Origin of the sequence: Chitinophaga sedimenti, assembly GCF_023156195.1 — a bacterium.
In the GTDB taxonomy this organism is placed as follows: Bacteria; Bacteroidota; Bacteroidia; order Chitinophagales; family Chitinophagaceae; genus Chitinophaga; species Chitinophaga sedimenti.
Map to the genome: position 1 here is coordinate 674,743 of NZ_JAKUKA010000001.1, position 55,376 is coordinate 730,118.

The following is a 55,376-nucleotide window of genomic DNA, read 5'->3' on the forward strand; positions in this document are numbered from 1 at the left end:
CGGGTTATCTTTGCGCCCTGAACTGATCTATTTAATAGAACCGGCAAAAAAACGCGAACATTCAACCCGCCGGATTTATTCATGTCATGATACCGGGAGCCAACAAAATAACGACTACATTAGGATGGGTAATTTGCCTGTTACTGGCCTTCGCGCCGCAGGCAAATGCACAACAGCAGCGGGCCATTTTGTCCGGCCAGCTTTGGGCGGGCGACCAGGTACAGGACAGTAGCGGCATCCGGTAACTGCCCAACACGGCACCACCACCTTCCGCGCTATCAGCAACCGCGAGGGCCGTTTCACCTTCGGCAGCATTCCACTCGGCTCCTATAAAGTTTTTGTCGCCACTACGTTATATACTTCCGTTCAAAAAACATCCACCTGGAAAAGGACCTGGAAATGGACCTGGAGGTGAAGAAAGCGATGTTATCGCTGAATGAAGTGCATATCACCGCTTCTGAAGACCGCGGCATGACCAGTTCTTCTGTAATTGACCGCAAGGCGATGCAGCACCTGCAGCCTTCGAGCTTTACCGATTTGTTGGAATTGTTGCCTGGTGGCCGTGCAAAGGACCCTGTGCTTGCCGGTGTGAATCAGATTCGTTTACGCGAAACCGGTACGACTAAAAGTGGCTACGATATTTCTTCGCTGGGTACTGCTTTTGTGATAGATGGCGCACCGGTAAATACAGGGGCTAACCTGCAGAGTGTGATGGGGTTCGGTTATGTAGGGGACAGATACAGCAGCAAAGATGCCAGCAATATTGGTGTTGATATGCGTACCATCTCGACAGATCAGATTGAAAAAGTGACCATCGTACGCGGTATTCCTTCGGTGGAATATGGCGACCTGACCAGCGGCCTGGTGCAGATTGAACGGAAGAAGGGTGCTTCTCCTTACTATGCACGTTTTAAGGCAGATGGTTTCAGCAAACTGATATCGCTCAGCAAGGGCTTTAACCTGTCTGCCAAAAACATGACGCTGAACACCGACTTCGGTTTCTGGATGCTAAGTCTTCTCCGACTAACAGTTTCAATACTTATAAACGCATTAATGCGAGTGCCCGCCTCGAAAAGTTGCAGCAGAACGAGCGTCGCCGCCTGAAATGGAACGCGGCTTTCGACTTTGCCACCAACATTGATAACCAGCGTACAGATCCGGATAACGGTTACGCGGCTACGGATAAATATATCTCTACTTACAACAGTTACGGCGTACAGGGCGGTGTGCAGTCGACCCGGCTGAAACCCGGACTGGTGAAGAGCTGGGATGTGACGGGCAGCCTGAGTTATCAACCTGCAAAAATAGACCTGGTACAATGGGTACAAACCCGGTCTGCTTATATCCTGTTCAATGCTATGGAAGCGGGTGAGCATGATGCCAGGTACGTTACGCCGAGTTATGCAGGCAAGATGCTGGTGGATGGCAAACCTCTTTACGCTTTCCTGAAAGCCAAAACCACGCTGGGTTTCCGCACCGGCCAGCTGCGTCATAAACTGATGCTGGGTGTGGAGAGCAATTACAGCAAAAACTTCGGGCGCGGCCAGGTGTACGATGTGGATTTCCCGGTATCGTCTACCACGCCTGTAAACCAGCGCCCCCGTACTTTCGATAGCATTCCCGGCATGTGGAACCAATCGTTCTTTGCGCAGGATGAAATCTCTGTGTATGTTGGTCCGCACAAACTGACGGCGGTTGGCGGTTTGCGCGGGATGATGCTCGCCGGCATGGATAGCCGTTATGCCATTGCCAACAAAATGTACGTTGATCCACGTTTAAACCTCCGCTGGAAACTGCCGCTGGCGAATATGGGCAGCAAACAACTGGAAGTAACCATTGGTGCGGGTTATGGTCTGCATACTAAAATGCCGACCCTTGACCAGTTATACCCAGCACCGGTGTTCCGCGATATTGTGCAACTGAACTTCTTCCACAATAACCCGGAGTTCCGCAGGGCGAACGTGGTTACCTATATCATGGATGAAAGTAATCCGAATCTGAAACCGGCACGGAATAATAAGTTCGAGGTGAACGCCGATTTTGAGGTCGACGGCAATCGTCTTTCTGTGACCGTGTTTAATGAGGACATGCATACCGGCTTTACGACGAACAGCCGGTATATGTCGCTCAGTTATAAAAAATACGATCCGCAGTCGGTGGATGCGGCTAACTTGACCAGCCCGCCACAAACGAGCGATTTCTCCTACGTAGAGAAACATCAATTGTATAACTATAACATCGCCGTAAACGGCAGTCGCTTACGTAAGCAGGGCGTAGAATACCAGTTCAGCACCAAACGTTTTAAAGGGGTAAATACCCGCTTTACCGTAAATGGCGCGTGGTTCCGCAGTACCTATAACTCAAGTCTGCCCACACATGCACTCATCGGCAGTGATTACCTCGTAAATGGGGAAGTGGCCCAGCTGGTTGGTATTTATTCCGATCCTACAGGTGAAACACGCCAGTATATGAATACGAACCTGGTGATTGACAGCTACCTGCCTAAACTGGGCGTAACGATTTCTTCTTCCATACAAACGGTGGTGTTCAGGACGCAGCAGAACACGCAGAAGTCCGGTGTGCCTTCTGCATACGTGGATGCACACGGCGTAACGCATCCTTATACAAAAGAAAGCGAACTGGATGCCGACCTGAAGCTGTTGAAAATGTTTTACAGCGCTACAGAGGCGGTGGTGGACAGGGTGCCGATGTCGTTACAGGCCAACCTCAAAATGACGAAGGAGTTTAGGAAAACGGCAGCCATGTCCTTATTCGTAAACAGGCTGTTTACCTATGGCGTGAATTATTACAACAAGAATAATGTCTATATAAAACAGAATACGTACACCACGCCTTACTTTGGCGCGGAGGTAACGTTCAATTTTTAATCTATCAATAAAGAATAATTATATGCGTCAATTAAACTTATTTGCCCTGGTACTGTTGGCTGGCGGCCTGTTTATAACAGGTTGCTCGAAAGATGATCTGAATGTGAAGAAATCCGAAGTGGAACTGTCGCTGACCAACCCAACCGGTTTGAAAGATGTTACCGTTTCGAACATCGTGCTGGCTTTTAAAGAAGTAAACAGTGGTAAGATCGATAGTATCAAAGCGGCTTCTTTAAGCACCGTGAACGTTAATCTGCCCGAAGGCTCTTACGAATTAAGCCTGGATGGTGATATCCGTTACAGTGATGATGGTGGTACTTATGACGCGAAAGTGCGCGGTTACCAGCAAAGCGTGGTGGTGAAAGGCAACAGCGTAGCCGTAAGCCTCAACCTGTTCCTGTACAACCCGACCGCACAGTTTGTACTGAAAGAGATTTTCTTCACAGGTACGGTTACGCCGCAGGGTAAAACCTACAATGGCGACAAATACTTCATCATCTACAATAACTCAGAAGATACCCTTTATGCAGACGGCCTGATCATTGCTGAAGCAGGCTTCCTGACTACTACCAAACGTGTATATACGCCGGATATCATGGACAAAACCTTCACCGCCGGCAGCATGGTAATGGTGCCCGGTACTGGTAAACAATATCCTGTACTGCCCGGCAAACAGCTGGTGGTAGCGAACAACGCCATCAATCATAAAGAGTTCAATCCAAATTCCCTGGACCTGAGAACAGCTGATTTCGAGCTGACACTCTTGCCTACGATCAACGTAGACAACCCGGAAGTAAAAGACCTGATTAACCTGAGCAGTGCCATGACCATGCACAACCGCGGTTTCAAAAGCTACGTGCTGGCGCGTTTGGGAGAAGGTATCACGGTAGATCAATTTAAAGCGGATTACTACTACGAGCCTACTTACGTAAATTCTGCCGGTAATGTATCTGCTACCAAAAACGTGTACAAAATCCCGAACGCATGGATCATGGATGCCGTGAACCTGTCTGTAGCGCCCATGTTCGAGTGGATCCTGACCGCGCCTTCACTGGATATGGGCTGGAGCTACTGCGGTAAAGTAGATTCTGACGAAACCCGTTACAGCAAAGTTGTTAAACGTAAAGTACTGTCTACCAACCCCGACGGTCGCGTAGTGCTGAAAGATACCAATAACTCTACCAACGACTTTGAGCCGGAAGCGAAACCTTCCCTGATGCCATAATCATGCGGATACGACAGACGATATTGACTTTTTAGCTATCCCGGGCACTCACCACGCGGGCGCCCAGGATTCGCTTTCTGCCTTGCGGGAGCAGACCTCACCGGTGGTGCGGTTGCGCGATGAAAGTTATGTTATGCCTGGCTTGCGCTACTGGCAGCGGGAAAACAACTTTGCGCAGTTAAATGCAGGTTACGGGCAAACGAAGCAGGATCTGTATATGGAGCAGGAGGGAAGCGGCTATCAACGATTGTCTGTTTACTCCGAAGCGTATACGAAAAAGCAGCAGGGCCTGACGCTTTGGGGCCACGCCTTTATAATAACGTCGACCGTTACGAAGTGCGGTTTAATGAAACCGCAGACTATGCCACCGTGTATCCCTACGTCATGGCGGATACCGTAGGTGGTGACCTGAAAGAAGAGGTATACGCTTTTAGTGGCGGCCTCGCCAAACCCTTTGGTCGTTTCCACCTGGGACTTAATGCCGGTTTTAATGGCAAACAAACGTATCGCGACCGCGATCCACGTATCAAGAGCATCTCCTCCGATATTACCTTGTCCCTTTCTGCTGTGCGCGAGCTGGACAAATACGTATTAGGGCTCAATCTGGATGGCCGCAAATACAACCAGGAGAACGGCCTCGAATTCGTAAGTGAGCTTGGCTCGCCGCTGGTTTATCACGATGCGGGCCTGGGCGTGTACAACGACCTGCTTGCCGGCACCCGTACAGATGCCCGCTTTGGTGGCTTCGGGTATGGTGTGGCGCTGCAATTGGCCCCGCGCCAATACAAAGGCTGGACGGCCCATGTTGGGTTCCGTGGTTTGAATATCAACAAGGAATTGGGCACGATCAGGGATTACGTGGGCGAAATACGGGAGCAAGCGGTGGAAGGCGGCATCGCTTACCTGTACCAGCAGGGCCGGCAGCATTTCATTGCCCGTGCTGATGTGAGCCGGGTGAAAAGACAGGGGGCCGAAGCTAAATTTAATAACCAGGACGCACAAGTCGGGATCATTAAGATATCTGAAGACATCCGTTACTCCAACGCTTACACGAAATTCAACCTCCGTGCTGTATACGGGCAGACCGGCGGCTTTGCCGACTGGTTCATCGGTATCCGTGGTAATTACGGCGACCACCTGGAGCAATATGCGGATCCTGACCGGGTACAGTCATACACCTACATTAACGCGGGACTGGACCTCACCGGCCGCAAACAGCTCGGCAAAGTGCAACTGGCCGTTCATCTCGGCTTAAGCCGGCAGCAGAACCCGGATGCCGCGTCCGACTGGGATAATATAAACACGGCGAGCGCCCAATATGGTATGCTTGAACGTAATTTTGCTTTTCTCACGGTTTCCGGAACAGGATATAACGGTTCCGTTCGGGCCGATTTTCCCATAAATCAAAATATTGCGGGCTTTATCCAGGCAGGCGCCGGGTACGATAACGGTCCCGCCAAACGTGACTACCAGGCGATGCTCGGACTCCGTTTTTAAGGTGCGCAATCACACCGCTTATCTACCGGATTAGTATTTACTGGCGATAATTGTTACTTTCGTGCTTCGCACCAGGAACCCGCATGAAAAGTTGGAGGACATATCGCTATTATTTTCTTTTGTTGGCATTCGCCTTCAAGATCATAGTGGTGAGCAGTATGCTCTCCCTCGCTACCCATAATATAGGCATGCAGCAATCATTGCTGGAGGAGCGTGAAGACTGGACAAGGCTGCTCTGCAAGCAACGCAAGCGCGACGACCAGGGCCAGCAGGTGCCCGATGCATTTACTGTTGGTAAGGCTGAATTATCTAACCCGTACAGCCTCAGAGTATGGATTACTCCCGTAGCTCATTTTTTCCGTTATTTATTGCCCGCCATTACCCCACGTTTTGGCTGGCCCACCGCATTATCGCTTATTTACCCGCCCGATAAGATTTTTATCCGGAACTGCTCCCTGCTCACCTGATTGTAGCCGGTTGTCATACTCCATGGACAGCCCTTAAGCTATTAATACACAACAAATCCCGCTGAATGGCGGCCCTTTGGGGCCGGCTTGCTACCAACATATCATGAAGAAGAAAATACTGATTATAGAGAGAAATATTGAGAGTGTCGGATTTTACAAGGAACTTTTAACCGAAAAAGGTTACGAAGTAAATGTGCTTACAACTGATATCCAGTTGTTGCGGTCAGACTTCGTGGTACCGGACCTATTCATCATCAACAGCCAGTTTTTGACCTTATCGCCTGTAGAGATCTGCCGTCATTTGAAATTACAGCCCACCAGCAGTGCTGTGCCGGTAATTGTAGTATCCGGCTCGGCGGAGCAGGAGCAGGCGGCCATGCAGGCTGGCGCTGCGGCGTTTATCGAAAAACCTTTTGTATCCCGTAAGTTCCTGATGGTCATAGAACAGTGTTTAGGAGGAGGATGATCTATCGACATATAAATTGGAAAAAGAAAAAGGCCGTCGGTTAAGACGGCCTTTTTCATGGAGGTTACCAGGCAATTTTTTCCTGCTTATGAAAGAACCCGCCACTGGGCCCGTCGTCCGGCAAATTGGCCAGCCACAATACGGTTTCGAGCCCTTCGCGCACTTCCATCGGCGCATAGTCGGTGCCCATATCCGTTTTGAGCCAGCCCGGGTGGGCGGAGTTGACCTTTAGCGGCGTATCTGCGCAGGCGTTAGCCAGGTGTACCGTGTAGCTGTTCAAAGCCGTTTTGCTGGCATTGTAGGCGAATGTTTTCATCAAAGGCGCGCCACTGGCGTGCAGCGTGAGGGACCCTACGTTCGAGGAAAGGTTCACGATGCGTGGAGCCTCGCTTTTCAGTAACAACGGTAATAACGTGTTAGAGAGCGATACCACGCCAAAGAAATTGGTATCAAAGGCGTTTTTGAGGATGTCGGCCGGTACGTCGCGGGTGGAATCGCGCATAATATCGGGTTCGGGCATGATGCCGGCGTTGTTGATCAGGACATCGAGCCGGCCATGATCCGCGGAGATGATTTCGGCGGCGGCGGTAAAGGTGTGAGGATCGTTGAGGTCCAGGTGCAGGGGGATGCTGCCGGGAATGCCGGCGGCAACGGTTTTCCCTTTATGCAGATTGCGGCTGCCAAGGTATACGATATGGCCTTCTTCGGCAAAGTGGCGGGCGGTTTCGAGTCCCAGCCCCCGGTTTGCGCCGGTAATAAGAACGATTTTCCGTTTCATAGTGCGGTTTTTAGGCCGTCAAAATAGGTTTATCCTGTTGCCGGCAAAGGCGCGGAGGCCGAACTGGCATTTGAATGCGCCGGAATGAAGATTGTAGTCGCCGGACAACACCATAATCGCTTATATTTACCGGCATAAACGTAAACCCATTTCCCTGTTCATGCGTATTACGATCTGCATATTTATCACTTGCCTGTTCGCCCATGCCGCAGCAGCGCAACTGCGTTTTGGCTCCGTGCAGGAAATATGGCGATATGCGGATGCGCATAATGTACAATTGGCTGCGGCGCTCAGTCGTGAAAGAAGTGCCGGTTTGCAGCTTAAGCAGGCAAAAGGCGCGTTGCTGCCCAACATTACGGCTAACGGCGCCTATACCGACAACCTGGAAATACAGCCTACCCTCGTTCCCGCCAAGCTGTTCGATCCCGCCGCGCCCGATGGCAGCTTTTACGAAGCCACCTTCGGCCGCCGGTATTTGTATAGTGGTAATGTAAACGTGCAACTCAATCTGCTGAATACCCAAAATTGGTTTGCGGTAAGGGCCGCGCGGCTGGAAAAGGAGATATCCGTCCTCAGCATCGTTAAAACTAAAAGGGATTTGTACGAACAGCTGGCCAATGTATACTACACTTACCTGCTGGCGACGGAAGCGGAGGAGTTATCTATCGCTAATAAAAAGGCCATGGACACGTTATTTGCATCAGCCCAAAGGAAAAAGGCAGATGGGCTGATCAGCCAGGTGACGTTGAACAGCACCGCGATCAATAAAGAAAAAGCGGAGAAAAATCTTGCCATGGCCAGCCAGGAAAAGCAATTGCAGCTGAATGCGTTACGGCAGTTATTGAATACGCGCGACAACATCCAACTGGAAGAAACACCGGCTGCAATAACGGCCGACACAGCGTTTGCGGCAGACCCGGATGTATTGCTGGCAGCACAACAGGTGGCCCTTTATAAAACACAGTGGCAGTCATCGCGGGCGGCTTACGCACCTTCGCTATCGGCTGTTTACCAGTATAATCTGACCATTGCCGGCGATGATTTCCTGCAGTTCAATAATACGAACCATATTCCGGGACAGTACTGGGGGCTCCGTTTATCTCTGCCCGTATTTGCCGGCAATACGCGCCGTGTTTCCGAACAAAAAGCAAAGATCGACTGGACGCTCAGCCAGCAGCAGTACGAGGCGGCCGGTCTGCAGTCGCAGCTGGTGAACGAAAATGTGCGCCTCTCGTATCAAACCGCTGCCGGCGCCTACGATAAAGCCAAAAGCATCCGGCACTGTATCGCGATAACGACGAACATGCCGCACGGCTGCTGGAGGAAGGTGCGATTTCCGTGGATGAGCGCCTGCGGTATTATACAGACATGATCGCGAACCAGCAGGAGTACCTGCAAAGTATGAGCGCGTATTTCATCCAGGCGTACCGTTTACAAATAAGGACTATAAACATTCAATAATATGAAAGGCGTTGTTATCATCGCAGGTATTATGCTCTGGGCTTTTCTTCCTGTAAAAAGAAGAACACGGAAACCGCGAACCCGGTATTGTCGCCGGTAACGGAGGCAGTGTTCGCCCCCGGGCATATAGAAGCGGGCAACCAGTTTACGTTAACCGCAGTGAATGATGGTTACGTACAGGAAGTGCCCGTGCAGGAAGGTGACACCGTGACGAGCGGGCAGGTGATTTACCGCCAGGATAATACCACAGCGGCGATCCAGCAACAGTCGGCCGCCGAAAACCTGGACATTGCCCGTAAGAATGCCGCCGATAATTCTGCTGTACTGCAACAATTGCAGGAGCAGCTCAATACGGCGAAGCAACAACTGGCGAACGATAAAACCCAGCGCGACCGGATGGAGCGCCTGTTCAACAGCGGCTCCGTAGCGCGGGTAGATTATGAAAAAGCTAGCCTTGCTTATACGGGCTCGGTAAATGCGGTAGCGGCTTTGGAACAAAATATGGCCGCAACGAAGTTGTCGCTGCAACAGGCCGTGATCAACAGTCGTAGCCAGCAGCAGGTGGCGGCGGCCAACGCCGGTTACTTCAGCGTGAAGTCGCCGGGTAACTATACGGTATATACGTTGTTGAAAAAGAAAGGCGATTACGTGCGTAAAGGCGATGCCATGGCCACATTGGGCCAGGCAAACGGCATGCTGGCGAGCCTTTCGATCGATGAGGGAAGCATCAATAAAATAAGCCTGGGGCAAACGGTATTGGTAGAACTGAACACGCGTAAGGGCGCCACTTACACGGCGAAGGTCCGCAAAATATATCCCGTGTTCGATGAGAAAAGCCAGGCATATACCGTGGAAGCGGCTTTTGATACCTTGCCGCCGCAATTGCTGAACGGTACGTTGTTGCAGGCCAACATTATCGTAGGGCATAAAGACAAAGCCCTGCTGGTGCCGGCAGCCTGCGTGAGCCCTGATGGCAAAGCGGTGATTGTCCGCGATGGCCGCGAGGATACCGTGCAGCTGCAAACCGGCATCGTGGCGAACGATTGGGTAGAAGTTGTAAAGGGCGTGAGTTTGGAAGATAAATTGTTAAAAGCATTTTAGCATGAAGCTGGGCGTTAATACTGAAATCGCGTTCACGTATATGATCAGTCGCATTAAGTCGACCGTAGTGGCGGCAATGGGCGTGACGTTCGGGATCGGTGTGTTCATTTTTATGAGTTCATTGATTACGGGTACCAATGATTATAGTGAAAAAACGATGCTCAGCGCCACGCCGCACATCCGGCTGTTCAATGACAATACGCTGAGCGATAATCATATGCTGGACAAATACCTCGGCGACTCCAGCATCAACCTGATCAGCAATCCGCAGCTGGTACCCAAAGAGAATCGTATTTATAATCCCGATGCGGTGATGGCGCAATTGTTCAAACATCCGGGTATCGAGGCGATCAGCAAACAGGTACAGGCCAACGTGATTTACAGCAAAGGCAACGTGCAGAAGAACGGTACCGCATTTGGCGTGAATATGCCGGAGCAGGATAAAATGTTCGATATCTCTTTTTATATGATCGCGGGAAATGTACAGTCCCTCGAAGGGCACCCGGACCATGTGATCATCGGGGCAGGCGTGGCGGCCAACCTGAATGCGCGGCTGGGCGATTACATCCGGTTAACCACATCGGGCGGACTGGTAAAAACGCTGAAGGTATCGGGGATTTTCCGGACCACGATCAAAGCCGTGGATGATACCAAGAGCTACGTGAACATTCCTGTGGTGCAGCAGTTATTGCAGAAAGACAGGAGTTACATCACCGACATCTACATCAACATAAAAGATTATTACAACGCCAATGCCATAGGGGCAGAAATGGCGCGGGAGGCGGGCTACAGCTCGGAGTCCCGGCAGCAGGCGAACCAGCAATCGCTCGCCGGGCGTAAGATCCGCGACATCATCGCCAATTCGATCGTGTTTACCATTCTGCTGGTGGCGGGTTTCGGGATCTATAACATCCTGAACATGGTGATTTATGAAAAGATCAAAGAGATCGCGATATTAAAAGCAACGGGTTTCCAGGGGATCGATGTGGTGAGTATTTTCCTGCAACAAGCCTTGTTTATCGGTATTGTAGGCTCTATGCTGGGCATCGTTTTCGGATGGATATTGTCGTTTAGTTTGTCGAAGTTGTATATCGGTATAGGTAACGTTCGATATTTGCCGATCACCTTTTAACGAAACACTATTTACAGGGCGCGGGTTTTGGTATCGTGACGTCTTTTTTGCCGGGTACATACCTGCGCGCAAGGCGTCCAAAGTAGACCCGGTAATGATCATACGCGGATAAAACAGCAGGAATGATAGCGTTGAAGGCCGAACATATCAATAAGTTTTTCTACACCCCGGAGAAGTTCCAGTGTGTTGACAGACGTGAGTTTTGAGGTGAAGAAAGGCGAGTTTGTATCGATCACGGGGAAATCCGGATCGGGCAAATCGACGATGCTGTACATCTTATCGACCATGGATACGGATTACAGCGGGAACCTTATTTTATGGGATGAAAAGATTACGGGAGGAGGTGTGAACCAGCTGGCGGCATTCCGGAACAGGCGGCTGGGCTTCGTATTCCAGTTTCACTACCTGTTGCCCGATTTCACCTGCCTGAAGAATGTAATGATACCGGCGTTGCGGCTGGGTAATTTATCACGGCAGGAAATAGAGCACAATGCTTATGAGAAACTGAAAATGCTGGACGTGGCAGACCAGGCCCTGAAGCCGGCTTCGCGGATATCGGGCGGCCAGCAGCAACGGGTGGCCATTGCGCGGGCGCTCATCAACAACCCGGATATCATCATGGGCGACGAACCAACAGGCAACCTTGACAGTAAAAATACCGCGGTGGTGTTTGATATTTTCCGGCAGCTGTCGTCCGAATTCGGTAAAACGGTGATTACCGTGACCCATGATAACGACTTCGCTGCTCAAAGCGACCGGATCATCGAGATGATGGATGGGAAGGTGTATAGTCATGGACATTAAGTCCGAACGTGTGAAATGTCGTTTCGTGCGCTGTTTTGTGCGGCTCGTGCCGTTTAGCGCGTCCTTAGTCGCTATAATCGCCAATTTTGTCCTAAAAAACGCATGAAACCATTGCTGGGACTCCTGTTCCTGTTGCTCCCCATTCTTGTAAACGGCCAGCCTGCAGGGCCTAAGCATCAAACCGTAAAAGGCACGGTAACCGATCGCATTACCCATATGCCGCTACCCGGCGTTACCGTTCAAATGAACGATAAGGGCGCTGTTACGGACGCTCAGGGCTATTTCAGGCTGGTCGAAATCCCTGCCGGCAGGCATACCCTGCAACTTTCGCTGATGGGCTACGAATCCGTTACTTTACCTAATATAGAAGTGAATGCCGGTCGCGAAACCGTATTGGAACTGTCGCTCACCGAACGCGTGGTAAACCTGAAAGACCATGTGGTAAAGGGGCGTGGCAAAGGCGAAGCGATTAACCCGCTGGCGGTCGTGAGTGCACGGCAATTGAACATGGAAGAAGGGATGCGGTATGCGGGCAGCCGGAATGATCCGTCGCGCATGGCGCAGAACTTCGCGGGTGTAGTAGGCGGTAACGATGCGAGTAACGACATTGTAGTACGGGGAAATTCGCCGAACGGTGTGCTGTACCGCATGGAAGGCATCGATATTCCGAACCCGAACCACTTCAGCACACTGGGCGCTTCCGGCGGACCGGTGACCATTCTTAACCCTAATACCCTGCGCAGTTCCGACTTTATGACGGGCGCTTTTCCCGCGCCATATGGCAATGCGCTGGCGGGTGCTTTTGATCTGCGCATGCGCAACGGGAATAAAGACAAATATGAATTCCTGGCAGAAGTAGGTTTTAATGGCTTTGAGGCAGGGGCGGAGGGGCCGATCGGAAAACCCGGGAAAGCCTCGTTCCTGGCCGATTACCGGTATTCGACCGTGGCCGTGATACAGTCGCTGGGGCTGTCGGTCGGTACGGGTGTAACGGTGCCCTACTACCGGGACCTGAACCTGAAAGTGCACCTGCCCACGAAAAATGCCGGCGCCTTTAACCTGTTCGCCATGGGGGCGTGAGTAAAATACATTTCGGACCAGATGACGATACCACAGGATTGTACGGTAGCGATAACAAGGACCGCGACCGCCTATACCGCTCCAAAACCGGTGTGGTGGGCCTTACACATAGCTACAACTGGAGCGCCAATACCTTTGGCCGCGCTTTTGTGGCTTTGTCGCTGGCGCAGAACACCGCGAATGAATGGATCGTGAAGGAAGAGGAGCCCAAAGAACCTGCCGTGGTGGTGGATACCCGGCAGGTAAAATCAAGCGTCGGTTACCAGCTGGAGCATCGCTTCTCTTCGCGGAACCAGTGGAGTGGCGGTGTTACAGCGGATTTTATGCAAATGGAGCTGGACCAGCAGTTTATCAAGGATGGGGATACGGGCCATGGTATATATGCAATCGAGGCCTTCGGCGGGGTTGTTGCGGGGCTGGACGAACTGGCAGCATCGCTTTAATGACCAGCTGACGGCTAACCTGGGCGTGTACAGCCAGTACTTCATGTTGAATGGTTCGCTGGCGGTGGAGCCCCGCTTTAATATCAAGTATGCCGGTACAGCCGGGCATGGCGTAAGTTTGGGGCTCGGTTTGCACAGCCAGCTGCAGCCGCTGGAAGTGTATTTCGCGGAAGCCGAAGGCGTGCAAACCAACAGGGAGCTTGACTTCAGCCGTAGCTGGCATGCGGTGCTCGGGTATGATTATTCGCCGGGCGGGCAATTTCACGTGCGGCTGGAAACCTACTACCAGCACCTGTTTAATATCCCGGTAGAAACGGTTCCTTCGGCGTTCAGTATGCTGAATACCGGCGCGCAGTTTGGGTTCCCGGAGAAACCAATGTTGCGTAACGATGGTCTGGGCCGCAACTATGGCCTGGAATTAACAGTGGAGAAGTTCCTGCACAAAGGCTTTTATTTCCTGTTTACCCAAAGCCTGTTCGATTCCAAATACCGGACAAGCGATGCGCGCTGGCGTAATACAGCCTTTAATTCTAAATTCGTGAGCAACTTTTTAACGGGCAAGGAATGGACCTTAAAGCCGGGTTTCAATGTGGGCGTGGATACCAAGGTGTGTGTGGCGGGAGGGCAGTGGTATACGCCGTTCGACGTGCAGGAAACCGTGTCGAAGGGATACCAGGTGTACGACGATGCGCAGACTTTTGCCAAACGCTACGGCACCTATTTTCGATGGGACCTGAAGCTCTCCTTTACCTGGGAGATGGGCCGCACCACCCAGAAGTTTTTCATGGATTTTCAGAACGTAACGGCGCGGAAGAACATCTATGTAAAAAGAATTAATACTACCTCCGGCACCATTTCGGATATTAACCAGATCGGATTTTTCCCGAACGTGAATTATCAGTTTACCTTTTAGAATGAAGGAAAAAGGCGTAACTTTTGTTACCTCTCACCCAAATGCGTAAACTATGATCAAGCGATTTGTCCCGGCCCTGTGCTGTGCCGCCCTGCTCGCCGCCTGTGGCAACCAGGCTGTTAAAAATGACAACGAACGCCTGGCGAGGCAGTACTTCGAGCACTTTAACAACCACGACTGGGAGAAAATGGCCGCTATGTACACCGACACGGTCGAATTGAAAGATCCCAGCCTGGGCACCAGTGTAGTGCTGCAAACGCACGAACAGGTAATCGCCAAGTACCGCGGACTGCACAATATGTTGCCCAACATACACGATTCGATACTCCAGGTGTATCCCTCGGGAGAAAAACATGTGATCGTGGAGTTTATATCAACAGGGGCGGCAGACAGTTTTAAAATAGCCCTGCCGATCGTTACCATTTTTGAATTTAAAGACGGCAAAATCAGTAAAGACTACACGTACTATGATAACGCGGGCAGCGCGGAATAATGCACAGGATATTTTTTAACTGGATGAGGGGCTGCCTGGCGGGCAGCCTCTTTGTTTTATTATTATACCCCGTTAGTCGTACCTCATCCTTTCTTCACGTTTAGTTAACCCCGTCTTAACACAGTCTTAACATTACTGCGCTACTTTCGCCACCTGAAAAAAGGGACCAATACGAACTATTACAACACGTCAATTTTTCAATCGCGAAAACGAATTAATCAACTGAAGAGCGACCTGTGTTTTACGCAGTCATTATTACTAAACAATTTTTTGTTGAATGAAACACTTTTTACTGTTTATCACCGGCCTGCAGCTGGGCGCCCTCGGCATGGCATCTGGTGCGACTGTTCTTAATTCTCCGGCCGCCGACCGGGCAACCCGCACATCGTTTATGAGAGAGGATGTGGTAGTGCGTGGTAAAGTAACGGACGAAAATGGCGATGCCCTGATCGGCGTGAGCATTCACGCCAAAGGTGCTATCCAGGGTGTATCCAGCGACAAAGACGGCAACTACCTGATCGCAATGCCAGCCAGCAACAGGGTGCTGGTATTCTCTTATGTAGGCTACATTACGCGGGAAGTAACCGTGAAAGAAACACAAAGGTTAAACATTCAACTGAAGCAGGATCCGAAAGCGCTGAGCGAAGTCGTGGTAACTGCACTCGGTATCAAACGTGAAGAAAGGGCACTGGGTTATGCTGCAACTGTCGTAAAGAACGAAGCAGTAACCAACGCGCTTTCCAGCAACTGGCTGGACGCCCTGTCCGGCAAAGTGGCCGGTCTTAACCTGGTTCGCTCCAACGGCGGTCCTACCGGTTCCATCAAAGTAATCCTCCGCGGTGAAAATAACCTGACAGGCGAAAACGAAGCGCTGATTGTGGTAGACAACGTGGTAATCAATAACGGCTCTATGCGTCGTACAGGCATCAGCGGCGAGGTTCCCTACGGTACCGGCAGTGATAATATGCCTGCGGACTATGGCTCCAGCTTAAACGATATCAACCCGGAAGATATCGATAATATCACTGTGCTGAAAGGCCCTGCTGCAGCAGCTTTGTACGGTCAGCGCGGTGCGAATGGTGCGATCATCATCACCACCAAAGCTGGCAGCAAAAGCAAAAGAGGTTTAGGGATCAACTTCAACTCCAACGGCAATATTGAAGATATTAACCGCTGGCCCGACCTGCAGTACATCTATGGCCGGGGGACTGGATGGCGCAAATCACTACTCCTACGGCGCCAGCGAAGATGGTCCAAGCACAAGCGGTACATCTTCTGCCTATGGTCCCAAATTCGATGGTCAGAACTTTTACCAGTATGATGGTAAAACGCAGGCCCGTGGCACTACGCGCACTCCCTGGGTGGCACACGAGTCCGATGGTGTGAAATCTTACTTCGAAAAAGGTAAAACACTCACTAACTCTATTTCTATCGATGGTGGCGGCGAAAAGACTTCCGGTCGTTTCTCGGTAACCAACGTGAAAAATACCGGATCATGCCGAACACCGGTTATGACCGTAACTCCGTAGCGTTTTCTATAAACTCTAAAGTGAACGACAAACTCTCGGTGGCTACTAAAATAAACTACACGAATAAACAGAGCGACAACCTGCCGGGTACCGGTTATGGCAACCAATCTATCATGTACTGGTTCATCTTCTGGCAGCCCAGCACCAGCGCCGATGTGCTGAAAGATTTCTGGACGAAAGGTGCTGAGAACAAGGCGATCAAGTATCCGTTCAGCTCTTTCCCGGAAAACCCTTATGCGATCGCTTATTCCTTCCTGAATAAGATGAACCGTAACAACGTTACCGGTAATATTTCCGCTACTTACAACTTTACGAAAGACCTGAGCCTGTTGGTGCGCGGCTCACTCGACCTCGCAGGCGAGCAGCGTTCACAGGAGCGTCCTTATGATGCGGGTACCAAACTGCCTAAAGGTAGTTTCCGTACACAAAATATTTTCTCTTCTGAAACGAGCGTGGATTTCATGTTGCGTTACAACAAACAGGTAACGAAGATTTCGCGGTGAATGCTACCTTGGGTGGCAGCCAGCTGAGAAACCTGTATACGAAAGACGAGCTGCGCGCAGACTCCCTGAAAGTACCCGGCATCTACAAACTGGCTAACGCTGCCGGCCCGCTGGTGGCTTACCCCGATAAGAGCCGCTTTGCGTTCAACAGCTTATTCTTTTTAACGAGCTTCTCCTATAAAAACTTTGTCTACCTGGACGTAAGTGCCCGTGAAGACTGGAACAGCGCCCTGGCGACCCCTGCACGTAAAGACAACGTATCGTTCTTCTATCCGTCTGCAAGCGCCAGCTTCATCCTGTCTGAAGTAGTGCAGTTGCCGAAACAGGTAGACTATGCGAAAATCCGCGTGTCTGCAGCTTCTGTAGGCAGCGGCGGTCAAACGCCTTACTGGACATCTTACTCTTACAGTGCGCCGGCTACTTTCCCGGGTGGTTCTACCAACCCAACTTTGTTGCCTAACCCGGATCTGAAGCCGCTGAGGACAAACTCCTACGAAGCAGGCATCGAAGGTAAATTCTTTAAAAACCGTGCTGGCTTCGACTTCACCGTGTACAGCGGTAATACTAACAACCAGATCCTGAGCCGCAAAGTGGATCCCGCATCCGGCTGGCCTAACCAGGTAATCAACGCCGGTACGGTGCGCAACAGCGGTGTGGAACTGTCATTGAATGGTTCACCGGTTAAAGGCAAAAACTTCAAATGGAACACCAGCGTGGTGTACTCTTCCAATAAAAACAAGATCGTGAGCATGCCGGATTCTTCGGTAGTACTGCGTACCGGTCCTGTTGGCGGCGGCCAGATCGTAGCGAAAGTAGGCGGTAGCATGGGCGACCTCTATGGTTATGGTTACAAACGGGCCCCGGACGGTCAGATCGTGTATGATGCCGCTACCGGTTTCGCAAGACTGTCAGACGGTGTGATTCACCTGGGTAACACCATTCCCAAAGGAAAACTGGGTTGGAATAACGAACTCACCTACCGCCAGTTCCGCCTGAACTTCCAGTTCGATGCACAATGGGGTGCTGTAGCGCACTCACTGATGAACTACAAACTGGCTGAGCAGGGCAAAACCATGATCACGGTGCCCGGGCGTTACAACGGTATCATCGGTAACGGCGTGATCGAAGAAGCAGACGGCAAGTACCGGAAAAACGACAAGCTGGCTACCGATATCGACTACTACTACCGTTCCCATTACGGTATAGACAATGCCGAAGGCAGCACCTTCAAAACCGACTTTATTAAATTCCGTGAGCTGCGTTTTGACTACACCTTCAAACCTGCCCTGCTGAAGAAGATCGGTATGCAGAAAGCACAGATTGGCGTATATGGCCGTAACTGGCTATCTGGTCTCCATGGCCAATGTTCGATCCTGAGTTTGGCACCATCAGCGGTACCGACATCGTACAGGGCTTCGAGATTGCCCAGTTCCCGTCTACCCGTTCCTTTGGCTTTAACGTGTCTTTCGGTTTTTAATATCTAACGAACGATTATCATGAAGAAATTAGCATATATCATTTCCGGCCTGGCGGTTTTTTCCGCAACTGTGCTGACATCCTGCTCTAAGGATTTCGAGCAGATCAACACGCATCCCATCGCTACGCCGATTGCACTGCCCGAGCAGCTGCTGCCCGTTGCACTAACCAACACCGTAACTTATAACATGATCCGTAACCGCAACTTCAACAATGAGCTGATGCAGGTTACCGTTGATATGACCGATGCGGACGGTAAAGTGTTCCGTTACGATTTTAACAGGAACTGGGCTGATTACACCTATACCAACTGGTATATACAGCTCACCAACTTCAAAGACGTATTCAAACAGGCCAGCGATCCCGTTACGCTTGATAAAACTTACCAGGGTATTTCGCTGATCAGCCAGGCATGGATTTATTCCCTGCTGACAGATACTTACGGCGACATTCCTTTTTCTGAGTCTAACCTCGGCAGGGATTCCGCTATCACCGAACCTAAGTTCGATACACAGAAAGACGTATACTTTGGTTGCTTCGCGATGCTGGAACAGGCTAACAGCCTGCTCACCGGTGCTGCTAACCTGAAAATGCCCACCGCTGATCCGGTTTACGGCGGCGTAGCTGCTAACTGGCGCAAATTCGGCAACTCGCTATACCTGCGTATGCTGATGCGTATTGCAGAAAAAGCGGAAGTGAAAGATACCGTGGTGAAAAAGATCGTGGAGATCGTACAAACGAAAGCATCCACGTACCCGATTATCGGCAGCACCGCAGAATCGGCTATCCTGAAATGGACCGGCACCGCGCCTTACGCTAATCCTTATATTGCCGGTGTAAGGGAACAGGATTTCCGTTCTCCGAGCATCGCCAGCTTCTTTATTGATAATCTGGTAACCTGGGACGATCCCCGCCTGAACATTTCCCTGGGTACTGCCGGTTTTAACAGGTGGGCGATCGCACAGTCCAGCGAAGGTTTCAAAGGTGTACCCAGCGGTTATTCCCCGGGCGCCGACGTGGTTAAAAAATCTTACTTCTATTCCAGCACCTCCGCAAAGTCATTACAGTCTGATGAGCTGGGCGGCATGATCCTCACGGCTGCGGAAGTGAAGTTCATCCTGGCAGAAGCTTTTGTAAGAGGTTACATCACTACCGGTACTGCGCAGGCTTATTACAACGCCGGCGCACAGCTGAGCATTCAGCAATGGATGCCTACCTGGGCCGTTGATATCAATACTTACCTGGCTGCGGCGGATATCACCTGGAACGATGCAGTATCGCTTGAAGACAAACTGGAACAGATTCACCTGTTGAAATACTACGCCCTGTTTATGTGCGACATGCAGCAGTGGTTCGAGTACCGCCGTACCGGCCACCCGATCCTTCCCAAAGGCACCGGACTTCGCAACGGCGGTGTAATGCCCGCCAGGATGAACTATCCGATCATGCTCCAGTCGACCAACCCGACCAACTACAAACTCGCGATTGCGAACCAGGGGTCAGATGATATCAACACCCAGGTTTGGTGGCAGAAAAATAATCAGGGCTTAATCAACAAATACTCATCAAGAAATTCAAGATAATGAAGAAGTTTTTCAGATATTCCTGCCTGTTGGTGCTGGTTGCAGCTGGCCTGTACTCCTGCGAAATGGAAGGCAATTATCCGGGTGCGGTGCTGTCGGATTATATTGCGATGCTGGACCTGCGTGCGATTTATAAAACCGAGGACATCACGTTAACGAAAGAAAACATGGCGGGCGCCACTAAAATAGCCGGGGTGGTAGTTTCTGACCACCGTGGCAACAACCTGCCCAAAGCTTTGGTGATGCCAGGACAGCCGCCGTTTGAACCTGATCCGCGGTATTGCGGTACAGCTGGCGAACGCTGCCGACTTTCTGCCGGGCGACTCTTTACAGATCGCTGTGGAAGGCAAGGTGCTGACGAAAGTAGATGGCATCCTGCAAATCAAAGGCGTGGCTGCTGCCGATATCGTTAAAGTATCCAGCAACAACCCGATCCCCGTAAACCGGGTGAACAGCAACCTGTTCGCGCAGTTCCCGGACCGTTATGAGAGCGTACTGTCTGTTATTGTAAAAGGTGGTTTTAACCCACTGCCCAAACCGACCGATAAATTCGGTGGCGACTGGATCGTGAACGATGGTTTTGCCAATACCCAACTGCACACCGAAGCAGGCGCTGAATTTGCAGACAGCACATTGCCTGTATTGGCTAACTACTACGGTATTTACCTGAACATGGTGAAAGACGGCAAAGCGGCTCCGCAGTTCCGTATGCGCCGTTCATCCGACTACCAGGTGTTGAGCTCCGAAATCATCCTGCAACCAATCCTGATCACCGGCTTCGTGAGCGATGCCAAAGGTGGCGACGGTAACTACGAATACGTGCAGATGATGGCTACCCGCGATATCGACTTCGCGGCAACACCGTTCTCTATGGTGGTAAGCAATAACGCAGGCGCCAGCAACCCTACCGGCGCGCCGGCGAATGGCTGGGCAACCGGTAATCAGCGTACTTATAAAATTAACCTGAACCAGGGGGCCGCGAAAAAGGTACTTTCTTCTATGCAGGGGGTAAGAATAAATTGATCAATGGCGGTTCAAGCGCTACACGTCCGGCCTCTACCAGCATTGCCGACGCCAACTGGATACGTAATTACGATTATGTGGCTTTAGCCGGCGAAGGTTTTGGCGCCGCTACAGGCGGCCTGATGGCCAACAGCGGCAATGCATTTGGCATCGCAGTATTTGAAGGTACTACCGTTACCAAAGATACCCGTCCGGTAGATGTAATGTGGGTAAGCGGCGGCGGTAACCTGTTTTCCGCAGGTCCTCCCCAGGTTGGTTACCGCGTATGTAACAACGACTGGTACGATGTAATAAACCCGGTAACCCTGGAGTCACAGCCGTTCTTCAGGCAAGGTACCAACAATACCTTCTTGTCTTATAACACCTCCGATTTAGGTTATTTCTACATCCTGGGTGGTGAGTACAACATAACGCTTGGCCGCTGGACGAAAGCCCGTTCACAGACCAACTACCTGATGAGCGAAACTACGCAGCTGAAGGAAATTCAAAGCGATTCGCTGTCGACCAAGCTGGTAGAATAGTTTGATTGCAGGCTATGAATACAGCGCCGCCGGTTTTTCGGGCGGCGCTCTTTTTTATGCGCCCCGTGAAGTAAATGACAACGGAGGCCCCACCATGGGAACGAAATGAACTATTTGCAGGTTCCGGCGTTGTTAGGGGAAACAGTAACCGCTAAAAGCTACTTTATGCACCTCATCGCCAAAGTCGCCGCCCTGGGCGTAGCCCTCAGCTTTATTGCCCCCGTATCGCAAGCCCCGGCCTGTACACGGGTAGTGTACAAAGGACTGAATAACCTCGTGATCACCGCCAGGTCAATGGACTGGCGGGAAGATATTATGACGAACCTTTGGATTTTCCCCGGGGAATGGCGCGTAATGGCGAAGTGGGGCCGAAGTCCCTGAAATGGACATCGAAATATGGCAGTGTGGTCGCTGCAGCGTACGACTTTTCCAGCACCGATGGGATGAACGAAAAAGGACTGGTAGCCAACCTGCTCTGGCTTGTAGAGTCGAAGTACCCGGAGTGGGACCAGCAAAAGCCCGGCCTCACAATTGCCGCCTGGGTACAGTATGTGCTGGACAACTACGCCACGGTTGACGAGGCGGTAAATGGGCTGCGAAAGGAAGAATTCGCGATCGTTTCCGATAAGATGCCCGGTGCCGACCGGCTGGCAACATTACATCTTTCCATTTCCGATACCAAAGGTGATAATGCCATTTTCGAATACGTGGAAGGCAAGCTGAAAATACATCACGATACCGCCTACACTGTAATGACCAATTCCCCGGTGTTTGATAAACAACTAGCGCTGAACGAATACTGGAAAGAGATTGGTGGCACCACGATGCTGCCCGGCACCAACCGCGCATCCGACCGGTTTGTGCGCGCATCGTTTTATCCAACGCAGTTCCCAAAACAGATAATGCGCAACTGGGCGTGGCCACGGCCTTCAGCGTGATTCGTAATTGCTCTGTGCCCATCGGTATCGCCACGGCAGAGCAGCCCAATATTTCCACCACCCGCTGGCGCTCTGTATCAGACCATAAAAACCTGGTGTACTACTTCGAGACCGCGTTAACTCCTAATGTGATCTGGGTAAGCTTTAAAGATGTGGATTTCGGCGCCAAAACGCCGGTAAAGAAACTGGCGCTGGCGAAGGGGGAAATTTATGTGGGCAATGCGTACAAGTCGTTTGTGGCGACGAAGGCGTTTAAGTTTATGGGGTTGTAAGTAAGTGATATCGGGATCATATGTCGCCGGACATATGATCCCGAATAAGTTGTTAGGGCGCTACTTCGCCCTCCCGCAATCTCACCACCCATACGGTATCCAGGCTCTTATCCCTTGTTGAAGCATTGACGAACTTTCCGTCCAGCCGAGTTACCTTATAAGACGGGAACGTAATCACCGTTTCATATGGCATGCCGGCAGAATCCAATGCTGCCTTGCCTTTGCGGGCCGTGTACAGTAATGTTGCGGAGGTGTCGCGGACGGTGGGGCCGTTGTATATCCAGTCAAAGCTATAAGTGTTGAGGCGATAGAGTTGTACAGGGCTGTTGATGCCTTTTCGATTCAGCCATGCGGCCGTAGTGGAACCGCCCTGGTAAGGGAGGATGTGCGGATAAAAGAAAATATTGAGGAACAGGGCGAGCGCAATGCTGGCCACTGCGCCGCTGAATACCAGTTGTTGCGGATCGCGCAGGCGATACCAGCCGTAAGCGGCGGCAATGGTCACCACGAAATACATTGGCCAGCCTGGTGCGCGGAAAAGCAGGTTGATGGCGGCGGCCAGGATGATGATGATCAGCGATACCACGCGCTGTGTGGTCATGGCTGCGCGCGGACGAGTGATGCTTTGCAGCCAGGCGGCCAGCAGCACTGCGAAGTACGGGAACAAAATATTCAGGTAATGCGGCAACTGAAAACGGGATAGCGAAAATACGATCAGCGTGAGCAAACCAGCACCCAGGGTAATCCATTCAACGCCCTGGCGCAGCTTGCGCAGGCGCTGGAAAATAGCGGCGTACAGCAGCAGGCTGAAAGGCAGAAAGGCCCATAACAACGTGTGCAGGAAAAAGAATGGATCGCCCTTTCCTTTAATGGGGCCCGTATTAAAGAAGCGCCCGAATTGGCTGTCCCACAGGAAAAAACGGATGCCGGATACACCTTGCCGGCCGAACACGAGTTTATCGGGTTGTGCATCGAACTGGAGGTACAGGCAGTAAATTTCCGGGAGGGTGAAAATAGCGGTGAGTAAGAGCCACAGGTACCATTTGGGGCGGAGCAATTGCTGCCATTCCCCTTTCATAGCCCAATGCAACAGCATGCCGCCACCGAGTGGAATGAGCACGAACGGGCCTTTGGTCATGAGCGCGCATGCGGCGAACAGCGCGGCCAGTATAATTTTTTTTCTTTCGCGAGATAGTAGGAGGCGCCGATTAAAAACAGCGTGAGGTAAGGTTCCGCTCTTACATCGTTGCTGCTGATGATGGCGTGTAACGCACATAGATAAATAAGTGCGGCCACACGAGCCGCCATATCATTATAAAAATGTCTGGCAAAAAGATAGGTGTAACGGGCGCCGGCCACCCAGCAAAGGAATGCGGGTAGTTTCCAGGCGAAAGCATTTATGCCGAATAGCTTAAAACTCGCGGCGCCCAGCCAGAAGGGCAGGTGTGGTTTGTCGAGCCAGTCCCGGCCATCGGCGAATAAATTCAGCCAGTCGTTGCGCAACACCATCTGTTTGGAAATGCCTGCGTACAACGCCGCATCGGGCTCCATCAACGGAGTAAACAAACCGGGAATCAGCGAAGCGATTACAGCGGCAATAAACCAGGGATAATACCTTTCAAAAGACGTTTGTTGCATAGGAACTAAGATACAGTATCCAGCTGGCTTCTTTTACGTAAACGGAAGTCTGATTTATCCCACCAGATGAATAAACGCGATACTAAAAATCCGGTAAGTATACCGAACGCGCCGCCCGCAAGAATGTCCAGCGGGTAATGTTTGCCCACATATACCTGCGCATAACAGATGAGCAGGGCCCAGATCCATACCCAGTTCCAATAAAACCGGCGGATGCCCATGTACCGGATCACGAAAAACCAGAAGGCCGCGAGGGCAAAGTGATTAGAAGCATGTGAAGAAGGGAAACCGTAACGGCCGCCGCAGCCAATGAGGTGGCGCATGTATAACACCAGTTCGTCATTATGACAGGGGCGTTTGCGTTGGAACAATGGTTTCAGGATACTGGCGCTGCCGTAGTCAGCTATGGCAAAACAGATAAGCGTGCCGATAAGAAATGGCACCGCTTTATTAGTACGGTGGCGGATAACGAAGTACAGTACGAATATATAGAGCGGCACCCAGGTGAGAGCATTGCGCAGCAATAGCATCACCGGGTCCAGCCACGATACATTTCCAAAATGATGGATGCCAATAAAAATAGATTCATCCAATTCCTGAAGCCAGTTCATCCACTCCATAAAGCTGTAAGAGTTGTAGGTAAATTAAAGTTCGCTGATGCGGATTGCCGGAGCGTTAACAGCACATGATGAAATCGTTATATCGAATCGCCGCGTTGCTGCGATTCCCTTTTCGTGCCGGAAACAGGATCATCCGTAACGTCGGGCGGTAAAATTTCTTCCCGGTCGCGCCAGTTGCGGCGGGCGAAAAAGATCATGAGAAGCGCTGCACCAATGATCGCTGCAATGATTATAGGCCAATTCATAACAACACTGGCGCATCAATCATACCAATAACGGCCGGTTTGCCGGGGATGCGCTTGCGTACCGGAAATCTTAACACAAAGTTTAAACTGATAAAGTGGCGCTCGCCGTGCGGTGTGGTGAAACCGCGACAATACGGGGGATAATAAAAGATATTGTAATTTAGGGCAGACCCAACAACTACCACCAGATGAAAAGACTGCTATTACTGTTTTGTATATGCCCCCTGGCATCGTTTGCACAGCAGGCGACCATTACTTTTCGCGCCCCACGGGCGCCTGCTGCTAAAGTGCAGATCACTGCGCCAGTGGCCGGTAATTACTTTGTAACGCTGCCCACCGATACGGTGTTAAACAGCAAAGGGGAATTAAGCTGGCGGAACAGGGAAACAACACCGGCGGAATTTACCTTTGGTTACCTGGGCAGGAATTACGTGCTGCTGGTAAAACCGGGCCAGTCATACACCATTACGGATGAATCCACCAATGAGCAACAAAAATTTACGATCACCGGTCCCGATGCGACAGGCCAGGAGGCATTAAGCCGCTTAAATTTTCCTTTTACCAGCATTTGTCCACCAATTATTATAGAAAAGATTCGGTTTTTGCAAATAACCGCCAGCGCGTTCTGGCGAACATCGACAGCGTGATGGCGCCTTTTAAGACCTTGCTGGCAGACAAGCAGATTGACCCGGTGTTTTACGATCATGCCTATGACTATGTGCGCACGTACTACGCCAATGTGCTGGCCGGTACGTTTGCACCGGCCCTGCAAAAAGTGGAGGTGAACAAGGATAAACCAGGCTATGATCGCGAGCGTTTGGGGCAGATGAAAACTGATTTTGAGTCGGTGTTTACGATTGCAGATCCGCATGACCTGCGGCTGCACAAGGTCAGCACCGTTTTTTGGTACACAAAATTTTATGCCGACTGGTACCTGAAATACCTGAAACCCGCGTACGACGGTACGTTGGTGCCATTCAGCGACAAAGATCAGCCGTACAAAAGGGAGTACGCCATCGTGGAACGCTTTCGCGATCCGGAGCGGGAGTATCAAATGGCTACTTTGCTGAAATTTATGTTATTGCAGGAAGGCTTTGAACCCTATATCGTGGACTGGTTCGAGGCGTTTGAGGACATGTACCCGAATAGTCTGTATATCGCGCAGTTACAGCCGGGTGTAGATGGCGTGCGCGATTACCTGCGCAGGTCGAAGGGCAATTTTTCATCAGCACAGCGGTTTATTGAAAACGCGGGTGATATAAAAACAGTGGCCGATTTAGCGGCCCGCTTCAAAGGAAAAACCGTGTATATGGATCTTTGGGCCACCTGGTGCGGCCCCTGTAAAGAAGAATTTAATTATACTGCGGACGTGAAAAAGCTGCTCGCCGAAAAAGGTGGCGAAATGCTTTACATTTCGATCGACCGCGATCAGGCTGAACCGCAGTGGAAAGATATGATCAAGTATTACAACCTGGATGGTTATCATATCCGCGCTTCGGCTTTATTGACCGAGGATATCCGCAAGTTGTTCGGGTCAAAAGGCAACCTCGCCATCCCGCGTTATGCGATTATAAAGGACGGGGCAGTTGTGGTGGATGATGCGAGGAGACCGAGTGAGGGTAAGGCATTGCTGGAGCAGTTGGCGGGGTATTTTTAAACGAACAGGCCGTACGATGAGTACGGCCTGTTCGCTTGGGTATGTTACTCCACTTTCCTCGTTGTATTTAATTTTACTTTCGACTGATTCCCGCGCAACTTAATATTCAGTAACTCCACGATCAGCGAAAATCCTAAGCAGGAGTAAATAATGCTCTTACTTACTTCCTGGTGGAACCCACCTGCGATCAATACCACACCGATCACGATCAGGAACGACAACGCCAGCATCTGCAGCGTAGGCTGTTTGTTGATAATGCGTGTTACCGGGCCTGCGAAAGCCATCATTACAATAATCGAAACGATTACCGCGATAATCATGACCAGTACATTGTCTACCAGGCCCACGGCGGTTAAGATCGAATCGAAAGAAAACACGGCATCCACCAGTACGATCTGGAAAATCACGGAGCCCGGGCTTTTGTACTTGGGGGCTGATTGTTCGGCGCCGGAGGGGTGGTCCTGCAATTTATGGTGAATTTCGAGGGTGCTTTTAATGATGAGGAAAAGACCGCCTGCCAGCAATATCAGATCTTTCCAGCTTAGGTTCATTACTTCTCCCTTCAGCCAGGTAAAGGAAAGTACCGGGTCGGTAAGACCGATGATCCAGTTGATGCAGAGGAGCAGTCCAACGCGGAACACCATCGCCAGGCTCAGACCGATCATCCCGGCCTTGCGTTGCTGGTGCTCCGGCAGTTTGCCGGCTACGATCGAAATAAAAATGACGTTGTCGATGCCCAGGACGATTTCCAGGAAACATAACGTGACTAGGCTGATCCATACTCCGGGATCGGCAAAATTAGGGATGATGAACTCCATGTATGTAGTGTAATTTTAATACCTCGCGCAAAAATCAACCCAAATTTGACACCTTCCTGTAAGAAAGTGGTAAGAAAAATGGCGTTGTCTGTCAAAAATAGGGCTTTCACCGCCAAAATAATAACATATACCAAGCGGCAGGCCGCCAGTTTCGGGAATTGTCGATCTTTGCAGCGCCTATACCGCGAGTTATGCAAGTTTTTACACCTTTTCGTTTAGCCCTCCTTTTATTGGTGTGCTGCCCCCTTTTAGCCTGGCGCAGGTAGTTTTCGCCCCTTCGGTGCCGGATTCCGTGTACCTGGCTAAAGTGTCCGGCGACTATGCCCGCCTCGTGAAACAGCGGCTCAAATCGCTGCCGGTACTAACAAAAGCGATTACGAAGAAATATATAACAGCCGTTGGGAGCAGGTGAAAGCTATGTTTGATAAGCGGGAAGTGTATACAGATCCGGCTGCCATGGCTTACATGGACCGCCTGCTCGGCGCCATCCTGAAGGCTAATCCCCAGCTGGACGGCAGCGGCATCAAAGGTTACTTTTCCCGGTCATTCGTGCCGAACGCGGCATACGTAGGGGAGGGCATCTTCCTGTTCAATCTCGGTTTGCTGGAGAAAATGGAGAATGAAAGCCAGGTAGCTTTCGTTATCTGCCACGAGCTGGCGCACTATTACTTGAAACATAGCGAAAACAGCATCCGGCAGTATGTGGAAACGATGAACAGTCCGGACATGCAGCGGGAACTGAAGAATATTAAAAAATCAGAATACGGTAAAAATGCCCGCCTGGAGAAGCTGGCCCAGGGCATTCGCTTCAACAGCCGCCGTCACAGCCGCGATCACGAAGCAGAAGCCGATTCTATGGCGCTGGATCTGCTGAAACGTACCCCCTTTGCACCTGCGGAAGCCTTGTCTGCCCTGGCGCTCATGGACAACATTGATAGTGTAACGGTGGATATGGCTGCCTGTCTCCCTAAAACGTTCGACAGCGGTGCATACCCTTTTAAACCAAAGTGGATAGCGAAGTCGGGCGGACTGCTTGGCGGCCATGCTAACATTACCCGCGATGCCGCCGCAACGGACTCGCTCAAAACGCACCCGGATTGTACGCAACGCATCCGGCTATTACAACCGATGTTGGGTGCGGCAGGCAATACAAATAAAAATCCCCGGACGCGGAAACCTTCGGGAAATTGCGGAGCCAGGCCGGTTTAGAAGCCGTTGCCTATACCTGGGAAAGCAAACAATACAGCCAATGCCTTTACCTGACCTTGCAGCAAATGCAGCAAAAGCCAGCGGATCCCTTCCTGGTAACGCAGCTCGGGCGCGTGTTTAACGCCTGGCATAACGCCCAGCGAACGCATACCCTGTCGCGCTACGTAGACGCGCCTTCGCCGTACAACGATCCCAATTATAACCTGCTGACCCAGTTTATACAAAACCTGTACATCGAAGACGTGGCAGCCGTGGGATATCATTACCTGGCGCAGTTCCAGGCGAAACTTGGGTTTTATGCGCCTTATGGCGAAATCTTTAAAGAAAGTACACGACTCCTTAATCTGTAAATACATCTAAACATGAAAAAATACAGCCTGCTCCTCCTTTTAATGCTCTGCGCCTGCAGCCTGTTTGCCCAGCTCAAAATCGAAAACGTATATTCGGTAAAACTCCGCAATTCGGGGGTAATTACGGAGCAGGGACAAGTAAAAGGTTATTTCTTCTTTTACCAGAGTGATAAAATCGACAAACGCACCAATGAATACACGGTGCAGGTGGTCGATGAAAACCTCAATAAAGTACAGGATATCAAATTCCAGGATAACCGCACCGTAGTTTTGCTGGAAGCGGCTTACAACGGCAGTACCATCGCTTTCCTTTTCAAAAATGAGGAGAATGAAACGCTGGATATGAAAATTTACAACCTGGATGGTAAACTGAAAGTGACCTATACGGCGCCTTTCGATAAAAAAGCGCCAGCTGGATCAACCAGGCTACGGCCATGGCCCAGAGCGATAACGGCGCCAATAATGCGGTGTTCGACGTGGGCGACTACGGTTACCTGGCCATGATCCCGGTGATCGACGGGAAAGACCGTACTTTCGAAGTACGTTGCTATAACTCAAAAAAGAAGAAACACTTCACCTATAAATACGACGACGGTAAATCCAAATACGTAGTAGGCGAGTTTATCGGCGCTACCGACAGCCTGGCATTCTTCACGGTATTGAAAAGAGTGGGCATGTTCGATGCGAAAAAATCACTGCTGGCCATCAACTTCGTTACCAGTCGCAGGGCGTTCGAAATGACGCCGGATGTCGGTGATTATCGTATTACGCCGACGAACGTAATGCCCAAGGTAGAAGCTGGTAAAATCACGCTGATGGGATCTTATTATGAGAAAGATGAAAACGTGGTATGGGATGCCCCTCGCGGCATGGCGATCCTGGATGTGGACCCGAAAGGTAATGTGTTAAGATCTTCGGTGAGTTCATATGATGCCGACCTGTCGAAGTTTCTGCCGGTAAGCGCCAAGGGGAAGATCAAGGATATCGGTTTCCTGTTCATTCATAAAGTACTGGCTATGCCCGACGGCGGCTACACAGTGATTGCCGAAGGTTTCCGTAAAAAAGTAAGCGCCGGTAAAATCGCGCTCATGGCCGTGGGTGGCCGCAACGCCACCGAACTGGAAATTACCGACCTGGTGCTGCTGCGCTTTGATAATGGCTTTGCCCTGAAAGGCGCCGATGTGTTCGATAAGACACGCAACCTGGTAAGTCCGCTCGGTATGGACATGGTTAGCCCGCAAATGGCTGCTATGGTAGTGAAAGGTACCGGCGGCTTTGATTATGAGTTCACAACCGGCGAACAGGATAATTCCACGTTCAATGTTTGTTTCTCTGATTATGTGAAAAACAGCGAGTACAAAGGCCGTACGTTTAACACCGTTCGTTTTAACGGCTCTAAATACATGACCGATAAAATCGAATTGAAAAGTAAAGCCAGCGAAATGCTTGTATTCCCGGCCAAACAAGGCTATGTGATGATTTATGAATACTTCAAAAAAACGAAAACGCTGGAGTTGAGAATTGAAAAACTGGGTTAGTTATATGGGCTGCGGGTGGCATTCTGACATTTCCCGCGCTCCAATCATTCAGTTTCAAGATGTTGATATTGTTCATCGTCACCAACTGGGGCCGCATCGGTGCGAAATTAGACAAGTACAGACACTGGTAAACATTTATCCCTGATATTTGTCTTACTAAAAACAAGACGACATGAGCAATTTAACAGGAAAGGTTGTATTGATAACCGGCGCCTCCCGGGGCATCGGGGCCGCTATCGCGCGTAAAATGGCGGCAGCGGGCGCGCAGGTGATCGTGAACTATGCTGGCAGTAAGGCTGATGCAGATAGTGTGGTAGCCGATATTCATGCCGCAGGCGGACAAGCCATCGCTGTGCAGGCGGATATCAGTCATAGTGTACAGGTAAAAGCCTTATTCGACGCCGCTATTTCGGCATTCGGCAAGGTGGATGTGCTGGTAAACAACGCCGGCATCATGATCACTAAACTCCTGAAGGATACTACGGACGAGGATTTTACGAAACAGTTCGACATCAACGTACGCGGCACGTTTAATACCTTACGTGAGGCAACGACCCGCCTGGCTGATAATGGCACGGTAATCAACTTCTCTACTTCTGTAAATCGCATTATGCTGCCGGGTTACGGCACTTACGTGGCTACCAAATCGGCGGTGGAGCAACTGACCCGCATTTTTGGCAAAGAAGTGGGTGCAAGGGGCATTAATGTAAATAGCATTTCTCCCGGACCTACCAATACTGAACTGTTCATGAACGGGAAATCCGAAGAAACAGTGGCGCGCCTCGCAGCGATGTCGCCCTTTAACCGCATTGCCGAACCGGATGAGATCGCAAACGTGGCCGTGTTCCTGGCGAGTGATGAAGCCAAATGGATTTCGGCCCAGAACATTGGGGTGAACGGCGGTTACGCCTGATTGACAATACTTTTTTTTTATTGTGTCCATGCAGGCGGCAACGGCCTGCATGGATTTTTTTTGCCGTTAATCCGGGAAAGCACTTATCTTTGAATTCATCAGATGATATGATGATCTGATGACTTAAGCTATGATCCAGAAGAAGTCGCTGGCGGACGAAGTGGCCGCACGTATACAGGAGCAGATATCGCTCGGGCAGTATAGGCCGGGGAGAAACTGCCTATTGAACCTGAGCTGATGAAGGCTTTCGGCGTGGGCCGGTCTACCGTTCGCGAGGCCATCCGTATGTTGGTGAATAATGGGTTGCTGCGTGTACAGCAGGGCGCGGGTACCTTTGTTGATGCTGCTACCGGCAATAAAGAGCCGATTTCCCAGCGCCTGCAACGCGCCAGCGCCGAGGAACTCGATGAAGTAAGGCAGCTGGTGGAACTAAAGATTGCTGAAAAAGCCGCATTGCATTGCAAGCGTGAACACCTCGCCCTCATGAAAGCGCATCTCCGCGACCGGAAAGCTGCGGCAGCAGCGGGGAGAAGGACGCCTGTGTGGATGCGGACATCGCCTTTCACGTGGCCATCGCCGAAGCCTCCGGTAACCATGTACTGGCCGATCTGTACAAAACCGTATCGGTACACCTCCGCGAATGGTTTTTACAGGTACATCCGGACACCGCAACGTTCCTGGAAACGCAGCAACTGCACGAGCAGTTATTGAAGCATATTACGGACGGTGAACCTAAAAAAGCCCGGAACACCGCATCAAAAATCATTTCCTGGCAATAAATAAAATAGCATCTGTGATGAAAAGCACGCCTGTGACAACAATGGCAGCCCCCGCGCGATCTGCCCAATCAACTGTTTTCTCAATTCTCTTTTCCATTAGTTTTGCCCACCTGGTGAATGATATGCTACAGTCGGTGATCCCTTCTGTGTATCCCATCTTCAAAGAAAAATACGGGCTTACGTTTACGCAAATTGGTTTGATTACATTGGTATACCAGTTAACGGCTTCGCTGTTGCAGCCGCTGGTGGGCGTTTATACCGACCGCAAAGCACGTCCTTATTCATTGCCTATTGGCATGGCGTTTACGCTGACGGGTCTCATCGCGCTGGCTTTTGCAAAGGGATTTTATAATATCCTGTTTTCCGTCAGTTTTATTGGCATCGGCTCTTCGATTTTTCACCCGGAATCATCGCGCGTGGCGCACCTGGCTTCGGGTGGTAAAAAGGGTTGGCGCAATCCATTTTCCAGCTGGGTGGGAACGCAGGCAGCGCCATTGGCCCCTTGCTGGCGGCATTGCTGGTAGCGCCGTACGGACAAACGAGCATCGCCTGGTTCTCTGTTGTGGCGCTGCTGGGTATCGTGGTACTTTCGCGCGTATCGCAATGGTATGGCGCACATATTGCGGAAAAAGCTGCCCGTAAGGCGCCGGAAGTGGTATCGCCGTTCTCGCGTAACCGCACCATATGGGCACTGGTAATCCTGGTCGTGCTCATCTTCTCCAAGTATTTTTACATGGCCTGCATGAGCAGTTATTATACGTTCTTCCTGATTAATAAATTCCAACTTACGACCCAGCAGTCGCAGATGTACCTGTTTATATTCCTGGGCGCCGTGGCTGCAGGTACCTTTATCGGGGGCCGCTTGGCGACCGGTTCGGACGTAAATACATTATCTGGTTTTCTATCCTCGGGGTGGCGCCGTTTACGCTCGCTTTGCCCTACGTTCCTTTATTCTGGACGGCCGTATTGTCCGCCATCATCGGCGTGGTGATTGCCTCTGCGTTCAGCGCGATCCTCGTATACGCTACCGAGTTAGTTCCCGGTAAGGTGGGCATGATCGCTGGTTTGTTCTTCGGATTGGCCTTTGGTATGGGCGGATTGGGATCCGCGGTGCTCGGCAAACTCGCGGATATGACCAGCATCGCGTATGTGTTCGCAGTGTGTGCCTATCTGCCGCTCATCGGCATCCTTACCGGCTTTTTGCCGGATGTGGAACGTAAGAAGAAGACAGCTTAAGATGGTATCTCTACATTAATAAAAGCCCTTCCGGACATACGCGGAAGGGCTTTTGCTGTTATGCCTTTGCAGCAGACCGCAGGTGCATTAACGCAACACCGCCCAGCATAATAGCAATGCCTGCGGTTTGCAACAAGGTGATCGGCGGGTGTGTGTTGGAAAGGGAGAGGTAAGTCATAGCTGGAAAATAAGTAAATCAGGGTTTAATCTCCAGGTTTTTCCAGGAGCCGGCAGAATTGTTACCCACCCAGAAAGCCACTTTCCCCGTTCGGAACCTGCTCAATTTATCGACCACGAGGCTTGGCTGCGCGGCATTGTCCACGTAAACCTTGACAGTATTACCTTTCACGACGAGTGTCATGTGGAACCAGTCGTTGGGGTCTGGTTGTGGTGTAACCGGCTGCTCGTATTTCAGGGGGTGCTGTTCCCGCAGCTCCGGCCAGTCGTTGCCGGGCAGCGATATGTATTGTACGGCATGACTGCGCCTGGTAGGGTCGGCCGCCTTAAAATTGAACGGGCGGAAGTATATGCATTCGTACGTGGTATCGTTTTGAACATGAAAAGCGATGCCCACAAAGCTGCGTTGCAATACATCTTTCCCTTTGATATCTACCTCGATGGTGCCTTCTGAAAAAGTCAGCTCTTCCAGCCGCACCATACCGGCATCGGCCTGTTCGTTCACATTAACTGTTCCTTTGGGCCCGAAAGAAACCTGGCGATTGAAGGTTACCGGGCTTTTGGTTTCGGGCGAAATTTTTTGCCCCGATGCGCAGAGGGCGGAGAGCAGGGCACAAGACAGGAGGAAAGATTTCATGACGGGTATTTTTATCAAAATAAGAAAGAAAAGTGAGGCCCGGAAGGGGAATTTATGGCATCTTATCATGATTGTAAACGGCAGCAGACAACTCCGCGTCGCAATCACCCCACCAAATTGTCGTTTTCCGACAGCATAAGCTTGTGGTGCACGTTGTATGTTTGCAGTATCGAAAACAATAAACGGTTAAGCATATGGCAACGAAAATTTTTGTAAACCTCCCCGTTAAAGACCTCGAACGTGCCAAAGCATTTTATACTGCGATCGGCTTTTCCATTAACCCGCAATTCAGCGACGAAAAAGCTGCGTGTGTGGTAGTGAGCGAGGATATCTACGTGATGATACTTGTAGAAGCGTATTTTAAGACCTTCATCAAAAAGAAGTATCCGATTACAGCAGAACCTCTGAAGTAATCGTTGCCCTGTCTGCCGACAGCCGCGAAAAAGTGGATGAAGTAGTGAAAAAGGCGCTCGCCAATGGTGGCGGCCCTTCCAATGATCCGATAGATCACGGGATGATGTACGTAAACTCATTTGCTGATCCTGACGGCCACCTGTGGGAGTTTACGTGGATGGATGAAGCAGCGTTTGCTGGACAGGAGTAGGGGGCACGTCATCATATGTTTGCAGGCATATGATGACGTGTTTTATCTATTCAATTAATTTCTTCAAATTCACTCCTCTACCCAATACCCCCTTAAAAGATCCCCATTCCGCTTCACACGATCCACTGCATTTGTAATATTGAAATCGGCGAGCTTCAACCCTTTTTTACTTCCGACCAATCCAGCGGCATGGATACCGTTGCGCCGGGTTTGGGCCGAAGGGAGTACGCAGCGGCTAACGTTGCCTTCGCGCGGTTTTGCAGGTAATCGATATAGATTTTTCCTTTGCGGTTGCGCGTCATGCGTTCGATGCTGGTGAATTTCGGGAGGCGCGCATGTACTTCTGTGGCGATGATTTTGCCCAGCAGCTGGCACTGGTCGTAATCGTATTGTGCGGCCAGTGGAATATAAATGTGGATGCCTGTGGAACCGGAGGTTTTGGGGAAGCTGTGAATACCCATCTCGTCCAGCACCTCTTTTACAGTTTGAGCGGTTTGGATTACCTGCTCGAACGTGTTGCCAGTATCCGGATCAAGGTCCAGGCAGCACCAGTCGGGGTTATCCGGTTTGTGGATGGTACTGTTCCAGGGATTCATTTCAATGGCGCCGGTATTGGCCATGTATAACAGGTCGGCCTCGGTTTGCGGCACCATGAAATTTTTGTCTTCACCATCGCTGGTGTGATAGGGGAACTGCTGAACCCAATCGGGTACTTTCCCGGTTACATCTTTCTGATAAAAACTCTTTCCGTTGATGCCGTTCGGGTAGCGGTTCAGCGACTGTGGCCGGTCTACCAGGTAAGGCAATATGTAAGGCGCGACCTGGTAGTAATAATTCAGCATATCGCGTTTCGTGTAACCTTCTTTGGGCCAATACACTTTATCGAGGTTGGTAAAACTGAGTTCATGTCCGCTAACTTCACGCACCTGCGATTTTTCGCTGGGATTGAGCAACGTTTTGCGCGATGCTTTACCTGCGCCTTTCACCAATTTGCGGGCGGGATTTGGTTTTTCCTTTTCCACGATGTCGGCGGTGCTAATGGGGATGTCTGCGCCCACGCTGCTGGCCTTTTTATCTTCGCGCATCCCTTCAAAACTCGGGTGCCGCATCACGCCATCGGAAGTAATTTCTGTATAACTCACTTCGCACACCAGTTGCGGTTTCAGCCAGGTAACCTCCGCGTGCGGCGGATCGGGACGGAAGCGGGAGGGTTTGTTTACGTCGGGCAATTCATCAAAGGGTAACTTGTCGGTGATGAGCGGTTTAAAAAGCTCCATCATTTCCTTTTGTTGTTGCGTGTTAAAGCCCGTACCGATCTTGCCAGTATATTTCAATTTCTTTTTCTCGTAAACGCCCACCAGTAGCGAACTAAAAGCTTTCGACGTGCCTTCGTTTTTCGTGAAGCCGCCAATCACCACTTCGTGCCGTTTATTTATTTTGAGTTTGATCCATTCGCGGGTGCGGTCACCGGGGTGATAAAGACTGTTGGCCTTCTTGGCGATGATGCCTTCCAGGCCCATTTCTGCCGCGGCGGCCAGGAAGTCTGTGGCAGTGGAGTCGAAATTGTCGCTCATGCGGATGATACCTTTTTAGGCATCAGTGGCGCCAGCAGGGCGCGCCGCTCGGTGAGCGGAAGGCCGGTGAGGTCTTTGCCATCCAGCCATAGTAAATCGAATACATAATACATCAGCTGTCCGTCTGCCTCGCTGCGCCAGTTCTGTAACCGCCCGAAGTTCGATACGCCTTCGTCATTGATCACACATATTTCTCCGTCGACCACCGCATTTACGCCCCACTCGCTTACGGCGTCAAACACCGGGTAAAACTTATCGTTAAAAGATTTGTTGTTGCGCGAAATGAGTTCCACTTTGCCCTTGTTACAGAGCGCCACTGCCCGGTAGCCATCCCACTTGATTTCGTATAACCAGCCAGGTTCATCGAAGGGCTTGTCTACGAGGGTGGCCAGCATGGGGGAGAGGGTTTTCGGAAAAGGGGCTTTGGGCGCTTTTTTCAGGTCAGCTTCCGCTGCTTTTTTTTTAACGGCGCGGGATTTGGGGAGTGCGGGCGAGGCGGCTACCTGTTTCGGGGAGCCCTTAGCAGTTTTTTTAGCGGCGGACTTACCGGATACAGCCGTCTTCTTCGCTACTTCCTTCTTAGCGGCAGCAGCTTTTTTAGCGGCGGACTTACCGGATACAGCAGCCTTCTTCGCAACTTCCTTCTTAGCGGCAGCAGCTTTTTTAGCGGTGGACTTACCGGATACAGCCGCCTTCTTCGCCGCTGCCTTCTTAGGGGCAGCAGCTTTTTTAGCCGCAGCCTTTTTAGGTGCCGCAGCCTTCCCGCCCGCAGTCCCCTGCTTTCCCCAAACATTATCACTCGTCTTTTCCACCTCTTCTAACGTCTTATCCGACTTCACCGACCGCACCTTCCGCGTCACATCGATCGCCTTCGCAAATTTATCCCGGTGTTTAATCAGCAACCATGCATTATCCTCGGCATTCTTCAACTTCACCAGTGCGAACTCGCCCTTCAACTTTTCTCCATGTAAAGAAAACTTGAGCGAACCCGATTTCAGTTGTTTCAGCAGCGCCTTTTCATCCTTCTTCTTATCGCCCGATGTTTCCAGCGGCTCGTAAGTTCCTTCGTCCCATACGATCACTGTTCCCGCACCATAGTTGCCTTTGGGAATAATGCCTTCAAAATCGCGGTAGTCGTAAGGGTGATCTTCCACCATCATGGCCAGGCGTTTATCTTCAGGGTTCAGCGATGGTCCCTTCGGTACGGCCCAGCTTTTAAGCACACCTTCCATTTCTAACCGGAAATCGTAGTGCAGCCGCGTGGCATCATGTTTCTGCACCACGAAGCGCAGCGTAGGGGCATCAGGTTTGCCGCCCTGCGGTTCGGGCGTCTTATTAAAGCTTCTCTTCTTTTTGTAGGTGGATAAAGCCATGGTTCCCTTTTTTAATACGTTCAACAATTACAACCACTTATTGCGCTTGAACCACACATAAATGATTACGGTGATCAGCGCCATCAGCAGCATCACGGCCGGGTAACCGGCCGCCCATTGCAGTTCTGGCATTACATCGAAGTTCATGCCGTATACGCCTGCAATAAAGGTGAGGGGTAAAAAGAACACCGAGAAGATGGTCAGGATACGGATGGTTTCATTCGTCTTCTGTGCCGAAATATTAAAGTAGATCGTTAAAAGATGATTCGTGTTCTCTGACAGCAGGTCGTAAAAACTCTGCTGCTTTACATACAGGTCGCGCAGGTCGCGGGTGTGTATGTCATCGCGCTCTGGCGGGTCCAGCCGTTCTATGATGTCTTTACTTAACAGCAGCAGGTGCCGGATCACATCTACTTTCCGTTTGATATAATAAAGCCCTTTAAGCATCGGCGCGCGGCGGTTTTTCAGGAATACCTGCTCTTCGTACAGGTCGATGGAGTGGTTCAGTTTCAGGCCGGGCGCTTCAAAGCTGCCCATCGCGGCGCGGATAATTTCGATCAATACGTGGAATGGCGTATTGCAGTCGCCCGCTTTTACCGCATGTTCAGATATATGTTCCAGGGGCGGCCAGCCGTTCTGATGCAGCGTAATGATATAATCCTCCCCTAAAAAGATGGCCACTTTATTGGTCAGTTCCTTCATCGTATCTGCCTGGGACGATGGATGTTTATCGTCGTAATGACGGATGATCACGAAGTGGTACTCCTTCTGCTTTTCGAATTTAGGCAGATGGTCGGCCTCCGGGGCATCCTTCATCCAGGCTTTGTGCAGCAGGTATTGTTCCGCGACGGCTGCGAACTCCGGATCCCCGGGGCTCGATAAATCAATCCACGTATAACCGTGCTGTTCTTTTGACGCTAACTCCTTGCGCATACGGCTGCTGGTGCAAAAAGAACACCACAATTATCGTCAGGATGCCAGCTGGCGGTTGTATTTGGCGCGGTATTGCACGGGAGAAAGGCCAGTAAGGCGTTTAAACGTGATGCGGAAGGCTTTGGGATCGGTGTAACCCACTTTGTACATCACCTCATTTACATTTTCGCGGGAGCTTTCGAGGCTCATTTTAGCGGCTTCTATTTTCACACGCTGTATATATTCCACCACAGTATTGGAAGTCGCCTTTTGAAGCGGCGCTCCAGGTTACGGCGGCCCAGCGCAAATGCAGCCGCCAGTTGATCTACCGTAATCCGCTCCTGGAAGTTCTTTTCGATAAATTCCTGTGCCTTTTTGATGGGCTCGTCTTCATGCTCTTTTTGTCCTTTAAAAATGATAAAGGGGGATTGGCTGGCCCGGTCGATATCTATCTCGAATATTTTGGAAGATAACAGGGCCATATCGCGCCCGGCGAACTTTTCTACGAGGTATAATATCAAATTAAGCGAAGAATAAGCGCCACCGCTGGTATAAATGCCGCTTTCGTCAGTAAGTACTTTATAGGGCTGGAGCTTTACACCCGGGAACAGCTCCCTGAACTCTTCCGCCGCCAGCCAGTGAGTCGTGCAGCTTTTACCATTAAGTAGTCCGGTAGAAGCCAGGATAAACGCCCCTATGCACAGCGATACCACTTCGGCGCCGCCCGTATATTGCTGTACGATCCATGGAATAAAAGCCTGGTTACGGGCAATGATGTCTTTCATATCGCCGTGCGTGGCGGGAATCACCACCAGGTCGGCCCGCAGGTGGTCGTTGATAGATAGTTCCGGTTTAATGGAAAACAGGCCGCCACCGATTGTCACCTCCGGCGAAAGTCCTACCAGCCGCACATTGAACAAAGGGTCGTTGCCCGCCCGCACCATGGCTTCGTTTACTTTCGTAAACATTTTATGGGTGGCTTCTATGTTGCTCAAACTTGTTTCGCCCTGGGGAATAATGATCGCTATCTGTTTCATGCTTCAAAACTAGGATAAGTTCGTGTCGCGATCAACCCCTGAAAATGGCGTAATTACCACCCGCCCCAATATAAAAAAGCCGGTCTTTATGCAAGACCGGCTATAAAGGTTTAAAATGACGGCTATTGTTTAGGTGTGCAGTTCACCATCCAGCTAACGCCGAATTTGTCGGTGAAGTCGCCGAATATATCTCCCCAGGGAGCTTTTTCAAAAGGCATGTTCACTTTACCGCCTTCGGATAAACCGTTGAATACCCGGCGGCATTCTGCTTCATCATCGCCGCCGATGCATACGGAAAACATGTTGCCGTGTGTGGCGGTGCCCATAGAAGAGGAACAGTCGCTACCGAACACCATCGTACCGCCAATGGGCAGACCGATATGCATGATACGATTTTCTTCACCAGGACCCATATGCGGGCCGGGCATGTCTGAAAACTTCATCACCATGGTAAATTCGCCGCCTAACACGGACTGGTAAAAATCGAAAGCTGCCTTGCAGTCGCCATTGAAGTTCAGATAAGGATTTGCGGATAACATAGCGCAGGTTTTTAGCGTGAATGATAATACAAACTTACAACAGCACATTGTACCGGACCGAGGGCAGATCAGACAAAATGAGGGCAGTTTGCGACAGCTTAACCTGCCTGTAAAGTTTGCTCAATTAACGCAGCCAGCCGTGGATCGCCCGGCATAGGGGCGTCAAAGTCGACGATCCGCTGCGATGGGTCAATTACCACCGTGCGTGGGATCAACAGCGCTTTATAGAGGTCCTGTATTTTACCCTCGGGGTCCTCCAGCTGCAGCCAGTCCATCTGCTGGTCACGGATCATCTGGTAGCGGATGTTTTTCCCGTTTCTATCATTGACGCCGATGCTGATCACCACTAACCGGGGATCGTGGCGGTATTGCTCGCGCAATTCTTTTAGTGCGGGGATGGCCTGTTTGCAGGGGCCGCACCAGCTTGCCCAGAATTCCAGCAGCACTACTTTGCCTTTGAAATCAGATAGTTGGTAAAATCGGTGGCTGCTGTCCGGCAAACTAAAAGCGGGCGCCATCATGCCTTTCCCAAATGCGCCCAGTTGTTGTTTCCGGCCGGCGGCCGCCTGCAACACCTGCTCCCGGATATGTTCATCGCCGATTCGGTTGATGTACCGCACCGCGTAATCGATGGCTTCCGGTTTGGCTTCGCGGGTGAACTCGAAAGTAATGGTACGCGCCAGCAAACGGTCGTGTGTTTTACCGGTGAATATACTGTCGAGCAGCCGCAGGCGGGTAGTACGGCCAGGCAGCATATCCTGCAAATGAAGGCTGTAGGGACTGAGTAGCAAGTCGCAATACACGTACGAGCCCACGTATTCATCGCGCATATTTTGTTGCAGCCAGTTTGGGAACTCCTGTTGCAACAGCGAATCGGTGGCAGCAGTGCTAAGCTCCAGGGTAGAGGCATATACGAAAAGCAGGTAAACGGGTTTCGCTGCAAAAGTACCTATGGCGGCGTCATGAAAATATTGCCGGTAGGGATCTTTGTTATCTTTTCCGAAAATATCCCTGGTAACGGCTTTGGCTGCCGAATCGTACCAATTGTTTTTTACATACAGGTTGACGAAAGTTTGCCGGTCCATCTGCTTCACGTTCTGCGGCCAGGGTCTTTCTTTAAGTTCCGCATAATAACGCCAGAAGCGATTGTTTGCTGCGCCGGTGCCTGTAAATACAGCGCTGGCCGCAAGGTCGGCTGCATCCGCCTCCAGCCATAATTCATAACCGGGAGCCAGCCAGATGTTCATGCTTTTCCGGTCCGCCCGCAGCGAAAACGTCAATGGTTCGGTAATATGGTCGTTGCGGTACGTGAAACACCGTCCGGCGCCACCATGATACTGTCAGACAGGCTGGCATGCAATGGGTGATGCAGTACGTTCAGGTATAGGGTACGGGTGTGTAGCCCTTTGATACGTCCGCTGATTGACGCGGCGGATGTTAACAGGGGCAGGGCCATCAACATAAAAACGGGTAAAACAATTTGCGCATGGTGGCTTTTTCGGGTAAGATAGCCTACCGAATTGCCAGTCCCCCGAAAAGTGATGAAACCACTATTAACTGGTATGAAAAAACCGGGGACGGGCCCCGGTTTAATACACTATTGACGATCCCAGAACGGAGCGGGCTCGATGCCAAGCGCACGGAGGTATACATAGCCCTGCCCGCGGTGGTGAATCTCGTTATCGATGAGGTACTGCAGCGTACCGATGCCTTTGTTCTCGTACATGCCAAATGCTTTTTCCACCTGCTGCCAACGTTCCGGTGCAATCTCCGGGTAGTAACGCTCGATGTCGGCGGTAACTTTGTCCCACAGCGCCAGCAGTTCCGCTTTGGTTTTAATGCCATTGTCCGATTGTCCGTAGTGGCGCGGTGCACCATCACCCATTGTCCAGTCGCCGGTAGCCAGGCCTTTTACGCCGCCTTCCGCCAGGTCGATCATTTCCAGGGCCAGCAGCGCATAGGGACGCATGCCGCCGATGGAAAATTCGAACAGTTCTTTCTCGGGGAAAGCATCCAGGATGCGGCGCGACAGGCCACGGTGGCCTTGCCAGTGCGCTTTCAGTGATTCGGGGGTAAGCAGGGTAGCAGTTTGTTCAATGATGTTGTTTGCCATGGTTATGTGTTTTTTGTTTGACAATACAAAGCTGCAACCGGCAGGTGACAACCTTATGTCAGCAGGTCTGAAAAAAAATATTTACACGCCGTATCATGACACGAATCAAACTGAATGTGATCGTAGTTGCACTATTATTCATAGACCTTTATATCAACGCTGGCAAACGAACTGATTTCATAGGTTAATCATATGTAGAGTGTCTTTACTATTGGTTAGAGCAATCAGAAATTTGTTCCCTGGTTTCAACCGGGGATTTTTCTTACCCTATCACCATTAAATGAGGAAGATATGCAGGAAAAGAAATGGATACTTTATTGCACCGATACCCTGTACTGGCTTACCATGGGCTTTTTATTTACGGTTGGCTATCTGTTGGTCTTTGGTTTTGTGTAACAGATTTGTAGGTCTGCGGCGCCATGTGGAACTTTTTACGGAATAGCCGAGTAAAGTGGCTGCCGGAAGAATATCCCAGTGAATAAGCAACATCGGCTACGGACCTGTTACCCTGTAACAACAATTCTTTCGCTTTCTCCAGTCTTTTTTGTTGCAGGTAGCTGTAGTAACTCTGTTTATACAGTTTTACGAACAGTGCTTTGAACTTGGAGGGGCTCATCCCCACAATGGCCGCGGCTTCGCTGATGTGCGGCGAGGGGCGGGTGAAGTCCTGCAACAATTCATTCACCAGTTGTGCGATTTTTTTACTTCTGATTTTTGCGGCGACGCGGAAGTATGTGCCGAAAAGGGGAACGATTGTGCGAATAATTGATTCAGCGCGCCCTTCAGGTAAAAAAGTCGGCGCTATTGTCATGCAGGTTGTGTTCTATTTGCTGCATTAAGTCCAACTGTCCGGGAGATAATTGAAATGCCAGTCACGGTTGGCACCGGGGGCCAGTGATTGCAGGTAGGAGGGAGTTACGGTTACGATCAGGGCGATAACGGTTTCACCGGTGTTCACGTCAGTTTCAATCACTGTTGGCGGCGGCGCTATAAAAGAGGCATGTTTACCGATGGCCACGTTATTGCTGCCAATAAAACCGATGAGCGTAAGGCCGGCGGCATCCTGCATGCTTCGGCGGAACAGAAAAGGGCGGCTGGCGGTGTACCGGATGTAAAAAGCGGCCATATGCTCTTCTACCCGCCAGTGTTTACAGTAGCCGTTGGCGAAATTTTCGGGGAAGTAGAAGGTGTTGCCGGCCAGGTGGCCCGGCTCGCCTGTTTTATCGTGTAATTCTTTGCTGAGATCCTTGAAAACCTTTGTGTCTAAAGACCATGAGATGTTCACTACGATCCGGTCGCTGGTATCGTTGCTAATCATAAACAAGAAAGATTAAATGGTCGTCGTTAAAGCAATCCTTCGAATTGTCGCTGGTATTCTTTTGGTGAAATGTTAAAGCATTCTTTGAACAGTCGTGCAAAATGGCCTGCATTTTTATAGCCGAGGTCGTGCACAATCGTGGTGATGTTCATATCGGCGGCCTGGAACATTTCCCGGGCCTTTAACAGCCGCAATCGCTGATGATACTTGTGGTACGTGGTTTTATAAGTCAGCCGGAAGAGTTTTTTGAATTTGGTGAGGCACATGCACGAACGGCGTGCGGCTTCTTCGAGTGAAGGCATTTCCTGGTCCATATCCGCCGCAATCCCGTCATTCACCTCAATCATCCTGCATATCCCGGTTAAAGCACGGTTAGAAAAGGCCGGCGAGGGATTGATGAGCTCATTGAGGAACAGGGACAATACTTCATACACGCAGCCGCGCACTTTATACAGTTCTACCGGAGTTTGACCCGCCAGCCGCGGCAGTTTCATCAGTGCAAGGATCATTTTCAGGGTCATGGGGATGGCGCCCTGGAAATTGCCTGGTTGCAATATGGTTTTGAGCATGTCAATGTTTTGCGCATTGTCATTCGAAGCGGAGAAGTAATGGTGAAACACTTCGGGCCGGATCATCAGCTGTAGGCTGTGCGCCTTATTGTTATGGGGAATAAATGTGCCGGACATCCCGTAATAAACATAGTAAATACCCGCGGCATCCGGTGATTCTGACAAATCGAAATAAAGGCAGTAATGGTGCGATTGCGGGTCCGCGGCATTGCTGTACTTCACATCCACTTCCTGTACGTAACAGTTGTAAACGGCGGTAAATTCATCTTCCAGTGTCCAGTGTTTCAGGTAGCCCTCCGCCATGTTGTTGGGGAGATGTTCGTCAAACGTGAGCGTGTACTCAAAGGTGACTTCAGCCATAGGATTTCATTGAGGGTGACGGTATAATGACTCGGTTACTAGTTGCTGGCGCTCAATTGTGTCGTGTTTATAGTTAGTTGACTTTACCATTTATATATATACTTCTTATAACATGCTGAAGGCGAATTGTGTTTAAAGCGCGCGAGGTTTTCGTGAACAAATATAGGAGTATCTATGGTTCCCCTCAGCTGATCCTTAAAAAATCTGTCCGATCGTGACAGGGAAAAGTCGTTTTGTACAACATTAGCCACTATCTTGTATAGGAAAAAAGGAGGTGGTCTGATATTTGGGTCACAGCGTTTTATGGCAAGAAAGAATGTCCGGGCTGTTAATCTGCTGCTTGAAGGGCCTTTACTGAATTCCCTGATGAAACTGGCCATACCCCTGGTATTGGCGCAACTGCTGCAAGCTACCTACCAGTTGATCGACGCATTTTGGGTAGGCCGGTTAGGCGGTAATGCGGTAGCGGCCGTGTCCGTTACTACCCCCATCACCTTCGTTTCTATTGCTATTGGAAGCGGTTTTTCCATCGCCGGTTCGGTACTGATCGCGCAATTCGTTGGCGCCCGCAACCAGCGGATGGTAAACCATGTTGCCGCGCAAACCATGTTGATGGTGTTCCTCGTCTCGGTGGTGCTGGGTTTTTAGGGTATGCGTTGGCGCCGCACATTATCCGGCTGATGGGCGTTAGTGAAGCTGTGTTCGAAGGGGCGCTGCGGTTCATGCGCGTATCGTTCATCGGCCTGCCGTTCAACTTCATGTTCATCATGTTCATGTCGTTCATGCGCAGTGTGGGCAGGCCTTCCATTCCCCTGTACATCATTATGGGTACGGTTACCCTTAATTATATCCTTGACCCGGTTTTTATTTTCGGCCGACATGGTTTCCCGGCTATGGGCGTCATGGGCGCTGCTGTAGCCACACTGAGCACCCAGGTACTGGCTCTTTGCATCGGGATGGGCATTTTGTTGCGAGGCCGGCAGGGCGTGCACATCCGGTTCCCGGATTTTAAACCCGACTGGCAATATATCCGGCAGGCGTTTAACCTGGGTTTGCCGGCGTCTATCGAACAATCGATGCGTGGCCTCGGGTTAACTATGATGACTTTTTGATTACGTCTTTCGGCACCATCACATTGGCCTCGTTCGGTGTAGGCTCCAATGTGCTGCAGGTGGTCATGATTCCCGCGTTGGGCTTTTCACAGGCCATTTCTACGGTGGTAGCGCAAAATATCGGGGCGGGACAAATAGACCGCGCCGAGCGGCTGGGCCGGCTGGGCGGTGTAATCGCTTTCTCTTTTCTAAGTTTGACAGGGTTGTTTGCCTTCCTGTTCGCCGCCCGCCTGGTGGCGGTATTCGTGCCCGGAGATCCCGCCGTTATTGCCGGCGGCGCGCAATATCTCCGTACCATGTCGCCGGCCTGGGGCTTCCGGGGTTTCAGCTGGCCATGACCGGCGTGTTCAAGGGTTCCGGCAATATGGTGCTGTCTATGATCATCGCCCTTGTGTCTATCTGGGTATTGCAGTTTCCCGTGGCGTATGTATTGTCGCGGCACACGACCCTTGGCGTGGAGGGGCTCTGGTACGCGTTTCCCACTTCTAATATTATTATTGCGCTCGTATCACTGGCCGTATTTTTGAAGGGTGACTGGAAGAAGAAACGCCTGACCCGCGAGGTGGACGAAGAGGCACAGCTGGAAATGGACGTAAACAAAGAAACGCTGGTCGACGAAGGAATCCGCTAAAAAAAAGGACTGACCTAAACGCATGCCGTTTGAGCCAGTCCCGGTAGAATGGGGTAAACTTGGGAAAGTGCCGGTGTGAATGCCGCAAAAGTCCCGTTTTTACCGGGGCATGTTGTTAACGGAAAGACTTTTAAATATCACGTCCGGGCGATAAAGGGCGGCAGTCACCAGGATCATCTTACTAAATTTTAAAATATGGCTAAAAAAGCGGCCGGTATTTTATTATTCCGCCATCAAGATAAAAAAGTAGAATTTTTCCTCGTGCATCCCGGGGGCCCGTACTGGAAAAACAAGGATGAAGGGGTGTGGGGAATCCCGAAAGGGGAGTATGAACCCGATGAAGATCCTTTCCACGCGGCCATTCGCGAGTTTGAGGAGGAAACGGGCATATCACTGGCCGGCGACTTTATACACCTTCAACCGGTGCGGCAAAAGTCTGGTAAAATCGTAAACGCCTGGGCCCGGAGGGCAACCCGGATATTTCCCGGCTAATTTCCAATACATTTTTGCTGGAATGGCCGCCAAAATCCGGTATGTTTGTGGAAGTTCCGGAAATTGACCGGGGTGAATGGTTCGGGGAAAAGGAGGCCAGGCGGAAAATCAATCCGGGTCAGTTAGGTCTGATTGACGAACTTTTGGCGATTCTCCAGGCCGGGAAACCTGCTCATTAATGGTAACTATTATATTTTAAAACACGTAATTATGGCAAAAGAAACGAAAAAAGCCGGCGCCGGACTCGCGGCTCCCTTAACTCCAAGCCCTGAACTGGCAGCAGTAATCGGTAATACTCCCATGCCCAGAACAGAAATGACGAAAAAAATATGGGATTACATCAAGGAAAAAGGTCTTCAGGACCCCAACAACAAAAGGATGATCAACGCTGATGAAAAACTGTTGAAAGTATTTAACGGCAAAGAACAGATCTCCATGTTTGAACTGGCCAAAGTGATGAGCAGCCACGTTAAGGCGTAGTTGCTTCCCGGAACGTATATGGAATGCTACTGTGTATCACAGTGGCATTTTCCATTTTCAGACGGATATACGATATTTGTTGCTCTAAATAGCAACGGATGTTCAGGTTTAAGAAGATAGATCACGTGGCCATTACGATCCCGGCCGGCAAAACAGCGGAGGCAAAAGCTTTTTACGGCGGTACCCTGGCGCTGGAAGAAATTCCAGGTAATCATCCCCGTAACGCCACCTGGTACCAGATGGGCGATATACAGCTGCACGTAGTGGAAGAAGCTGTCATTGGCCCTATTTCCGGCCGTCACCCGGCGTTTGAGGTAGATAACTGGACAAAGCCAAAGACTTCACGGAAGGGCACGACATACAGGTGTCGTATTCCTCTGTGATTGAAGGGCGCGAACGCCTGTTCTTCCGCGATCCTTTTGGCAACCGTATCGAACTGATCGAGTATATACAGTAATACAGCAGTAAGCAAAAGCCCGGACAGTAACGCTGTCCGGGCTTTTTATTTATTCACTTTTCAAACTCTTTAAGGGACTGGTTACCGCCGCCCTGATGGCCTGGAAGCTCACCGTGCCAAGCGTGATCAGCAAGGCCATCGTTCCCGCCGCGGCAAACATCCACCAGCTGATAGTAACGCGGTATGCGAAATGATCCAGCCAGCGGTCCATAGCCCACCAGGCCGCCGGCGCCGCAATGCAGAACGAGATCAGTACCAGCTTTAAGAAGTCGGCCGACAGGTTGTACAATGCCGCTCACGCTGGCGCCCAGTATTTTCCGGATACTGATTTCCCTCGCCCGCTGCTCTGCATTAAACGCTGCCAGTCCGAACAGGCCCAAGCACGAAATGAAAATCGCGATCAGGGTAAAGGCATTGATGATGCGGGACAGCGTTACCTCCGTTTGGTAAAGCCTTTGCAGCTGATCGTCCATAAACGTATAGGCGAAAGGGTAGCCCTTTACATGCTGTTGCCATAGCCCATCTATCTTCTTCAGCAAACCTGCGTAGTCATTACTGCGCACCGTCACCACCAGGTTACCGGCGGTTGCCGGCTCCCGGTTGTAGATCAGCATAAATGGTTTTACGTTTTCGTATAGTGATTGCAGGTTAAAGTCTTTCATCACACCGATCACTTCCAGCGGCGGATCGTCGCTTCCGTTATACAGGCGCGTACCCGGTGCGGTGGTGGCGTTCAGTCCGAGTCTTTTGGCCAGCGCTTCGTTGATAAGAACCCTGCCGGAGTCGCCTGGTAAAAAGTTGCGGCCACCGAGTATGGGCACGTCCAACGCTTTGATAAAATGTTCGTCAGTCGTCAGGTTGATCTGGTGTACGGCATGCGCCCTGTCGCCGCCAGCGAGGAACACGCCCCAGTTATTATATTCTCCCTGTCCGGGTACGGCCGTGGCGCGACTCGCCGCTTTCACCTCCGGCAGTTGCCGCAGGGCATCTACGAAGGACGATGATTGGGCTTTGGCCTCGTTGGTATGGAAGCGGAACACCAGTTGCTGGTTCTTGTCGAAACCAAGGTCTTTGCTGCGGATGTATCGCAATTGGCTGTAAATAACAATGATGCCGGTAATCAGCACGATGGACACCACGAACTGGAACACCACCAGCGAACGCCGGATGCCCGCCGCGGAAATGTGATTGGAGAAGTTTCCTTTTAGTACTTTAACGGCCTGGAAAGCCGAAAGGTAAAAGGCCGGGTAACTGCCGGCGGCCAGCCCGGTTACGAGCACGATGCCGCCCAGCGCTGCCCATATTTTATAGTCGCGTAAAAAGCTGGTGTTGATGTTGGCCTGCGTCAGCTGGTTCAGCCAGGGCAGCAGTGCTACCAGCATCGGGATCGCTATCAGCACACTGATCAGCGTCAGCAAAAATGATTCGCCGAGGAATTGACCGACAAGACTAAACTTACCGGCGCCGATCACTTTGCGTACCCCTACTTCCCGGGCGCGTTTGGCTGCGCGGGCGGTAGAAAGGTTCATGAAGTTAATGCAGGCGATCACCTGTACCAGGATGGCAATGGCCATCAGCACATATAAAAAGGTACGATTTACAGGATGCCCGGTTTCCGCGCCCAGTCCGGCGGTGGTGTGAATCTGCGACAGCGGCTGCAGCAGCAGTGTTTTCTGCATGCCGGCCTCCTTCAGTTCCTGTCCGCCATGCTTTTCGAGGAAGTCCGGCAGTTTTCGTTGCAGCGCTGCTGCACTGGCGTGCGGGTTTAGTTTGATATAAGAATAGGTGAAGTTGTTGCCGCCCCAGGTATCAATGCCGGCGAGCCCTTCGCCATAACCGTTCACGCAGATGAACATGCCGGCCTCCAGGTGGGTGGCGCCCATGCTTTCATCGAATACACCCGTTACTTTCAGCGGCCGTTTTTCCCGGGCATTGTCCAGTTCTACGAGTTGTCCCACAGGGTCCTGGCGGCCAAACAGCTTGCGGGCCACGTCGTCGCGCAGCACAACGGTATAGGGTTCTTTAAAAGCCGTCTTCGGATGGCCGTAAACAAAATGGTAGCTGAATATATCGAAGAAGGTAGAATCGGTGAGCAGGGCCTGTGATTCGTAATACGTATTGCCTTTATACCGCAGCAGGTGCTGACCTACGCCCAGCGTGGGGATCACGCGGGTGTATTGCAAAATCTCTCCGAAATCCTCCTTCATTGCCGGGGCAATGGGAGGAGAGGCCGTAGCCATGGCGCGCTGACTACCCGAAAACACGATGTCGCTGTTAACGCGGTAGATATCGCCGGCATCGGCGTGGTGCCGGTCGTAGTGCAAATGGCCGTTGACGTAGCACAGGATGTACAGGCAACAGAGCGTACCGGTGGCCAGTCCGAAAATATTGATCGCGGTAAAGGTTTTGTTTTTCAACAAAAACCGGAACGATGATCTGAGGTAACTTTTAAACATGGTAGCGGAAGGAGTTTAGCGATGCGTACGAAATTGGTGCCATTTCATTTTAGGTTGATTTTCAATTTATTTGATGTCGTTACCTGTCCGTTTTCGGTACAGTGGATTGTCCGCATCCGGACTGGAAATGTATTATATTTGAAGGATGATGAATGTCCGTTTACTGCCTGTACTGGCCCTATTTGCCTGTTCCGCCGCGCACGCGCAGCAACCCGTAAAAAGCAACGACGCCCGCATCCGTTATACCGGCCGCGTGGTATTTTCCGATTCAGCCGCCCAATTATCCTGGTCCGCTACCTCCGTAAAAGTCAATTTTAAAGGTACGGGCTTAAAAGCGGTATTGAAAGATGAAAAAGGGATCAATACCTATAGCGTGCTGGTCGACGGAAAATTCTACCTGAAACTGGAACCCGATTCCACCAAACGTATATATACTTTAGCCGACAACCTGCCTGCCGGTGAACACCAGCTGGAACTGTTCCGCAGAACGGAATGGGAGCACGGCAAAACCTGGTTATACGAGCTGCAGCCCGATGCACAAACAACCCTGCTGAAGGCGCCGCCTGTGGCTAAACATAAAATTGAATTCTTCGGCAACTCCATCACCTGCGCCTATGGTGTGGAAGATACGACGGGGCAGGACCGCGGCACCGCGCCGTACGAAAATGCCTATCTCAGTTATGCGACCATCACCGCCCGCCACTTTAATGCGGACGTGCACCTGACCGCCCGCAGCGGTATCGGTATTATGGTGAGCTGGAGTTCCATCATCATGCCTGATATCTATGACCGCGCCGATGCCACCGATCCGGATAGTCGCTGGGATTTTTCGAAGTACACACCGGACCTGGTGGTGATTAATCTTTTCCAGAATGATTCCTGGCTGGTGAACCTGCCGGATCATCCGCAGTTTAAAGCCCGCTTTAACGGTAAGAAACCCTCTGAGCAGCAGATCGTGCAGGCATATGTGGGGTTCCTGAAAAATATTCGCCGGCACTACCCGAAAGCGCACATCATCTGTGCGCTAGGCAATATGGATATTACCCGGGAGGGCTCACCATGGCCGGGATATGTGAAGAAGGCGGTAGTGCTGCTGAATGATGCAAAGATTTACTCCCACATGTTCCCGTATAAAAATCCCCCGGCCATCCTAACGTAAAAGAGCAGCAGGCGATGGCCGAAAGCCTGATCGCATTTATGGAGAAGAAGCTGAAATGGTAATTTTGCAAACGATGATTGAAACAGATATCTGCATTTTGGGTGCTGGCCCTGCCGGCGCTACCGCTGCCCTGCAACTGGCTTACAGCGGCATTTCCTGCATAGTGGTAGATAAAGCCGTGTTTCCACGAGATAAAGTCTGTGGCGACGGCCTTAGTGGCAAGGTGCTTACCCTGCTTGGCCGCATCGATCCGGGCATTGCGGAGCGTTTGCTGGCGGCGGAGTGTAAGCTGGACAGCTTCGGGGTGAACTTCGTGGCGGCGAACCGCATCGGCATCGAAATTCCCTACAAGCAAGGTTATCAGAAGCGGCCCGGCGAACCGCGTGGCTTCGTGTGCAAGCGTCTTCACTTCGATAATTTCCTGGTGGATGAAATGAAACGCTGCCCGCAGATTCAGTTGCTCGAAGGTGTGGATATTACCCGTCATACTTTGCTGGACGGTGGTTACCTGCTTAGCGATGCAAAGGGTGATGTGGAGATTAAAGCGAAACTTGTGATCGCCGCCAATGGCGCACATTCGCAGTTTACGAAGGAGGTAGCCGGTATTCATATGGAACCGGAACATTACGTAGCCGGCATCCGCGCGTACTATAAAAATGTAGGTGGACTGCATGCCGATAACCTGATCGAATTGCACTTTATCAAGAAAATCCTGCCCGGTTATTTCTGGATTTTTCCATTACCCAACGGTGAAGCTAATGTGGGCTTGGGCATGCTGAGCGCAGCTATCCGCAAAAAGAAAATCAACTTAAAGCAATTACTGCACGATACCGTAACGAACGACCCGGAAATGCGGGAGCGCTTTAAAAACGCGGAGCTGGTGGGGCGCATCGATGGTTACGGCCTGCCTTTGGGCAGCAAGAAACGCCGGTTGTCCGGCGAGCGCTACATGCTTACCGGCGACGCAGCCTATCTCATTGATCCCTTTACCGGCGAAGGCATCGGCAACGCCCTGTACTCCGGCCGCATGGCGGCGCAGCGGGCCAAACTTGCGCTGGAAGCAGACGACTTTTCCGCAGACTTTTTATTGGGGTACGATGCAGACGTCAGCCGCGTGTTGGGCCCCGAATTAAAAATGAGCACCAAGCTGCTAAAGCTGATTAAATATCCCTTCATCCTCAATACCCTGATGAAAATGGCCACCCGCAACCGCGAACTGCGCAACCTGATGACGAGCATGTTCCACGAGGTGGATCTCCGTAAAAACTGGCGCAGCCGATGTTTTATGTAAAGCTGTTGTTCGGGAGATCGTAACAGTCAAACACGTGTTAAAGTCGGATTTACCTCGGGTTAAGATGCAATTAATACCCTTGTTAATACCAGGTAATACCGTATTGCGGCCGGGACGCTATGGCGCTCGTGAAAGTAAATACGGCTGCGCAGGCAGCTGACCTGCACAGCCATGTTGATTTATTGCCTGATCAATTTCTTCGTAAAGATCTGCCCGTCCGCCACAATCCTGATCACATACATCCCCGCAGGCAACCCGTTGAGGTCTGCATACCCGCCATTGTCGATCTGCTGCAAGGGCTTCACCGGCGCGCCGTTTAGCTGGAACACCTGTACGTCGAGCTTCGCCGAAGCGGTATTGTTTACGAGGATGCGGATACGATCGCTGAAGGGGTTAGGCCCGAGTGTAAGCGCGGGTTTATCCATTGCCGGTTCTGCCACCGGCATGGCTTGTCTTGCCCCCGAAGGCGGCGTGTAAAACTGGCTGGCCGGTATTACTTCCCGCGCCTGCGAAGTGCTGGCCCATTCGAGTTTGGCGTTCGCGCCGCCATAGCTTTCAAAGTACTCCAGTTTAATGTCGTACAGCTGGTTGGCATTGAGCGTTACGGAGGCGGTATATTCCGTGCCCCAGTTATCTATCCACTGATCGATCACCAGTACGTTGTTGATCCACAGGCGACGGCCGTTATCGCTATTCAGGTAAAACGTGTAGGTCTCGGTGTAACGGGGCTTAATGCGGCCTGTCCAGCGAACGGAGAAGGTGTCGGCACGCATGGTATAATCGGGGGCGCCGCTATACCAGTTGAAGTCGATTTTCTCATCGGTACGCGTCAGTTTATAAGTGTTGAAGTTGAGGCCCTGGTAGTACTCACCTTTGAGCCCGTCACCGCCGGTGCGCCCCAGTACGAAAGAGGAGACGCGATCGTTCCAATCCGTTCCGATCCAGCTGCTGCTGGCGGTGCGTACGGTGCTGGCGCCGGTGTAATTATCATCTGCATAAAAAGTAATGGTGTATCCTTCGGGCAGGGTAAACGAAGTCAGATCGTCGTTCAGGGCGCCGCGGGCCACCATGGCGTTGTGCGTGTAGCTGCCGGGTGTAAAGCCAATGGAGTAACCGGCATAATTAATGTCTTTATAAAAAAATGCCTGGTCCAGTGTAGCGGCGGCTTCGAGCAACATCACCGCACTTAGTTGAGTACTGTAGTCCGTAGTGGCGCCGGGTTTGGTGGTCCAGTTGGGATTGGCGAGCAGGTTGGTGGCGTTGATGCCGCGGCCGTTCAACGCCAGGGCGCTTGTTTTAATCGCGTTTATATACCGGTTGCGGGTGCTGCTGCTGAGTGCACCTTCGCGGGCCAGCAGGGTGAAATAGCGGAGGAAGATACCTTTGAACAGGCCACCATCGCCACCGCCGGTTTCGTTGGTGTAAAACACCCCGTCCGTAAGCCGGCTGGTCATCGCATGTTCCGCACTCAGGATTGCATCGTTCAGGTATGTGGTGTTACCCGTTACCTGGTACATTTCTAACGCCGCGCCGATCCGGTGCCCACGTTGTAAGAGAACACCCAGCCGGGATTGGTGTTTACTGTATTAGTGCCGGCATCGTAACTGTCATATACCTCGCCGGTGGTGGGATTCACAAGCGTGCTCTTCATCCAGTTGTAAATACTCTGCGCTTTAGTGAGAATAGTGGCGTTGCCGTTCATCTGGTATAACCGCAACATAAAGATCAGCGCCGGGGCGTTGGCGCAGGCATTAAAGCCATTCGGCGTGCCTTTGTTCCATTGAATGGCATTACTGCGTTCGGGGTGCATGCCGGTCTGGATGTCTGTCCATAGTACATTAACGGCATTCAGGTAAGCGGTGTCGCCGGTGTGCTGATAAGCGCGGAGGCAGGAGATCGCCATCCATTCCATATCATCATAAAAATAGTTAAGATAGGTGTTGCCATTTGTGGCTTTGATACCGTACAGCAGGTTTTTCATACGCGTTTTATACGTATTGCTGCGGGTGCGCAGGTAGCCATCGGTAAGCGCATCGATGCCGTTGGCGTTCCACCAGTAATTAAAACCGGTGTTCGCGCCGCCGCTGGTCTGGATGTAATACTGGCCGTTGCCCGAAATAAAGGAGGAATGCAGCGTGCCCTGCAAAGCTTCTGCCGGCGCGTTGTAAACCGTGGATTGCGCTTGAATGGAATGGGGCAAAAGAAGGGTGGCATACAGGCATAAGCATCCTGCACGCAATGCGGGTAATAAATTTTTCATACGGGTTGCTTAAATTTTGTGATTTGGTTATTGAGTAACGTGGACGTGGGTCAAGGGTCAACTACCGGTCTTTCATTTGAGCGATGAAATCATGTGCCATAACAAATATAACGAATCGTATAGTCGTTAAAAAGCAGTGTAAAACCATGTTAAATGTTTTAGCAGCGGGAAAGTTTGGTGTTGTCGGGACTTCCATCTTATCATGCGCTAAATAAAATATTTTAAATTT

At 51.1% G+C, this 55,376-nt stretch carries 66 protein-coding genes and 2 pseudogenes; 46 read left to right on the top strand and 22 right to left on the bottom strand.

Translation table 11 applies throughout. The features are described 5' to 3' along the window. Window positions 1–86: 86 nt before the first annotated feature. The 7 genes from MKQ70_RS03970 (at window position 87) to MKQ70_RS04000 (ending at window position 6,543) form a co-directional block, all read left to right on the top strand. Window positions 87–245 (top strand): hypothetical protein, encoded by a 159-nt coding sequence (locus MKQ70_RS03970; protein ID WP_248068339.1) that lies wholly within the window; start codon window positions 87–89, stop codon window positions 243–245. A gap of 154 nt (window positions 246–399) precedes the next feature. Next, window positions 400–1,104, top strand: a complete 705-nt coding sequence (locus MKQ70_RS03975; protein WP_248068341.1) for a TonB-dependent receptor plug domain-containing protein — start codon at window positions 400–402, stop codon at window positions 1,102–1,104. After that, window positions 1,077–2,888: a TonB-dependent receptor gene (locus MKQ70_RS03980; protein WP_248068345.1), complete on the top strand. Its 1,812-nt coding sequence runs from the start codon at window positions 1,077–1,079 to the stop codon at window positions 2,886–2,888. Before MKQ70_RS03975 ends, MKQ70_RS03980 begins: the two co-directional genes overlap by 28 nt. Window positions 2,889–2,910: 22 nt before the next feature. Beyond that, window positions 2,911–4,113, top strand: coding sequence for a DUF4876 domain-containing protein (locus MKQ70_RS03985; RefSeq protein WP_248068349.1), 1,203 nt, complete (start codon window positions 2,911–2,913; stop codon window positions 4,111–4,113). A 297-nt stretch (window positions 4,114–4,410) separates the two neighbouring features. Beyond that, window positions 4,411–5,610: a DUF6850 family outer membrane beta-barrel protein gene (locus MKQ70_RS03990; protein WP_248068352.1), complete on the top strand. Its 1,200-nt coding sequence runs from the start codon at window positions 4,411–4,413 to the stop codon at window positions 5,608–5,610. 122 nt (window positions 5,611–5,732) lie between these two features. Continuing rightward, window positions 5,733–6,077, top strand: a complete 345-nt coding sequence (locus tag MKQ70_RS03995; protein ID WP_248068355.1) for a hypothetical protein — start codon at window positions 5,733–5,735, stop codon at window positions 6,075–6,077. A gap of 103 nt (window positions 6,078–6,180) precedes the next feature. Further along, window positions 6,181–6,543, top strand: a complete 363-nt coding sequence (locus tag MKQ70_RS04000) for a response regulator (RefSeq protein WP_248068358.1) — start codon at window positions 6,181–6,183, stop codon at window positions 6,541–6,543. A 64-nt stretch (window positions 6,544–6,607) separates the two neighbouring features. Here the strand turns inward: MKQ70_RS04000 and MKQ70_RS04005 are convergent, their stop codons facing one another. Then, window positions 6,608–7,321, bottom strand: a complete 714-nt coding sequence (locus MKQ70_RS04005; RefSeq protein ID WP_248068360.1) for an SDR family NAD(P)-dependent oxidoreductase — start codon at window positions 7,319–7,321, stop codon at window positions 6,608–6,610. 160 nt (window positions 7,322–7,481) lie between these two features. On the opposite strand from MKQ70_RS04005, the gene MKQ70_RS04010 reads away from it, so the two are divergent. From MKQ70_RS04010 to MKQ70_RS04090, 17 genes and pseudogenes are all read left to right on the top strand, one after another. Beyond that, window positions 7,482–8,693: a TolC family protein gene (locus MKQ70_RS04010; RefSeq protein WP_248068362.1), complete on the top strand. Its 1,212-nt coding sequence runs from the start codon at window positions 7,482–7,484 to the stop codon at window positions 8,691–8,693. 176 nt (window positions 8,694–8,869) lie between these two features. Beyond that, window positions 8,870–9,883 carry an efflux RND transporter periplasmic adaptor subunit gene (locus MKQ70_RS04015; RefSeq protein ID WP_248068364.1) on the top strand — a complete coding sequence of 338 codons (1,014 nt, stop codon included), beginning with the start codon at window positions 8,870–8,872 and terminating at the stop codon, window positions 9,881–9,883. Between the two features lies 1 nt (window position 9,884). Further along, window positions 9,885–11,015, top strand: a complete 1,131-nt coding sequence (locus tag MKQ70_RS04020; RefSeq protein WP_248068366.1) for an ABC transporter permease — start codon at window positions 9,885–9,887, stop codon at window positions 11,013–11,015. Between the two features lie 183 nt (window positions 11,016–11,198). Further along, window positions 11,199–11,819 (top strand): ABC transporter ATP-binding protein, encoded by a 621-nt coding sequence (locus MKQ70_RS04025; protein WP_248068368.1) that lies wholly within the window; start codon window positions 11,199–11,201, stop codon window positions 11,817–11,819. Between the two features lie 102 nt (window positions 11,820–11,921). After that, a complete protein-coding gene (locus MKQ70_RS04030; RefSeq protein WP_248068370.1) occupies window positions 11,922–12,899 on the top strand; it encodes a TonB-dependent receptor in 978 nt (325 codons plus the stop codon). Then, complete coding sequence (locus tag MKQ70_RS04035; RefSeq protein WP_248068371.1) at window positions 12,896–13,342, top strand: hypothetical protein; 447 nt, start codon at window positions 12,896–12,898, stop codon at window positions 13,340–13,342. The genes MKQ70_RS04030 and MKQ70_RS04035 overlap by 4 nt, the downstream gene beginning before the upstream one ends. Next, entirely contained in the window at window positions 13,281–14,255 is a 975-nt protein-coding gene (locus tag MKQ70_RS04040; protein ID WP_248068374.1) for a TonB-dependent receptor, read from the top strand. Before MKQ70_RS04035 ends, MKQ70_RS04040 begins: the two co-directional genes overlap by 62 nt. Before the next feature lie 52 nt (window positions 14,256–14,307). After that, window positions 14,308–14,748: a nuclear transport factor 2 family protein gene (locus tag MKQ70_RS04045; protein ID WP_248068376.1), complete on the top strand. Its 441-nt coding sequence runs from the start codon at window positions 14,308–14,310 to the stop codon at window positions 14,746–14,748. Window positions 14,749–15,025: 277 nt separating this feature from the next. Continuing rightward, window positions 15,026–16,069 (top strand): carboxypeptidase-like regulatory domain-containing protein, encoded by a 1,044-nt coding sequence (locus tag MKQ70_RS04050; protein ID WP_248068377.1) that lies wholly within the window; start codon window positions 15,026–15,028, stop codon window positions 16,067–16,069. A gap of 40 nt (window positions 16,070–16,109) precedes the next feature. After that, on the top strand, window positions 16,110–16,277 hold the full coding sequence (locus MKQ70_RS04055) for a hypothetical protein (protein WP_248068378.1): 168 nt from the start codon (window positions 16,110–16,112) through the stop codon (window positions 16,275–16,277). Continuing rightward, the gene (locus tag MKQ70_RS04060) at window positions 16,244–16,780 is read left to right on the top strand and encodes a hypothetical protein (protein ID WP_248068379.1); all 537 of its coding nucleotides are present in this window, start codon (window positions 16,244–16,246) and stop codon (window positions 16,778–16,780) included. The genes MKQ70_RS04055 and MKQ70_RS04060 overlap by 34 nt, the downstream gene beginning before the upstream one ends. Further along, entirely contained in the window at window positions 16,777–18,264 is a 1,488-nt protein-coding gene (locus MKQ70_RS04065; protein WP_248068381.1) for a TonB-dependent receptor domain-containing protein, read from the top strand. Before MKQ70_RS04060 ends, MKQ70_RS04065 begins: the two co-directional genes overlap by 4 nt. 12 nt (window positions 18,265–18,276) lie before the next feature. Further along, on the top strand, window positions 18,277–19,839 hold the full coding sequence (locus MKQ70_RS04070) for a SusD/RagB family nutrient-binding outer membrane lipoprotein (RefSeq protein ID WP_248068383.1): 1,563 nt from the start codon (window positions 18,277–18,279) through the stop codon (window positions 19,837–19,839). Window positions 19,840–20,100: 261 nt separating this feature from the next. After that, the gene (locus tag MKQ70_RS04075; RefSeq protein WP_248068385.1) at window positions 20,101–20,862 is read left to right on the top strand and encodes a hypothetical protein; all 762 of its coding nucleotides are present in this window, start codon (window positions 20,101–20,103) and stop codon (window positions 20,860–20,862) included. Next, a complete protein-coding gene (locus tag MKQ70_RS04080; protein WP_248068388.1) occupies window positions 20,859–21,383 on the top strand; it encodes a hypothetical protein in 525 nt (174 codons plus the stop codon). The genes MKQ70_RS04075 and MKQ70_RS04080 overlap by 4 nt, the downstream gene beginning before the upstream one ends. 105 nt (window positions 21,384–21,488) lie before the next feature. After that, a complete protein-coding gene (locus MKQ70_RS04085; protein ID WP_248068390.1) occupies window positions 21,489–21,764 on the top strand; it encodes a hypothetical protein in 276 nt (91 codons plus the stop codon). Further along, a pseudogene (locus MKQ70_RS04090) lies at window positions 21,728–22,593 on the top strand (linear amide C-N hydrolase). The gene MKQ70_RS04085 and the pseudogene MKQ70_RS04090 overlap by 37 nt, the downstream one beginning before the upstream one ends. 52 nt (window positions 22,594–22,645) lie before the next feature. On the opposite strand, the gene MKQ70_RS04095 reads toward MKQ70_RS04090, so the two are convergent. The 4 genes from MKQ70_RS04095 to MKQ70_RS04110 form a co-directional block, all read right to left on the bottom strand. Then, window positions 22,646–23,713 (bottom strand): hypothetical protein, encoded by a 1,068-nt coding sequence (locus MKQ70_RS04095; RefSeq protein ID WP_248068393.1) that lies wholly within the window; start codon window positions 23,711–23,713, stop codon window positions 22,646–22,648. Between the two features lie 14 nt (window positions 23,714–23,727). Next, on the bottom strand, window positions 23,728–24,231 hold the full coding sequence (locus MKQ70_RS04100; protein ID WP_248068396.1) for an ArnT family glycosyltransferase: 504 nt from the start codon (window positions 24,229–24,231) through the stop codon (window positions 23,728–23,730). A 5-nt stretch (window positions 24,232–24,236) separates the two neighbouring features. After that, window positions 24,237–24,851 (bottom strand): phosphatase PAP2 family protein, encoded by a 615-nt coding sequence (locus MKQ70_RS04105; RefSeq protein ID WP_248068399.1) that lies wholly within the window; start codon window positions 24,849–24,851, stop codon window positions 24,237–24,239. 77 nt (window positions 24,852–24,928) lie between these two features. Beyond that, window positions 24,929–25,096, bottom strand: coding sequence for a hypothetical protein (locus MKQ70_RS04110; protein ID WP_248068402.1), 168 nt, complete (start codon window positions 25,094–25,096; stop codon window positions 24,929–24,931). A 188-nt stretch (window positions 25,097–25,284) separates the two neighbouring features. Between MKQ70_RS04110 and MKQ70_RS04115 the strand changes: the two genes are divergently transcribed. After that, window positions 25,285–25,743 (top strand): cupredoxin domain-containing protein, encoded by a 459-nt coding sequence (locus tag MKQ70_RS04115; RefSeq protein ID WP_248068406.1) that lies wholly within the window; start codon window positions 25,285–25,287, stop codon window positions 25,741–25,743. Then, entirely contained in the window at window positions 25,743–26,753 is a 1,011-nt protein-coding gene (locus tag MKQ70_RS04120) for a TlpA family protein disulfide reductase (protein WP_248081021.1), read from the top strand. The genes MKQ70_RS04115 and MKQ70_RS04120 overlap by 1 nt, the downstream gene beginning before the upstream one ends. 44 nt (window positions 26,754–26,797) lie before the next feature. Here the strand turns inward: MKQ70_RS04120 and MKQ70_RS04125 are convergent, their stop codons facing one another. Then, window positions 26,798–27,571, bottom strand: coding sequence for a TerC family protein (locus tag MKQ70_RS04125; protein ID WP_248068408.1), 774 nt, complete (start codon window positions 27,569–27,571; stop codon window positions 26,798–26,800). A gap of 235 nt (window positions 27,572–27,806) precedes the next feature. Between MKQ70_RS04125 and MKQ70_RS04130 the strand changes: the two genes are divergently transcribed. The 10 genes from MKQ70_RS04130 to MKQ70_RS37605 all read left to right on the top strand — a co-directional run bounded on the left by MKQ70_RS04130 (window position 27,807) and on the right by MKQ70_RS37605 (window position 33,596). Further along, window positions 27,807–27,983, top strand: coding sequence for a hypothetical protein (locus MKQ70_RS04130; protein WP_248068411.1), 177 nt, complete (start codon window positions 27,807–27,809; stop codon window positions 27,981–27,983). A 5-nt stretch (window positions 27,984–27,988) separates the two neighbouring features. Continuing rightward, on the top strand, window positions 27,989–28,780 hold the full coding sequence (locus MKQ70_RS04135) for a M48 family metalloprotease (protein WP_248081037.1): 792 nt from the start codon (window positions 27,989–27,991) through the stop codon (window positions 28,778–28,780). Next, complete coding sequence (locus MKQ70_RS04140) at window positions 28,759–29,130, top strand: hypothetical protein (RefSeq protein WP_248068414.1); 372 nt, start codon at window positions 28,759–28,761, stop codon at window positions 29,128–29,130. Before MKQ70_RS04135 ends, MKQ70_RS04140 begins: the two co-directional genes overlap by 22 nt. Window positions 29,131–29,142: 12 nt before the next feature. After that, a complete protein-coding gene (locus MKQ70_RS04145) occupies window positions 29,143–29,634 on the top strand; it encodes a DUF6770 family protein (RefSeq protein WP_248068416.1) in 492 nt (163 codons plus the stop codon). Further along, a complete protein-coding gene (locus MKQ70_RS04150; RefSeq protein WP_248068419.1) occupies window positions 29,565–30,668 on the top strand; it encodes a DUF6770 family protein in 1,104 nt (367 codons plus the stop codon). The genes MKQ70_RS04145 and MKQ70_RS04150 overlap by 70 nt, the downstream gene beginning before the upstream one ends. A gap of 172 nt (window positions 30,669–30,840) precedes the next feature. Beyond that, on the top strand, window positions 30,841–31,581 hold the full coding sequence (locus MKQ70_RS04155) for an SDR family oxidoreductase (RefSeq protein WP_248068421.1): 741 nt from the start codon (window positions 30,841–30,843) through the stop codon (window positions 31,579–31,581). 566 nt (window positions 31,582–32,147) lie between these two features. Beyond that, window positions 32,148–32,360, top strand: coding sequence for an FCD domain-containing protein (locus MKQ70_RS04165; protein ID WP_248068423.1), 213 nt, complete (start codon window positions 32,148–32,150; stop codon window positions 32,358–32,360). Window positions 32,361–32,377: 17 nt separating this feature from the next. Next, window positions 32,378–32,884 carry an MFS transporter gene (locus MKQ70_RS37595; protein WP_282456207.1) on the top strand — a complete coding sequence of 169 codons (507 nt, stop codon included), beginning with the start codon at window positions 32,378–32,380 and terminating at the stop codon, window positions 32,882–32,884. After that, the gene (locus MKQ70_RS37600; RefSeq protein WP_308198924.1) at window positions 32,809–33,351 is read left to right on the top strand and encodes an MFS transporter; all 543 of its coding nucleotides are present in this window, start codon (window positions 32,809–32,811) and stop codon (window positions 33,349–33,351) included. The genes MKQ70_RS37595 and MKQ70_RS37600 overlap by 76 nt, the downstream gene beginning before the upstream one ends. Then, window positions 33,273–33,596 (top strand): MFS transporter, encoded by a 324-nt coding sequence (locus tag MKQ70_RS37605; RefSeq protein ID WP_308198925.1) that lies wholly within the window; start codon window positions 33,273–33,275, stop codon window positions 33,594–33,596. The genes MKQ70_RS37600 and MKQ70_RS37605 overlap by 79 nt, the downstream gene beginning before the upstream one ends. Window positions 33,597–33,792: 196 nt before the next feature. Here the strand turns inward: MKQ70_RS37605 and MKQ70_RS04175 are convergent, their stop codons facing one another. Continuing rightward, on the bottom strand, window positions 33,793–34,410 hold the full coding sequence (locus MKQ70_RS04175) for a 3-keto-alpha-glucoside-1,2-lyase-like domain-containing protein (protein ID WP_248068425.1): 618 nt from the start codon (window positions 34,408–34,410) through the stop codon (window positions 33,793–33,795). Window positions 34,411–34,604: 194 nt separating this feature from the next. Here MKQ70_RS04175 and MKQ70_RS04180 point away from each other — a divergent pair, with 194 nt between their 5' ends. After that, the gene (locus MKQ70_RS04180; protein ID WP_248068427.1) at window positions 34,605–34,823 is read left to right on the top strand and encodes a VOC family protein; all 219 of its coding nucleotides are present in this window, start codon (window positions 34,605–34,607) and stop codon (window positions 34,821–34,823) included. Between the two features lie 8 nt (window positions 34,824–34,831). Further along, window positions 34,832–35,014, top strand: coding sequence for a VOC family protein (locus MKQ70_RS04185; RefSeq protein WP_282457084.1), 183 nt, complete (start codon window positions 34,832–34,834; stop codon window positions 35,012–35,014). A 155-nt stretch (window positions 35,015–35,169) separates the two neighbouring features. Here MKQ70_RS04185 and ligD read toward each other — a convergent pair whose 3' ends face one another. From ligD to MKQ70_RS04235, 12 genes are all read right to left on the bottom strand, one after another. Further along, window positions 35,170–36,588, bottom strand: coding sequence for a DNA ligase D (gene ligD, locus MKQ70_RS37610; RefSeq protein WP_282456208.1), 1,419 nt, complete (start codon window positions 36,586–36,588; stop codon window positions 35,170–35,172). Next, the gene (locus MKQ70_RS37615) at window positions 36,585–37,961 is read right to left on the bottom strand and encodes a DNA polymerase ligase N-terminal domain-containing protein (protein ID WP_282456209.1); all 1,377 of its coding nucleotides are present in this window, start codon (window positions 37,959–37,961) and stop codon (window positions 36,585–36,587) included. Before MKQ70_RS37615 ends, ligD begins: the two co-directional genes overlap by 4 nt. Before the next feature lie 27 nt (window positions 37,962–37,988). Next, window positions 37,989–38,894, bottom strand: a complete 906-nt coding sequence (locus tag MKQ70_RS04195; RefSeq protein ID WP_248068432.1) for a magnesium transporter CorA family protein — start codon at window positions 38,892–38,894, stop codon at window positions 37,989–37,991. Between the two features lie 36 nt (window positions 38,895–38,930). Further along, complete coding sequence (locus MKQ70_RS40955; protein ID WP_308198926.1) at window positions 38,931–39,125, bottom strand: helix-turn-helix domain-containing protein; 195 nt, start codon at window positions 39,123–39,125, stop codon at window positions 38,931–38,933. Continuing rightward, complete coding sequence (locus MKQ70_RS04200) at window positions 39,101–39,910, bottom strand: GlxA family transcriptional regulator (RefSeq protein ID WP_308198927.1); 810 nt, start codon at window positions 39,908–39,910, stop codon at window positions 39,101–39,103. The genes MKQ70_RS40955 and MKQ70_RS04200 overlap by 25 nt, the downstream gene beginning before the upstream one ends. Window positions 39,911–40,032: 122 nt before the next feature. Continuing rightward, the gene (locus MKQ70_RS04205; protein ID WP_248068434.1) at window positions 40,033–40,449 is read right to left on the bottom strand and encodes a VOC family protein; all 417 of its coding nucleotides are present in this window, start codon (window positions 40,447–40,449) and stop codon (window positions 40,033–40,035) included. Window positions 40,450–40,547: 98 nt separating this feature from the next. Continuing rightward, entirely contained in the window at window positions 40,548–41,696 is a 1,149-nt protein-coding gene (locus MKQ70_RS04210) for a TlpA family protein disulfide reductase (protein ID WP_248068437.1), read from the bottom strand. A 29-nt stretch (window positions 41,697–41,725) separates the two neighbouring features. Beyond that, complete coding sequence (locus MKQ70_RS04215; protein ID WP_248068440.1) at window positions 41,726–41,911, bottom strand: hypothetical protein; 186 nt, start codon at window positions 41,909–41,911, stop codon at window positions 41,726–41,728. Between the two features lie 135 nt (window positions 41,912–42,046). After that, window positions 42,047–42,562 carry a DinB family protein gene (locus MKQ70_RS04220; protein ID WP_248068443.1) on the bottom strand — a complete coding sequence of 172 codons (516 nt, stop codon included), beginning with the start codon at window positions 42,560–42,562 and terminating at the stop codon, window positions 42,047–42,049. A gap of 358 nt (window positions 42,563–42,920) precedes the next feature. Then, a complete protein-coding gene (locus MKQ70_RS04225) occupies window positions 42,921–43,247 on the bottom strand; it encodes a helix-turn-helix domain-containing protein (protein ID WP_248068446.1) in 327 nt (108 codons plus the stop codon). Window positions 43,248–43,397: 150 nt separating this feature from the next. Further along, window positions 43,398–43,880 carry a hypothetical protein gene (locus tag MKQ70_RS04230; RefSeq protein ID WP_248068448.1) on the bottom strand — a complete coding sequence of 161 codons (483 nt, stop codon included), beginning with the start codon at window positions 43,878–43,880 and terminating at the stop codon, window positions 43,398–43,400. 26 nt (window positions 43,881–43,906) lie between these two features. Further along, window positions 43,907–44,809, bottom strand: coding sequence for a helix-turn-helix domain-containing protein (locus MKQ70_RS04235; protein WP_248068451.1), 903 nt, complete (start codon window positions 44,807–44,809; stop codon window positions 43,907–43,909). Between the two features lie 366 nt (window positions 44,810–45,175). Here MKQ70_RS04235 and MKQ70_RS04240 point away from each other — a divergent pair. From MKQ70_RS04240 to MKQ70_RS04265, 6 genes and pseudogenes are all read left to right on the top strand, one after another. After that, window positions 45,176–45,921: pseudogene (locus MKQ70_RS04240) on the top strand (MATE family efflux transporter). Continuing rightward, window positions 45,918–46,259 carry an MATE family efflux transporter gene (locus MKQ70_RS04245; protein WP_248068453.1) on the top strand — a complete coding sequence of 114 codons (342 nt, stop codon included), beginning with the start codon at window positions 45,918–45,920 and terminating at the stop codon, window positions 46,257–46,259. Before MKQ70_RS04240 ends, MKQ70_RS04245 begins: the two are co-directional and overlap by 4 nt. Next, window positions 46,256–46,552, top strand: a complete 297-nt coding sequence (locus tag MKQ70_RS04250) for a hypothetical protein (protein ID WP_248068455.1) — start codon at window positions 46,256–46,258, stop codon at window positions 46,550–46,552. Before MKQ70_RS04245 ends, MKQ70_RS04250 begins: the two co-directional genes overlap by 4 nt. Window positions 46,553–46,747: 195 nt before the next feature. Then, on the top strand, window positions 46,748–47,044 hold the full coding sequence (locus MKQ70_RS04255; protein ID WP_248068458.1) for an NUDIX domain-containing protein: 297 nt from the start codon (window positions 46,748–46,750) through the stop codon (window positions 47,042–47,044). A 210-nt stretch (window positions 47,045–47,254) separates the two neighbouring features. Then, window positions 47,255–47,524: an SWIB/MDM2 domain-containing protein gene (locus tag MKQ70_RS04260; RefSeq protein ID WP_248068462.1), complete on the top strand. Its 270-nt coding sequence runs from the start codon at window positions 47,255–47,257 to the stop codon at window positions 47,522–47,524. 98 nt (window positions 47,525–47,622) lie between these two features. Further along, window positions 47,623–47,907, top strand: coding sequence for a VOC family protein (locus tag MKQ70_RS04265; protein WP_248068465.1), 285 nt, complete (start codon window positions 47,623–47,625; stop codon window positions 47,905–47,907). A gap of 127 nt (window positions 47,908–48,034) precedes the next feature. Here MKQ70_RS04265 and MKQ70_RS04270 read toward each other — a convergent pair whose 3' ends face one another. Further along, window positions 48,035–50,437: an ABC transporter permease gene (locus tag MKQ70_RS04270; RefSeq protein WP_248068467.1), complete on the bottom strand. Its 2,403-nt coding sequence runs from the start codon at window positions 50,435–50,437 to the stop codon at window positions 48,035–48,037. Window positions 50,438–50,582: 145 nt separating this feature from the next. Between MKQ70_RS04270 and MKQ70_RS04275 the strand changes: the two genes are divergently transcribed. Further along, window positions 50,583–51,596: an SGNH/GDSL hydrolase family protein gene (locus tag MKQ70_RS04275; protein WP_248068469.1), complete on the top strand. Its 1,014-nt coding sequence runs from the start codon at window positions 50,583–50,585 to the stop codon at window positions 51,594–51,596. 73 nt (window positions 51,597–51,669) lie between these two features. After that, the gene (locus MKQ70_RS04280; protein WP_248081039.1) at window positions 51,670–52,887 is read left to right on the top strand and encodes an NAD(P)/FAD-dependent oxidoreductase; all 1,218 of its coding nucleotides are present in this window, start codon (window positions 51,670–51,672) and stop codon (window positions 52,885–52,887) included. A gap of 179 nt (window positions 52,888–53,066) precedes the next feature. On the opposite strand, the gene MKQ70_RS04285 is transcribed toward MKQ70_RS04280, so the two are convergent. Together MKQ70_RS04285 and MKQ70_RS04290 are read right to left on the bottom strand one after the other, a co-directional pair. Next, window positions 53,067–54,404 carry a PA14 domain-containing protein gene (locus tag MKQ70_RS04285; protein ID WP_248068471.1) on the bottom strand — a complete coding sequence of 446 codons (1,338 nt, stop codon included), beginning with the start codon at window positions 54,402–54,404 and terminating at the stop codon, window positions 53,067–53,069. 2 nt (window positions 54,405–54,406) lie between these two features. Beyond that, window positions 54,407–55,147 carry a glycoside hydrolase family 76 protein gene (locus MKQ70_RS04290; protein WP_248068473.1) on the bottom strand — a complete coding sequence of 247 codons (741 nt, stop codon included), beginning with the start codon at window positions 55,145–55,147 and terminating at the stop codon, window positions 54,407–54,409. Window positions 55,148–55,376 lie beyond the last annotated feature (229 nt).

Excerpts from the sequence above, each read along its gene's own strand:
- MKQ70_RS03970 (WP_248068339.1), top strand. The coding sequence starts at position 87 with ATGATACCGGGAGCCAACAAAATAACGACTACATTAGGATGGGTAATT.
- MKQ70_RS03975 (WP_248068341.1), top strand. The coding sequence starts at position 400 with ATGGACCTGGAGGTGAAGAAAGCGATGTTATCGCTGAATGAAGTGCAT.
- MKQ70_RS03985 (WP_248068349.1), top strand. The coding sequence starts at position 2,911 with ATGCGTCAATTAAACTTATTTGCCCTGGTACTGTTGGCTGGCGGCCTG.
- MKQ70_RS04000 (WP_248068358.1), top strand. The coding sequence starts at position 6,181 with ATGAAGAAGAAAATACTGATTATAGAGAGAAATATTGAGAGTGTCGGA.
- MKQ70_RS04005 (WP_248068360.1), bottom strand. The coding sequence starts at position 7,321 with ATGAAACGGAAAATCGTTCTTATTACCGGCGCAAACCGGGGGCTGGGA.
- MKQ70_RS04010 (WP_248068362.1), top strand. The coding sequence starts at position 7,482 with ATGCGTATTACGATCTGCATATTTATCACTTGCCTGTTCGCCCATGCC.
- MKQ70_RS04020 (WP_248068366.1), top strand. The coding sequence starts at position 9,885 with ATGAAGCTGGGCGTTAATACTGAAATCGCGTTCACGTATATGATCAGT.
- MKQ70_RS04030 (WP_248068370.1), top strand. The coding sequence starts at position 11,922 with ATGAAACCATTGCTGGGACTCCTGTTCCTGTTGCTCCCCATTCTTGTA.
- MKQ70_RS04040 (WP_248068374.1), top strand. The coding sequence starts at position 13,281 with ATGCAATCGAGGCCTTCGGCGGGGTTGTTGCGGGGCTGGACGAACTGG.
- MKQ70_RS04045 (WP_248068376.1), top strand. The coding sequence starts at position 14,308 with ATGATCAAGCGATTTGTCCCGGCCCTGTGCTGTGCCGCCCTGCTCGCC.
- MKQ70_RS04050 (WP_248068377.1), top strand. The coding sequence starts at position 15,026 with ATGAAACACTTTTTACTGTTTATCACCGGCCTGCAGCTGGGCGCCCTC.
- MKQ70_RS04060 (WP_248068379.1), top strand. The coding sequence starts at position 16,244 with ATGCCGAACACCGGTTATGACCGTAACTCCGTAGCGTTTTCTATAAAC.
- MKQ70_RS04070 (WP_248068383.1), top strand. The coding sequence starts at position 18,277 with ATGAAGAAATTAGCATATATCATTTCCGGCCTGGCGGTTTTTTCCGCA.
- MKQ70_RS04085 (WP_248068390.1), top strand. The coding sequence starts at position 21,489 with ATGAACTATTTGCAGGTTCCGGCGTTGTTAGGGGAAACAGTAACCGCT.
- MKQ70_RS04100 (WP_248068396.1), bottom strand. The coding sequence starts at position 24,231 with ATGCAACAAACGTCTTTTGAAAGGTATTATCCCTGGTTTATTGCCGCT.
- MKQ70_RS04105 (WP_248068399.1), bottom strand. The coding sequence starts at position 24,851 with ATGGAGTGGATGAACTGGCTTCAGGAATTGGATGAATCTATTTTTATT.
- MKQ70_RS04110 (WP_248068402.1), bottom strand. The coding sequence starts at position 25,096 with ATGAATTGGCCTATAATCATTGCAGCGATCATTGGTGCAGCGCTTCTC.
- MKQ70_RS04115 (WP_248068406.1), top strand. The coding sequence starts at position 25,285 with ATGAAAAGACTGCTATTACTGTTTTGTATATGCCCCCTGGCATCGTTT.
- MKQ70_RS04120 (WP_248081021.1), top strand. The coding sequence starts at position 25,743 with ATGGCGCCTTTTAAGACCTTGCTGGCAGACAAGCAGATTGACCCGGTG.
- MKQ70_RS04125 (WP_248068408.1), bottom strand. The coding sequence starts at position 27,571 with ATGGAGTTCATCATCCCTAATTTTGCCGATCCCGGAGTATGGATCAGC.
- MKQ70_RS04135 (WP_248081037.1), top strand. The coding sequence starts at position 27,989 with ATGTTTGATAAGCGGGAAGTGTATACAGATCCGGCTGCCATGGCTTAC.
- MKQ70_RS04145 (WP_248068416.1), top strand. The coding sequence starts at position 29,143 with ATGAAAAAATACAGCCTGCTCCTCCTTTTAATGCTCTGCGCCTGCAGC.
- MKQ70_RS04150 (WP_248068419.1), top strand. The coding sequence starts at position 29,565 with ATGGCCCAGAGCGATAACGGCGCCAATAATGCGGTGTTCGACGTGGGC.
- MKQ70_RS04155 (WP_248068421.1), top strand. The coding sequence starts at position 30,841 with ATGAGCAATTTAACAGGAAAGGTTGTATTGATAACCGGCGCCTCCCGG.
- MKQ70_RS37595 (WP_282456207.1), top strand. The coding sequence starts at position 32,378 with ATGAAAAGCACGCCTGTGACAACAATGGCAGCCCCCGCGCGATCTGCC.
- MKQ70_RS04175 (WP_248068425.1), bottom strand. The coding sequence starts at position 34,410 with ATGAAATCTTTCCTCCTGTCTTGTGCCCTGCTCTCCGCCCTCTGCGCA.
- MKQ70_RS04180 (WP_248068427.1), top strand. The coding sequence starts at position 34,605 with ATGGCAACGAAAATTTTTGTAAACCTCCCCGTTAAAGACCTCGAACGT.
- ligD (WP_282456208.1), bottom strand. The coding sequence starts at position 36,588 with ATGAGCGACAATTTCGACTCCACTGCCACAGACTTCCTGGCCGCCGCG.
- MKQ70_RS37615 (WP_282456209.1), bottom strand. The coding sequence starts at position 37,961 with ATGGCTTTATCCACCTACAAAAAGAAGAGAAGCTTTAATAAGACGCCC.
- MKQ70_RS04195 (WP_248068432.1), bottom strand. The coding sequence starts at position 38,894 with ATGCGCAAGGAGTTAGCGTCAAAAGAACAGCACGGTTATACGTGGATT.
- MKQ70_RS04200 (WP_308198927.1), bottom strand. The coding sequence starts at position 39,910 with ATGAAACAGATAGCGATCATTATTCCCCAGGGCGAAACAAGTTTGAGC.
- MKQ70_RS04205 (WP_248068434.1), bottom strand. The coding sequence starts at position 40,449 with ATGTTATCCGCAAATCCTTATCTGAACTTCAATGGCGACTGCAAGGCA.
- MKQ70_RS04210 (WP_248068437.1), bottom strand. The coding sequence starts at position 41,696 with ATGAACATCTGGCTGGCTCCCGGTTATGAATTATGGCTGGAGGCGGAT.
- MKQ70_RS04215 (WP_248068440.1), bottom strand. The coding sequence starts at position 41,911 with ATGTTGATGGCCCTGCCCCTGTTAACATCCGCCGCGTCAATCAGCGGA.
- MKQ70_RS04220 (WP_248068443.1), bottom strand. The coding sequence starts at position 42,562 with ATGGCAAACAACATCATTGAACAAACTGCTACCCTGCTTACCCCCGAA.
- MKQ70_RS04230 (WP_248068448.1), bottom strand. The coding sequence starts at position 43,880 with ATGATTAGCAACGATACCAGCGACCGGATCGTAGTGAACATCTCATGG.
- MKQ70_RS04235 (WP_248068451.1), bottom strand. The coding sequence starts at position 44,809 with ATGGCTGAAGTCACCTTTGAGTACACGCTCACGTTTGACGAACATCTC.
- MKQ70_RS04250 (WP_248068455.1), top strand. The coding sequence starts at position 46,256 with ATGACCGGCGTGTTCAAGGGTTCCGGCAATATGGTGCTGTCTATGATC.
- MKQ70_RS04255 (WP_248068458.1), top strand. The coding sequence starts at position 46,748 with ATGGCTAAAAAAGCGGCCGGTATTTTATTATTCCGCCATCAAGATAAA.
- MKQ70_RS04260 (WP_248068462.1), top strand. The coding sequence starts at position 47,255 with ATGGCAAAAGAAACGAAAAAAGCCGGCGCCGGACTCGCGGCTCCCTTA.
- MKQ70_RS04265 (WP_248068465.1), top strand. The coding sequence starts at position 47,623 with ATGTTCAGGTTTAAGAAGATAGATCACGTGGCCATTACGATCCCGGCC.
- MKQ70_RS04270 (WP_248068467.1), bottom strand. The coding sequence starts at position 50,437 with ATGTTTAAAAGTTACCTCAGATCATCGTTCCGGTTTTTGTTGAAAAAC.
- MKQ70_RS04275 (WP_248068469.1), top strand. The coding sequence starts at position 50,583 with ATGATGAATGTCCGTTTACTGCCTGTACTGGCCCTATTTGCCTGTTCC.
- MKQ70_RS04280 (WP_248081039.1), top strand. The coding sequence starts at position 51,670 with ATGATTGAAACAGATATCTGCATTTTGGGTGCTGGCCCTGCCGGCGCT.
- MKQ70_RS04285 (WP_248068471.1), bottom strand. The coding sequence starts at position 54,404 with ATGTACCAGGTAACGGGTAACACCACATACCTGAACGATGCAATCCTG.
- MKQ70_RS04290 (WP_248068473.1), bottom strand. The coding sequence starts at position 55,147 with ATGAAAAATTTATTACCCGCATTGCGTGCAGGATGCTTATGCCTGTAT.